The following is a 57,671-nucleotide window of genomic DNA, read 5'->3' as shown; positions in this document are numbered from 1 at the left end:
AAGAATTCGACTGGGCTATTGAAAATGGTTATCGTCATTTTGACTCTGCTCAAAAATACAGGAATGAAGAAGTTCTTGGCAAGGGGTTACAGAACTCTTCCCTGCCACGTGAAGAATTCTTTATCACGACAAAACTCAATACATTTGAAGGTTTCGGGGGGACAGAATGGGCCCATGCTGAAATTAAAAAAAGCTTAGAAAAATTACAAACGGACTCTATTGATTTATTCCTGATCCATAAGCCATGGGATAATGATGATGAAATGTTAGAAGCATGGCGTATTTTAGAAGATTATTATACTCGTGGAGTGTTTAAGGCAATCGGTGTTTCTAACTTTGAAAAAGAACATCTAAACTTGATTCTTGAAAATGGCAATGTTCCACCAGCTGTTAATCAAATCAAATCTCAAGTGGGTAAATGGAATGAAGACTTGATTGCTTATAATAAAAAGAACAATATTGCAACTGTTGCATGGTCTGCATTAGGCGGTATTGATGACAATGCTAAGCACGTTTTAGAAGAAATCGGTACCGAATATGGCAAAACATACGCGCAAGTTCTGTTACGCTATCTAATTGAACGTGATGTCATCGTCATTCCAAAGTCTCATAATAAAGAACGACAAGCACAATCCTTAGATATTTTTGATTTCGAACTCACTGAAAACGATCGTGACCGAATTGCGACATTAAAAGGTGCTCAATAAACTGCATGCCAGGTACTCATTGTATTCCGTGCCTGTGCACCACTCAATTCAGACACGATTCGGAATTGTGTTGAAGTTGTGTGGCGCACAGGCACACGGCACTATTTAACCACTTTTGAACATCTTCAAGTGTCACTTTTTCAGGAACCTCTAACGGACCAATTGGAAATTTTACATTCATTTTCTAATCACCTTTCCCTCATCATTTTTTCGTCTAACGAAAACCTCTATTGCTGAATTAAGAAGGCATACAAGACAAGTATAGCATTTTGAGAAGATGAGTGTGAATAATCGGTTAAAAGGAACGTGTTTTAAAGTAGTATTTGGTATTTTTGGTATGAAGAAAAAATAAATATCGCCACTGTTGGTACGAATGTAAAAGAAATGTCCTGAAAATTGAAACGTTTCTCCATTTAAATCGTAATAGAGATAGTAGAAACGACTGAAAATGCTGAGGAGTGATCGTATGAGACAGTTGTATATTAAACAGAAGATCTTAAGCTTGAGTTGCAAATTGCCGATGATGAAATGGAACCTCTCCTCGTCGCACTTGTTGTCGCGATTGATTATGTAAAAGCAGCCCAGTCTGCTGCTGCGGCATCTAGTGGAGGATGAATTAAGCGTACCGATGCTGGTGTAATTTAGTAGTTAGTATCCAGCTCTATAAAAAGAATTCAAAATCAAAAGATAATTCAAGCTGAATATAGTAGAATTGGAATAAAGGAGAGAGGAGGTCCTGGTGGATGGAAATGGTTTATTTACATTCGAAAATAACTGTTCCACTTGTTGCAAAAGAAGCCGTCGAACGAGACCGGTTATTTGATTTACTACATAATGAACCAAAAAAATTGACCGTTGTGCGTGCTCCGGCAGGCTATGGAAAAACAACGATGCTTAGCCAATGGTTCAGTCAATTCGATGAGCCGGTCGCCTGGTTGTCAATCGATCATGCTGATAATGACCCCATTCGTTTTTGGCGATACGTCATACAGACAGTGGCTGATACGACTCAAAGCGGTTTAGAAGTAAAATTATTTCCCCTTTTCAATGTGCAACCCCAATTGCCATTAGAAGTACTAGTGGATACCTTATTGAACGAGCTAAGCACAATGCAAGGAATCATTCAAATTGCGATAGATGATTATCATTTAATTGAGAACGATACAATTCACGAAATGATGACCCGATTTATTGATTACTTACCGAACAATGTGCACGTGTACGTGACAAGTCGAACGGAATTGCCGCTGCCTATCGCGAAATGGCGGGTTAAATCATGGCTTTCTGAAATTGGAAAAGAACAATTGCGCTTCACTTATACAGATATCGAGCGTTTTTATAAAAAGAAGAAATTAGCTTATCAAGATACAACGGTATTGCAATATGTGTTGGATTGGACGGAAGGGTGGGTAGCGGGAATTCAATTAGTCGGGCTAACGATTGGCACGTCTTCAGAGAGGGGAAACTCGATACATATAGAAACTAATCCGCATCCTTTAATCACAGAATTTTTGTTAAGTGAAATACTCGCGACACTCCCTCCAGCTATACAGGATTTTCTCATCCGTACTTCGATACTTAATCAACTAGAGCCCGTCATTTGTAATGCGCTCACGGACCAGGTGGATAGTGATGCTGTTTTGCTAGAACTTGAACAAAGAGGATTATTCATCAACCGATTGCATCATACAAGTCATCTCGTTTTTCGCTATCATCATATGTTTATAGACGCGTTGCAAATTGAACTCAGACATCGTTATTCTGAAGAGATGATTGATACGCTTTACCAAGAAGCGGCAATGTTATTGCATGATAAAGGGGATGTCCACGCTGCAATTGAACTGGCACTTGCAAATGATGCTCATGAACTTGCAGATCGCTGGATAGCTTCTCATATTGTGGAGTTTTTTGAATCTGGGCAAACGTCAACACTTCTTCGATGGGTACGAATTTTACTGAAAAACCATTATGAGGTGCATCCTGAAACGCTTGTTATGACTGCACTCATATTAACTATCGGCCATAACCTAAAAGAAGCTAGACAAATTTTATCGGATTTGGAGCAGCGTCAAACGGCTAATAAATGGATGGATAAGGAAGAATATCTACATATTGCACGTAGTCATCAGGCAGTGAAAGCCTATGTACTCATCGCGAGCGGGGAGGATATTGAACAAGCAACAGAGATGATTCGGAAAAAATTAGAGGGGGGATTTGTCCAAACGAAATGGGATGAACTGCCTTTACAATACAATCGCTTTGAACCGAAAATCATACAGACGAGTATTGGATCACGCGGCAAACTCTGGCCAGACAAACAATCTCTTCCCTTTTTTGAGTTACTGCGCCAAAGTGAATTTACAAAGCAAAACATGACAGGATTCAGTTATGGATTGCGTGCGGAGACTTTATATGAAAGGAACCGTATGGATGAGGCATGGACAGAGTTGCAAGTGGCGCTTCAATATGGACATGACTTTCACGATCCGGGTTTATTCATCCCCATATATCTATTGAAAGCACGAATATATGCGACAAAAAAGCAATTTATCAATGCGTATACGTTATTGGATCATGCGCTAGAAAATGTGAAAGAATCGCACTGGAAGAGCCTAATATTCGCTATGAAAGCCCGCTGTCATTTGTTAGAGGGCGACGCTGTACGAGCAGAAGAAGAGCTTTATAAACTTCCAGAGTTTGCTTACAATAAGCGTGTATCGGGACAGTCGTTTTGGTTATTGACTCAGGCTCGTCTCTTTTTGGCAAAAAAACAAACAAAAGATGCTTTGCACATCAGTGTTCAAGTAAAAGAGCAAGCACTACAAGACCAACAAGTTTCGATCATTATTGAGGCGGCTGCACTTGAGGCGAGTTGTCAACTCGTTCTGTCTGATGAAAATGCAGCACTTCAGGCATTTCATGAAGCATTGGAATACGGTGCTCCATATCATTATGCAAGGACTTTTCTCGATGAAAAGAATAGTATGCAACTGATAAGAAAATATGTGAAAGCACGTGAAAAGGGTGTAAATGCCGAATGGGGTTCAGTACCACTTTCCTACATTGAACAGCTAGTCGCATATAGTCAGGACGATAGCATGGGGACTACAGCAGTAAATCAACTTACACCGCGTGAACAGGATGTATTGAAATTACTAGCAAATGGTTCTTCGAATAGTGAAATAGCAAGCCAGTTGGTGCTTTCTGAAGGAACGGTTCGTGTTTATTTGTCGACTATCTATAGTAAACTGGGTGTGAATTCACGAACGCAAGCTATATTGGCAACTAGGGAAGAGTAATAGGGTAGGGTTCTGATTTTTCAGAGTCCTCCCTATTTTTATTGTAAATAAATGATAAAGAGTAGTAGTTCTACTACTTTGTTATTAAAAATTTACTAGGCATAAGTAATCATTTTTTCGCACTATTAACATTCCTCAATAGTACAAATACAAATTTAAATATATAATGAGCTATGATCCGTTGATTTGACTGAAAAATTAGTTTTTTGACCTGAACAGGATATTGTTGTAGTCAGGAAAGGGGGGGTAACTTGGATTTTTTAATTTTACTTTTTGCGCATCTATTAGGCGACTATCCGTTACAGGGTGAATTTCTTGCCAAAATGAAAGGTAAGAATTTCATTATACTTTCCACCCATGCAGGAATTTGGACAGGGATGATTCTTATCGCTGCTTATTTAATAGGGTATTCTGTAGACATTTGGGATGTATTCATCTTATTTACTGTCCATGCAATCGCGGATTATATGAAGGCTAAGCCCCTCGGTTTTTATAAAAAATTAAATCCGCTAGGGTGGGGACTTGGAATTGATCAAGCTATTCATATCGGACAAATTTTGATTTTTATGTTCTTCATGTCTGAAAAAATCTCATAGGAGACAAGTATGAAAATTAAATTAACGCATGTACTTACTATCGTAACGATACTTTTTTTGTTCTTATTTTATCAAGACAGTTTAAAAGGGTTTGAAATGAAACTACAAGACCAGTGGCTGCAAGAAAAGCGCCCGACAGATAATCGCGTAGCAATTATTGCAATCGATGACGAGAGTTTGCAATCTATCGGTCATTGGCCTTGGGACCGAAATGTGCATGCCGAGTTAGTACGTAAATTGACGGAAGGAAATGCCGCTGTTATTGGATTCGATATCACGTTTCCATTGCCTGCAAAAACAGTTGAAGAAGATGAGGAATTCATTGCGGCCGTCCGAGATGCAGGAAATGTAGTACTTGCACGCTACGGCGTTTTCGACAAGTTTTCGCAGCAGGGCATCATCGAAGCAAAAGAATTATCAGAACCCTTTCCAGAACTGAAAAATGCAGCAAGTGCTTTGGGCCATTTAAATACAATTCCTGATTCTGACAGTGTTGTGAGAAAGGCTCTTTTACAGTTTACATACAATGATGAAAAGATTGAAAGTTTTTCATCGGTCATTGCCAAAAAATACAGTGAACATATCGGAGAGTCCCTCACTACGGATATAGGCGGATTAAATTCACTTCAACAATTTCATATTGATTATGCGGGTGGGCCAGAAGAATTTGAGATCATTCCTTATTGGATGGTGTTTGAAGGAGAAGTTCCCCCGGATTATTTTGAAAATCGCATTGTTTTGATTGGCCCATACACGGTGGGAATTAAAGATGATTTTTTAACGCCAATGGATTCTGAACAAAGTATGTATGGAGTCGAAATTCATGCCAATATTATTCAAAATTTATTAGAAGGAAACTTTAAGCAAGAACTTGATTGGAAATGGAATGTACTTATCTTAATTTTTTCGAGTATTTTGGCTTCATTCATGTTCCGATTAAAATCACCTATCTATTCTTTAGTAACTATTATTGTATTCATAGTTGCTATTATGTACGGTGGAAAAATCGTGTACGAACAGGGATGGATTATGACACTTATGTATCCAATAGGTTTACTTATTACGCTATACGTGAGTTCTGTTGGTTTCAATTATTTGAATGAGTTGTCAGAAAGAAAAAGAGTGACTTCGATATTTGGGAGATACGTAGCTCCTCAAGTTGTTGCACAAATTTTGGATAACGGAGAAGAAGGACTGAAATTGGGCGGAAGTCGAAAAGAATTAACGGTTTTATTTGTTGATATCCGTGGGTTTACGACTTTATCCGAACGTGTTGAACCGGAAGAGATTGTTGAGATATTGAATGAGTATTTGAACTTAACGGCGAACTGTATTTTTCAATTTGGTGGAACGTTAGATAAGTTTATCGGGGATGCAACGATGGCGATATTCAATGCTCCTTTAGATTTAGAAGATCATGCTTTGCAGGCGGTGCGGACCGCTTGGGCGATGAAGGAGGGAGCCGTGGAACTTGAAAACCGACTGCAAGAACGATTCGGACAAGGTGTAAAGTTTGGAATTGGTATTCACACGGGACCTGCTGTAGTTGGTAATATTGGTTCAAAAACCCGAATGGATTATACGGTGATTGGTGACACGGTTAACACGGCGGCTAGATTGGAAAGTAATGCGAAACCTGGTCAAATTATTATTAGCCAATCTGTTTATGAACAGGTCGAGAGTCGAGTAATGGCCCAATCACTAGGTGAAATTAAAGTGAAAGGGAAATCACAGGGGGTTGTTATTTACGAAGTGGAGGGGATCAGATGAATAAAAAGAAAGCATTGCTTATCATAATCCCAATCATCGTGATTGTCATTAGCTATTTTCTTTTTTCACCGTCGGGAACGACTAAGGAGCATGTGAAAATAGGAAAAGTATTAGAGTTTTATGGGAAAGTAGAGTTGAAAAAAGGGCAAGAGAATAAAGTATTTAACGTTTTTGAAAATATGACTTTTACCCAAGGGGATACAGTGCTTACAGGGCAAAGTAGCCTTATAAAATTAGCATTTGATGTGGATAAAGAAGTGACAGTGACGTCGAATACAGAGTTGGTCATTAGTCAATTGGTCGAAAGTGTAAAAGCAAAATCAGGGAAAACCAATTTAGATTTGCAAGGCGGCAAAGTAAAAGTAAAAATCGATAAAAAGTTGGAAGGTGAATCAGAATTTAAAGTTCGAACGCCGAATGCGATTATGGGCGTTATGGGTACAGAGTTTTATGTCTATTACAATGGGCAAGAGACGTGGGTGGGTACGGTAGAAGGCGTCGTTTCTGTTCAAGTTATCGGCGAAGATGAAGCGCCAATCCTTGTTGAAGCAGATCAAAGTGTTTTGATTGGAGAACAAGGCAGTTCAGATGTAATGGAAATGGATGAGGAACAACTTCAATTGTTTGAAGAAAATCTTGATGAAGAAGGAGCACGGGGAGAAGAAAATATAGGTTCCCAAGAAGATGTAGCTAGTGAAATGAGCGATACGGACGAGGGAGCAGAAATCCCCGAAGAAACCGTTGTTGCAAGTCTTCCCGAACAAAGGAGAACAAATGCAACGAACAGAGTGCCAGGAGAACAAGGGACGATAAAGAGGCCCGTAGCTGAAAAACCGAATGAAGAAAATCAACCGATCGATGAGGCGCCGGTTGTCCTGCCGCCAATTCAAGAGCCAGAAGTGGAACAACCACCAGTAGTCGAGGAGGAAGTACCACCTGTAGACGGAGAAGACACCCCGCCAGTAGACGAGGAAGAACTCCTACCCGAAGATGAAGAGGACATTCCTCCGGTAGACGAGGAGGAACTCCCGCCCGAAGACGAAGAAGAAATTCCGCCAGTAGATGAGGAAGAGTCCCCACCTGTAGATGGGGGAAGTTACCCGCCGATAGATTGGGGTGGCGGAAGCGGAGGTAATCAGGGCGGAGACGGAAACAATCCAGGCGAAGGTGACTGTGTAGGGATATCACCGGGTGAAGAATGTGGAGACGATATCTCAAATAATTGCGAAGGCATATCTGAAGGCGAAGAATGTGGAGTCGACATCCCAGATAATTGCGAAGGCATATCCGAAGGCGAAGAATGTGGAGATGATATCTCAAATAATTGCGAAGGCATATCTGAAGGCGAAGAATGTGGAGTCGACATCCCAAATAATTGCGAAGGCATATCTGAAGGCGAAGAATGTGGAGTCGACATCCCAAATAATTGCGAAGGCATATCTGAAGGCGAAGAATGTGGAGTCGACATCCCAAATAATTGCGAAGGCATATCCGAAGGCGAAGAATGTGGAGACGACATCCCAAATAATTGCGAAGGCATATCCGAAGGCGAAGAATGTGTAGTCGACATCCCAAATAATTGCGAAGGCATATCTGAAGGCGAAGAATGTGTAGACATTCCGGGCGAAAATGAAGACGGAAACGGTTCGGACGAAGGTATAGACGGAGATTCCTTGGATGGAAATAGAGAAGATGAAGAAATCCCAAGTCCCTAACTAAATGAAAACAGCAAGGAGGGGTGATAGTGAAGGATGTTGAACAGGGGTACCCCCTGATTGACGAGCAATTAGCCGAAAAACTACAACAATCCAACCTGGAAATACGTGAACAAATTTATTTACCAGGTCAACTCATCTTAGAAAAAGGGGAAATTACCGAACGCGTTCATATTATTGTTTCAGGTCAAGTCCGTGTATTTATCGAACAAGAAAGAAAAGTTCAATTGGCTTTATTGCAAAGAGGTCATTTCTTTGGAGAAATGTCCTCTCTCACGGGAGATCCTATCAGTGCTCACGTAGAAGCTGTGGATACTGTTCAAACAGTGACGGTTTGTCGTTCAGGCATGTTATTGCTGATGGATCAAAATGCTGAGTTTCGTATGCAAATTATTGAAGCGATGATTAAAAGAATTCAAAGTTCCAACGAGCGCGTGTTGGAAGAGCATACAAAAAGTCTATTGATTATGAAACATCATGAAACGGAAGAGCAGGAACGTCATGGCGAAATTATCGGAATAAGTCCGGCTGTACAAAAACTACTAAGTGAAATAGAAAGACTATCTGCAAGGCAAGAACACATCGTCATTTTAGGTGAATCCGGTACTGGCAAAAGAAATATAGCGAAAAAACTTCATTATAAGTCAACGAATGGTCATTATCCCGTACTTTCCATCCATCCAACTGATTTTGATGTACGTACTTGGGATGCAAAAGTGCATGCGGCAAATGGTGGCACGATTATTGTAGAGCAGGCGGATCAATTACCGAAGAGTTTATTGAAACAAATTACTGAAGCCAATCAACAAACGCGAATCATTTTGACAACTTCAGCACCATTGGATTTACCTAACTTAACGATATTATATATCCCACCCCTTCGCGAGCGTGTTGAAGATATTCCATTACTTGCTCAATACTTTGTTGAAAAAGAAGGAGCAGTAGATCCAGAAACGGCAATTTCACAAGATGCTCTGCGTTTGCTGGCACTGTTTCCTTACTTAACGAATAATGTTGAAGAATTAGAAAAAGTGATAAAAGAAGCTTTTATTCTTAGTGAAGGACGTACAATTTACAGCAATCATCTGCGATTTGGAAGGGCTCGTAAGGCTGGGGAACGTCCAACAATTGGACTGGCATTGGGCAGTGGCTCAATAAGAGGAATGGCTCATCTTGGTGTATTAAGAGTATTGGAAAAAGAAGGTGTTCCCATCGATATCATCGCGGGGACAAGTGTTGGTTCATTGGTCGGCGGGGCTTATGCCGCTGGAATGCCAGTAGAAGATTGTGTAGATGTTCTTTCGTCGATTAGCTGGGGACAATTGGTTCGCCCCACTTTGCCGAGGCGTTCTTTCGTACATAATACCCCGATGATTGGATTTATCGAACAACATCTAGGAAAAAGAAATATTGAGGAGTTAGCAATGCCATTTGCTGCTGTAGCATCAGAAATCGCAACGGGGGAGGCACATATTATGCGAACAGGTTCGCTTGCGCATGCAATCAGTGCAAGTACGGCAATTCCCGCAATCATGCGTCCCGTACAATACCAAGGAAAAAATTTGGTCGATGGAGCCGTCGTTCACCCCGTACCAACTGCGCTAGTGAAAAGCATGGGGGCTGATATCGTTATTGCAGTCAATGTGTGCGCAGAGTCATTTGTCAAAGGTACAGCGAGGCATTTTGTGGATTCTCTTATGAATACAATCGATATAATGAGTGCAAAAATGGTCAAGGAAGAATTGCAACTTGCGGATGTCATATTGCGCCCAGACTTAGGTTTTAATCAAATTAGTTTTAAAGACTCAAAATTTTGCATCGCAGCCGGAGAAGTCGTAACGAAAGAGGCAATTGGTCGGATTCAAAAGATTGCTGCGACATATGAATAGATGATTGAAAGCGAAACCCATCCTTGAATTCCCGTGTAGGAATTTGAAGATGGGTTTTGGCGTCTCATGGTCAATAAATTTATTGTTTTATCGAGTGGATGATTTGATTGATTTTTTCAAGAGGGAGACCTGTAATTAGGGTAATATCATCCAATGAAAAATCGTTCCCTTACATTTTAACTTTGGACATGAACTTCTTGAGTTACTAGCACACTTCGTGCATCTTGAACTTTATTCGCAAAAAGTGGGGGGTGGTCAATGGATTGAAAATGCATATACATAAGGCGTGGGTTGTCGAATAACCAGTGGTTGTGAACGGCGGTCAACATAAGGCCATGCTGTTGAAGTTTATCAATAAAAGGGTTGATCTCGCTTTCAAGAACTAAAGTTTCCCCGCTACAAAGAGCCAATCCGTCTTTTGTAACAGATTCAAATGCATACATCTCTGGATTGAGTAGAAAGGATCTCCCGGGTCTACCCAGAACAATTGGTTTAATATTTGTACGGGCAATCATGACCATACAAGCCCCTTTTTCAAGTGTATGAATCGTTCCGTCCAGCAACCTATTGAATTGATTGCATAGGTCGGAAAGATCCAGATGATCGCCCCCTATGCCAGAATTATTGGCGTTGACACTTTGTGTAATCAATATCCCTAAAGAATCTTTCACCCTTCTGGCAAAGTCAAGTGGGCGATCGATGGCCTCAAAATGTATAAACATAAGCCGAGGATTATCAAAAAGGAAATGATTATGGAGTGCGGTTACCGTAATGCCATGCCCGCGAAGTTTTGCAATAAACGGATTGACTTCCTCCATAAGAATTACAATTTCACCAAGACACAAGGCCCTTCCGTCTTTATCCATACTTTCGAATGAATATTTGTTCTGGACTTAGTAACCAAACAGACGCCCTCTACAACACTTGGGGTGGAATCCAGGATTTTTGCAAATTCGTTACAAAGCTGGGATGGTGCCATATTTGTATGACGCACATAAGCTCCTCCATAAAATATATTTTGAATTTGAACAACACGAGATTCACTAGTAAATGAAGTCCCGCCCGCAATTCAGTATATGTATGGAGTGGATTTTGGTGACCAACTGGAAATTTAGACGAGTATTTGGATTCTTTGAATGGGGAAGATGATGAATAAGCTTTTACTTCGAGTTCAGAACAATGCTACATTTAATCAAATGAATATATTAAAATTGAATAAAAATAAGATATCTGCGTGTAAAAATATCTCATTTTCACACGCAGATACCTTTTATTATTTTTCACTCGATCGACCTTTTCTACTTTGGGATTTAATAGTAGGGGTCTCATGGGCGTATTTCAAATGTTTGCTCATTAAAATCGTCTCTATGATTGTCCATAGTTCTCTTATTCGACCGTTGGGCAATCTAAGCGATGCTTCTAGGTCTTGTTCATTCTTTTTGACATGCAGGTGGAAAGGTTCAGTACTAGTTTGATGTGCTTTACTATTGGAATGTGGTTCAGAGTGAAACTTCATAACAATCGAACCATTAGGCGAATAGAAATCGTAGTTATAGTATTCGATAAATCCATTTTTGATAATTTCTTGGCAGGATAGTTTTGTTGAATCGGAAAATAAGATGGTTTTTCGAATAGCACCTGGTTTTGAGGGAAGACCATTAGCACCATTTCTAATTTCCACAATTTCATGAAACTCTTTTTCAAGCAGGCTAAAGTTAGTTTGAGGAATTCCTGTTGACATTATACTCATCGAGCTTTCTTTTAAAATATGACCAAGTAGCAGCATCGGTTTGTTCTTCGGAAGTTAGTTCTTCTTTTAAACCTAACGTGTGCTTAAAATCCCCTCCATACTTAACTTCATAAAGAGCCATTTGTTCAGCCAAGAATGATTGGTCATCCATATCATATAGATTTTCTTCTTGTTCTTCTTCCCACTCTTTTACGATATCAGCAACAACATATAATTTACCTGTTCTGGATTTCCAAAGGGTATTTGCACTGATTCGTGCTTGTGCATTTTTCTCAGCTCTTTCAACGCCTTCAAATCTTCCTTCTTTAATCCAATTATTGATGGTGGTAATCGATACCCCGAAATATTTTGCGATCTGTCCCGTAGTATAAGTAGGAGCGAATTCGCTTTCCTCAGCTGCAATGTCAGCCATAAGTTGCAAGGTTTGTGAAAGAAGTTTTTTCATTTCTTCAACGTCTTCTAAAACTGACTCGCTCAGTTTACTTAATTGAAGGTTATTAATGTTTGTTTTGTCTAAGTAATTAACGATTACTTTGAAGAGCAACAAACTATCGTTCTCATCTTCAAAAATCCGATTGGTTAATGCAGGCGCTCTTTTAACAAATTCTCTTTTTTCGAATGTTGTTAACATAATCATCACCTCTTCGCCTCCTAGTATAACTAAACTGCAACCAAACTACAAGCAACTAAAACTAAGGTTCACATAATTCATTATATTCAATTGAACAATTCTTATACCTTCTTGCTTGTGCATTTAACTGCACCTCTTTTATGTTCATTTAATTTCATTCGCATCATTGACTAGTACGATAGAGTGGAAATGTTCTCCCGGTGCTATCGGTGTGAAGCGAAAATAAATGTCGCCACTTTGTCTCCTTTTTCGAATGTGTTGTCTATAGGAAGGGTGAAAGGCATCTTTAGCACCCGGTGTGTATATACTCCGAACAGTCTAGGATAGAAAACAAACGGTGCCAGTCACTTTACCTAAGGTCGAGATACCATTCGGCCCGCCTAATACACAAACAACGAACGTGACTGGCACCACACGCTACGACAATCCGCCAATTAGATTACCGCTTGCCTGTGCGTAATACAATTCAGACACGATTCGGAATTGTTTTGAAGTTGTGTAGTGCACAGGCACACGCCACTAGTCTTTTCCTAAGTCCAATTTCGAAAGAACTCGATATTGGTATGGGAGATTTAACGTTATACTTTAGTGTCGCGGCAGTTGTTACCATGATTTTCTTAGCGTTTGCTGGAAAACTAGTAGCGAAGTTCGATATTCGTTTATTAATCATTGTTTCAATTATTTTACAAGCAGGCGCTTTTGTTGCTTTCGGTTTTATGAATTCTGTATGGGGTTGGTATGTATTTGCAATACCACTTGCAATCGGAGGAACTTTTCTTACTGTCATTTTAGGTCCTATTTTAATTAATCAATGGTTCAAAAAGAGTAGCGGTTTAGCGCTTGGAATATTAGCAGCAACAGGTGGAATTGTCGGAGCTCTCGTACAGCCTTTTGTAGGCCGATTAATTGTGAGCCACGGTTGGAGATTTTCATATATAGCAATCGGACTTGGAGCAATCGTCATTGTTGTTCTTATTACACTGCTTTTAATTCGTATGTTGTCAAAAGAAAAAGGATACTATCCTTATGGAATGGAAGAAGTGAATCCAGAAGATGAAACACCATCGAAAACATCACAAAACAGTGGCGTTACGTTGGCGGTTGCGAAAAAGTCATCTGCTTTTTATGCGTTATTGATCTTTTTCTTTTTCCTAACTGCAATCGCAAGCTTCATGGTTCACGTACCTACGTACATCGTCAATAAAGGGTTTAGCCAAGAGTTTGCTGGAACTGCATTAGGGGTATTCATGTTAGGTGTTGTGTTTTCATCTCTCCTAATCGGTTTATTGAATGACAAAATCGGAACGAAAATCACTGCAATCATTGCGATGGTTTTAGGTATCGTTTCTGTATCGATCCTATTATTCGCAGCATCTAGTTCTGTAATGATTTTCATAGCGCTCATTCTTTTCTCATTTATTACGAGCGGTATTGGGATCATCACACCATCTCTTACGTCAAGTTTATTTGGGAATAAAGAATATAGCCAAATCTATTCAACGGTTTCAATCGGGTTAGCGGCTGCTTCAATCGTTGCATTACCCGCATACGGTTATGTTTTCCAATTTACGGGTAGTTATTCAGCAGGGTTGTATGCAATCTTAGCGATGCTCGTTATTAACGTTTTTGCGATAATTATCGCTTATAATGGAAAGAAAAAGTTAGAACAAGCAGGATTATGGAATTAAACATTGGAGGAGAATGAAGATGAACAGATTAGAAGGAAAAGTAGCAATCGTTACAGGAGCAGCACAAGGAATGGGCGCAACACATGTTAAACGTTTTGTTGAAGAAGGTGCAAAAGTCGTATTCACAGACATTAACGAAGAAAAAGGTCTTGCACTAGAAAAAGAACTTGGCGAAAACTCTAAATTTGTCAAGCACGACGTAACAAATGCTGCAGATTGGAAAACGGTTGTTGATACGACTGAAGAAACATTCGGTGCGATTGATATTCTAGTAAATAATGCAGGAATTAGCATGAACAAATCACTTCTTGAAATGACAGAAGAGCAATACCGAACAATCGTAAACATTAACCAAGTATCTGTATTCCTTGGTATGAAAGCAACAGCGCCTTCAATGATGAAAGCGGAAAAGGGTTCAATCATTAACATCTCATCAATGAACGGATTGGTAGGCGGAGCAGTCGGCTATACGGATACAAAATTCGCTGTTCGCGGCATGACAAAAGCAGCTGCACTTCAGTTGGGTCAAAACGGAATTCGTGTCAACTCGGTACACCCAGGTGTAATCGAAACGCCAATGATTTCAGAAGGAGATGCTGTTGAAGCAATTAAAGAATTCTCAAAGCATATTCCAATGAGACGCATTGCAAAACCAGAAGAAGTCACAAATCTTGTTCTCTTCTTAGCATCTGACGAGTCAAGCTACTCAACAGGATCCGAATTCGTCATTGACGGCGGATTAACTGCACAATAATCTTTTTGTTCACAGGGAAAAGCCGGTTGCTCAAATGCAACCGGCTTTTTTTCTGTGCCTGTGCACCACTCAATTTAGAAACGATTCCGAATTGTGTTCAAGTTGCGCGGTGCACAGGCACGTCATTATAGGCACGTCATTATATAACGAGTCCATCTTTTGTTGTGATGACGTGATCAGCATAGGATAGCATTTCTTCGTCATGAGTGACCATCAATGTAGTGATGTTTAACGTTTTCGTCAACTCACGAATTAAAGTCATGATGTCTTTTGACCTTTTGGAGTCTAAACTTGCAGTCGGTTCATCCGCAAATAACATTTTCGGTTTGTGAATGAGCGCGCGGGCTATCGCGACCCGCTGTTTTTCTCCTCCAGATAAGGAAGCTGGGTACGCTTCTTTCCGGTGTTCCATATCGATTAATGCCAGAATTTTATCGACTTCATTTTCACGTTCACGTTTTTTCAAAGAGGATTCTGAAACATCTAGCATAAGCATCAGTTGCTCTTCTACCGTAAGAAAGGGGACAAGGTGGGAAGATTGAAAGACGAAACCAAAATCAGCAGCTCGTATCTTTCTAATTTCCTCTTGGTTCATCGAAGTCATATCATTCCCCTCGAATATCACCTGACCGTCTGATGCACGTTGAAGTCCCGCGGCTATTGTAAGGATTGTACTTTTACCGGACCCTGAAGCTCCTACCAACGCTGTAATTTCACCTTCTTTAAGTGAAATATTAATGCCTTTTAGTACTTTTTCATCGATTTCACCATTTGTAAATGTTTTTGTTACTTCATTCAGAGTAAAGATTGTCATATTAAACCTCTCCTTGTTGAATCGCTTGTAGTGGTTCGACTTTTTTGATTTGAATTCCTGAAAGTGTTGCACCGATAAATCCAATTACGAGGAATACGATCGATAATTGAACTGTATTTCCGAAAGTTAGGCTGAACGGCATTCCTTCAGGCGCAATCATTGTGAACGCTTGACTTAGCGCGACGGAAAAAGAAAGTGCAGTAATCGTGATGACGAACATTTGAGTCCACATCATTTTGAAGAGGGTACTCGTCTTTACGCCGATTGCTTTTAAGATTCCATACAATCCGATTTTTTGAACGTTCATCATATAGAAGAAGATCGCAAACAACATTCCGCTAATGATGACTAAAAACCAAACAATCATATTTAAAGACATTTGCTCCGCGCTATAGCTTGGAATGGTATTTAGAAAGTTTTTATTCGAAAAGGATTGTAAACCAGAAATTGTTTCCTTGTTATCAGCTCCTGGAATGAAAACCAATTGCATTTCCATTACCCGGTAAATTTCCTGATAATTTTCCATATTGATAAAAGCGACCGGTGCGTGGCTATATTTCACTTGATCGACAAAGCCTTTTACTTTAAATTCCCCACTGAATTGATTATTCGTTAAGATATCTCCGATTTTTATTCCGTCCTTTTCTAAGGAACGATCTAATACAATTTCACCTTTTTCTACGGATTCAAATAACTTGGAATCTGTTGATGTAACAAAAGCAAGACTATGTTGCTTATCATTTGCATCGTTTACAAATCCCATTTGAATCGAAAACGCCACAGCATCTTTCTGTTCGCTAAGGATGTTGTCTTGCACTTCTTGATCGATTCGTGAAAGATTGTAGGTTTCATTGGCCTCGGTCTCCATATAAAATTGACCATTCGGGAGATCTTTTATGAGCGCCGCATTATCTTGAGATAGCCCATTGGATAATCCAGAAATGATAAACGTTAAAAAACTAACTAAAAAGATGATTGAACCTAAAATGATAAACCGAACTTTATTTTTCTTAATTTCCTTCCATGCAATGTTCATATGAACGCCTCCGTCTTCTTTATAACCCAATTGTATATGTGCTAAGTGAACGGAAGGTTAACACGGTATTACAGATTTTATGTGTGCCTGTGCACCACTCAATTTAGAAACGATTCCGAATTGTGTTTAAGTTGCGCGGTGCACAGGCACGGCGAAAAAGGGTTTTAGTGGTAATTGTGGTATGGTATTAGTAGATTACATATTCATTCGATAATTTAATTGATTCACGTATAAGTTATTCAGCAAGTTTTAGCATTTTATATGGGGTCCCCGGCAGGTTGTGTAGAGGTCATTATCGCCGATGAAACAGTCGAAATCGATGATCTAACTGTAGACGAATCGTTCCGGAATAAAGGGATTGGAAGCCGGTTACAAAAATTTGTCATGGAGTCGTTTCCGAATAGAGTTGTACTATTAGTGGCTGATGGAGAAGATACCCCAAGAGAAATGTACAAGAAACAAAATTATAACTATTATGGATTTAAATACGAAGTACAAAAAATAGATCAAGATTAGTGTCTAATATCTTGTTTACTAAGCGGGCGCTATAGTCGTTCAATTTATACATTTGTCGAGGGGTTAGGAATTTACGTTTGGAGGAAGATTAATTGGAATTTATAGTATCTATTTTTTTTGGCATAGTGGGTTTATTTGTTCTTTACGTAGTAATTTCAAAAGCGGTTCGGGATGGAATTAATCAATCTTTGGTTGGTCAAAGTATCTTAGAAAAAGAATCTGCATAGAGAAGATAGAAAAGGAACTTTAACTAATGATTTGGATACCGACTATTAATTTGAGTTTATAGTAATGGTTGCGGTTGTTTTATAAGCGATTGGTTCTGTATCGCAATCGGGGCCAGGTTATGGAAAGGTGTAAAATAATGAAGTTAGTAATTCAAGCATTTATAGTATCGATAGTAATTCATTTAGTTTATATATTTGGTTCAATAGGAATTGGTTATATAAAAACAAAATTCTATAAGCCCCAGATTTCTGGTGAATGGGAGAGAGTGGATTATCTTCAAAATGAAGTATCCTTTGGAATGGTAGACCCTCCCTTTTATTTAGTTTTTACTTTGTTTGGAATAGCTCTTATATATGGAGTTATAATATATCTTAATAAAAACTTCCGGAGCTGAAGTATGGCTGTTTTATTTCCGCAAATGGGCGCGTTTAATACATAAGGACTGAACTACAATCGGGCGAGGTAGCTAAATAAGGGTTTAGCGTTAATCAATAAAAACACATTTTGAGAGAGGGATATTATGAACCACTACCAAATTGTAAAAGAAGTAATTAATGATTGGGACCCGATGCACCTTATAAGACTTAGATCTGAGGATGAATATGATCCAGAAATAAGTCGCATTGTATTGCTATTACCAACTGCATCTGTTGAAAAATTAGCTGTAGTGAAACACGAAGTCTTTGCTGATATGTTTTCGAGGAGTGGAGCGCCTTCGATTAATAATTGTTATCCAAGTGCATTAAAAATATGGAACAAAATTTATAATAATAAATATCCGAATTTAAAAAAACGGTATTAATTAAAAGCAATAGTATTAAACTAATGGGCGCGATTGTTACAAAAGCATTGTGCCAGAAACGTATAATAGTATCCATATAGAGATGAGTGAAATTGATGATTTTATTGAATCCTGAGGAGTACGCAAAGGTTTGTAAATGTCCATTGGAATTAGCAACTCAAAGATGGTCATATTTTGAAAACCTGTATAAAAAACATCTTGAAGCAGTTTGCCCTACCTGTAATGCTACAAGCGGTAATTTATACTTTGCCGACGATGATAAAATAGATGAAATAAACATAGTCTATATTCGTTGTGGAAATTGTAAAGAAACATTTAATTGTGATGATACAAGATTACGTGATTGGCGAGCTGGCACGGGTTTTCTTGATCAGGTGCTAGATGTAATCGAGAATGGCAAGTCATCTGTAATGGGATTTGCTAATGATGATTTGTCAGAAGAAGAGTGGTTTCAATTTGTAACGGATTCAACGAATCAATTATATAATGATGACTTGTAAATGGATGGAGTTAAACGAACGGATATAATTGTTATGAAAGGGGTATCTTAATAAGCTATGAAGAAAAACATTCTTTATTTTGTTGCGGGGCTCCTTACTTACTTCGTAGGTTCAACTCTAATAGAATTATTATGAAAACAAAGACTGATTGTACAATCGCGCGTTAACTAATCAACCGCTGCGACTCAGTCGAGCCATTTTGATGGATAAACTAAAGATTAATTTTCGAAGAAATTGTCATGGACTATAATAGGGGGGATTGTATGTTTAGTTTTCAAACTTATAAAGATAAACGGTATTGGATTCTTCTGCTCCCATTCGTAATTATCTTGATAGGTGTTTCTGTATTTGCAACTAGTTATTTTGAAGAAAATCCTTTGATGGCCCCGGTATTTATCCTTTTAAACGCAATCTTGTTTTGGGGGATATACCACTTGTGGAAATATATTGGAGATAAAAAACAGAGGGATAGTTGAGGTTTTCAGATTTCTATTGCAGTCTTAGCTAAGTAGGAGGTGGATTTGATGAACAAGGTTTTGGCATACTCAATTTCAGGGATGGGGTTAACAGGTGCCGTCCTGATCATCTCGGTTGCTTTGTTATTCAATACTCCAATAGGAAATCTATTGAAGCTGGTAACTGCTGGTTCAACAACAGCCTTCGTTATATTTACTATTTCAGCCCTAGTGCTTCGTCGGCGATTAGATGAAATAAGTAAATACTAGATTTGTAAAGAGCGAACAAAGTTAGAGTTCTTTTAAAACAGATTAAAGAATAATTTTAGTTATTCTAGCGGACAAATCTAGATAATTTCTTAACTACATAGGAGGAATAATATGCATATTAATACTGAGAGAAGTACCGTGAATTATAATAAACTCAATGTAAATACCACGTCTCATAATGCAAAGGAATCTAACGGGAGTAAAAGTTTACCAATAGATACGGTGGAAATTTCTAATAAGGATAAAATTAGTACAAACATATTGAGCTTAGATAAGGGGACAGCGGCTGACACAACGCTTTATGTGGATAGATCTACTTTTGAAAGAATCGCAGAATATACTACAAATAACCCTGAGTGTCGGTGGAGTGAAATGGGAGTTGATTCAGAAAAGCGTTGGATAGTTGTAAATGGACAACGTTTTGAAACCCCATTAAGTGAAGAAGAAAAGGCAGCAGCGAAAAAATCACAAATGACATTACTAGATCACTTGCAAGAGAACGAAAAACATAAAGAAGATACTTCGTCCAAAGATAAGGTAGTATTTGATTTCACGAATAAAGATAACCCTGCTAGTAATATAGAAAACCCCAAAATAATAGGTTTGTTGCAAAATGATAAAGTAATGGAAATGCTTAAAAATATATCGAAAGGAACGAAAGGGAAAATATCGATATCTTCCAGTTTATAATTGTTTGATGATGAATAAGCATCACTTTCTAGTTGGGCAAAATTTTAGCAATCGGGTGCAATTGCAAGGTATGAGAGAATGACAAATAGGAGTCTGGAGAGATAAGAAATGAAAGATGGTTTGTTTTGCTACCCAGAGTTAGAGCCAACTCAAAACGAAAGGATTCTTATTAAGTTAACGGGTACTGTTGTTTACTTGTGATAAAGTTATACGAGTAACGATGTGTAAAGCGAGGTAGTTTAAAATGATCGTTAAGATACTGTTTAACCCGATTTTAGCTTTTGCATTATTTGTTTCAGGCATAGGTTTGGCCACAGTAAATATTTCGTTCGGCTTACTATCCATTCTAGGCGGTTTATTATTCGGTTTATCTTCGCAACGTAATGAAGTGGGGACTATGAATAAAAAGACAAAGGGTTTATTTTACGGAACGTTCATTTTCTTGCTATCGCTATTCTCGATATCGTTTTTAATTATTGCTAGAAATTTTCTTTAGCTAGGTAGTTTAAGAGAGTTCGAATGAAAGTTAGAAAACTGGGTGGAAAGGATGAATTATTTCTATGTTATGGGTACTTACACAAGATAAGCAGAGCATGATGAATGTTAGAGATGTTTCTGTAAAAGGAAAGTATATCGTAGGTTTTATTGAAAGCAGTCTTATGGATCAATGGAACAAAACTATGGGGAAGTATGATTCAAATGAAAGAGCACTAGAGATACTTAAAGAAATATTTATGAAGATGGAAGAAAGTACTGGCGTTACAATGACGTACACGATGCCTGCAAAGTAAACATTGGTGTGCCTGTGCACCATGCAACTTTGACACGATTCGGAATTGTGTTCAAATTGAGCCGTGCACAGGCACGCTAATGTTAGGTGTGCCTGTGCACCACGCAACTTAGACCCGATTCGGAATGTTCATAATTGTGTTTAAATTGTGCCGTGCACAGGCACGATCCAAAACAGGAACGCTCTAGAGTTCGTTAATTCACTAAGGTTAAATAAAAGGACTTTGTCAGTTGCAATGAACTCGTTAAATCGAAGAAAGCACCAACGACTAAATAGAGCGCAATCCCCGCAAATACAGCAAGAATTATGCCGTAATTATTCAACTTGATTCTTTTTTTCTTATAAATGAAATATGTACCCAGACCAATAATTACCAAGTACGTTCCCCAAATAAGTAATTTTGCGAATGCCTCTTTACTATCCTCAACCGAATTTCTAAAGCTATTTAAATCATCTTCATTAGCAGCATTCTCTGTAATAAAAGCAATCTCGCTTTTGTGGGCGACTTTCCAAGAAAACGAACTTTCTTCTTTTGAAACACTGTATGCATAACCCATAGCTTTCCCTTCACCTATAATTCCTGTATACACCTGTGTATCCTCTTCGCTTTGAGAACATGCAGCCAATAGGAAGCAGAAACAAAACAACGTAAATAGAATGGCTTTTTTCATTTAAATGCACTCCCCCTTGCTAATAAAATAATTTTGGACGAACACACAAGTTCACAACTCAAATCTAGCGTACATTCTTGCAGATGTTGAAGGAGAAAATCGGACCGTATATTCAGTCCCAATTTCCTTCTGAACCTCTTTAGTTAGCAACTGGCCAACTTCATTATGCGTATCTTCCAATTGAATCCCATTCGGAAGCAACACATCTTTATTCCAATCCATCCAGTTTCCATACGCCTGGACCCAGTTCTTCAGTTTTACTTTTAAGATTTTGGAAAGAGGGAAGTCATCAAGTTCAAGGTTGCTGTAGCATTCATCACACCAAATCGCCTCTGCACCCACATCGCCCTCTACTTTTAAATGAAACCCTTCCGTATCGCAAAAACATCTCATATGTCCATATTCTCCCAACTACGACGCGCATTTACCTTCTTTCAGTATACCACCATAAAAAACCATTGTAAAAAGTGGAAAAGCACCGCTCAAATGCGATGCCGTAGAGGATAGATCCTATAATGAAAATCGGGAAATAGTTTACGTAGAGATTGCCTCCAACATCCGCTCGCTAATAAAGCCAACCAATATCCTGATAACGAAGGGTAGAATTTTAGGTGCACCACCCAATTCTAATACGATTCAAAATTGTTTTGAAGCTGGGGTGAGGTGTGCCTGTGCACCACACAACTCAGACTGGATTATGAATACTTCGAATTGTGTTTAAATTGAGCCGTGCACAGGCACGGAACACGCCGGTCGGGATAGAGTGACTGGCACTACACGCACATCATTTGTGGTAAACTAAAGAGTGAGTAGATTAAATATTCTAACTATAACACTCGCTCACAAACATGTCATACTTCTTTATTTGTAAAATGTAAGATCCTATTCTTTTATTTTAAAAAAATTGACAAAGGGAGGAATCAGCGAATGAAAAAACATGTTTTTACATTGTATTTACTAATTGCCATGTGTTTTACTTTAGTCGCGTGTAATGAAGCCAGTGATGATTCATCGAATATAAACAATGATTCGGATAAAACGACTGAATCCAAGAATGATAAGGACGTTGGGGAGGAATCTTCTGATAACGATAAAGAAGAACAAAAGGATGAAGCGGAGAAAGATTTATCTATACCTGATGACATTCCTAAGGATTTTCCATTTCCAGAGGGAATTGTTATTACGAACATAGAAGATAAGTCAGATGAGGATAAAGTCTCGTATTATATCGATTTTAGCTCTGACAACATTGATATGGATGCAGTTTTTGACATGTATCGGGATTACTCCGAAAAGATCAATTACTCGATCACAAATGATGGTGAAGAAACAGCTTTACCTGATGTATATCAATTTGCTTCATTGAAAACATCTAAAGACATGTTTGTTATTACCTTAAGACCAAAGGAAGAAAATGGAGTGATACAAATAGTAGTAGGGAAATGACGAATACACTAAAAGGTAGCAGGAGGATTATTTAATGCGTAAATTTTAGTGAAGGGGGATCTGTGTCTCACGCAATATTGACAGGATACCGAATCGTGTTTAATTTGTACGGTACACGGGCAACCAAGCTCGCCATCATGCATACGTTACAATCGCTTCATCTACGTATAAAAGTACCCGCCACGCCTCTTTACAATGCGTACAGGCGGGTCTATTTGATTAAAAAAATGTGCACCCAGCAAAATTGACACCATTCAAACGCCTATCCTTTTAATTTAATCTCTAAACTTCGCCTTCAAGATACGCTCACTAATAAACCCAACCAACATCCCCGCAAAGACTGGAATGAAAGAAATCTCCGTATGCGTGAGAGATAATTTAATGTGGAGAATATCAATATTCGCGATAGCCCCAATGAGATACAGTACGATCATCGTTCCAAAAGCTGCACTCAACGGAATCCAAAGTGTTTTACCCACAAGCTCACCTCCAACAAGAAATCGATACAGTAAACGAACTACCCAATCCGAACAATTTGAAGACGCATTGCTCCCGCAGGTGTTGGGACGTCTACCACATCTTCGACAGCGCGCCCAAGCAATCCTTTAGCTAGCGGTGAATCGTTTGAAATCGTTCCGTTCAGTGGATCGGCTTCAGCCACACCGATAATTGTATACGTTTCTTCGTCGCCATCAGGCAATTCCTTAAACGTAACAGGGACCCCAAGAACTACTCGATCTCCTATCAGTTCACTTTCGGTAATCAATTCTGCATGCTGAAGCATCTCTTTAACCAGATGGATTCGCTCCTCAATCTGCGCTTGTCCCGTGATCGCTGCCTCATACTCCGAGTCCTCTCTAAAATCACAAAACTTCCGAGCCGCTTGAATCCCTTCCAGCGCTTTTTTTCGTTGATCGGTTTGTAGCAATTCGAGTTCTTTTAATAAATTCTTTTTTCCTGCCTCAGTCATCGGGTGTTTTTTCTGTTTCAAGTGAGGTCGGCTCCTTATGTAGAAAACTGTTTGTGCAGAAAGTGTATAGATTGTGAGGGAGGAAAGCAAGGTGGATACATTTCGTGGCGTCCAAAAAATCAGAAATAATAGTGAACACCCTTAATAATTAGTTTCGTGCCCGAAGTCAAGCCCCCGAAAAGCGGACGCAAGATTTCATGATTGATAGTGTTGAAGTTGAGTGATGCAAAGGCATTCCTAAAGGTCTTTAATATGAGGAAGTTTTAATGATTCCCCCCAAAAAATCCTTAGTTGGATATTAAGGGGGGGTCCTTATTTGTCATACTATTCAAATACTCAATGTGGTAGAATAGACTTATATTAGTTTAGGTTGAATAGTACTAATGGAATTTATATAGGTCCGCAAAACTAAATTATAAAAAGTGGAAATTTACTCAATGGATTAAAATTTATTAGAAGCTATCCAAATTTAAATACTTATTTATGATTATCTGAAATAGTTAGAGAAAGTTTATGTTTTGTAAAAATAACCATCTAAGTAATATATATGTAAAATTATAACTGTTATCCTGGTATGTTAAATGATACAATTAAATTATAATATAAGAATAGTTAGACTTTTAGGGAGGCTGATTTGATGAGCTTCAAAGAATTAGATATAAAACAAGAATATCGGTCATTCAGTGATGATATCATCCAGGATTTTTATATTCCCATTTTAAACGAATCGGTTTCGTACAAAAGGGCAGTAGGTTATTTTTCCTCAACAGCTTTAATTGAAATATCAAAAGGGATAACAGGCTTAGTAAAAAACTCAGGAAAAATTCAATTGATTGCCTCACCACAGTTATCAGAAAATGACATTGAAGCAATTAATCTGGGATATGAATCTCGAGATGAAATTATTGGAAATGCAATTTTAACTGCTTTAGATTTAAGTACAACAGACTATTATGAAAAGAAAAGATTGAATTTATTGGCGAATTTAATTAGTAGTGGAGTATTGGATATTAAAATAGCTTTTATTGAAACTGAACACGGCATTGGAATTTATCATGAAAAGATGGGCCTTTTGGAAGATAACGAGGGTAATAAAATTGTTTTTACAGGATCAATGAATGAAACAAAGTCAGCACTCTCTTATAATTATGAATCATTTGATGTTTTTTGTTCGTGGACAAGTGATATTGCACGAATCAATTCAAAAGAAGATACATTCGATCTACTCTGGAACAATGAAATTGATATGGTGAAAACAATTGACTTTCCTGAAATAGCACTAGAGAAATTCAAAAGTTATATTTTCGAGGAACCAGATTTAGTATTAGACGAAAAGGAGATATATCAAACTAAAACAGAAGAAGTTGAAGTTGGAGTGCCTAGAATTCCTGAAGGGGTTACCTTACATCCTTACCAAAATGAGGCTATAGGTAGTTGGAAAGAGAAAGGATATAGAGGTATATTTGACATGGCTACTGGTACTGGTAAAACATTTACAGGTTTGGGAGCAGTTGCAGAGTTATATAAGGAAAATAAGAGACGTTTAGCAGTAGTGATTGTATGTCCTTATCAACACTTAGTTGAGCAATGGGTAGAGGACATTGAACTTTTTGGTATGAAGCCTATTATAGGTTACTCATCCTCAAAACAGAGAAAATGGAAACAGAATTTGGAGGATGAGATAGAGTACTTTAACTACGATGTTACGTCACATTTTTGTTTTGTAACTACAAATGCAACCTTTTCTTCTGATTATGTACAGAGGATTCTTAGTTTGTTGAATGACGATTTTGTACTAGTTATAGATGAAGCGCATAATTTCGGGGCGGAATATTTGAAAACGAAATTACTTCCTAATGCTAATTTTAGATTAGGTCTTTCTGCAACGATTGATCGACATAATGATGAAGAAGGTACAGGTGCTTTATATAACTATTTTGGAGAGAAATGCATTGAATACACTCTGAAAATGGCAATTGATAACGAAATGTTAACCCCATATTACTATTATCCGATTCCTGTATTTTTAACCAGTGGGGAGTTAGCAGAATATCGAAAGCTAAGTGCAGAATTAGCAAAATTGATTCAAAAAGACAAGTTTGGAAAAGTGACGTTTAGCGAATCGGCGAAATTTCTGTTAATCAAGAGGGCTAGATTAGTCGCCGGGGCACAAAATAAAATTACGGAATTGGAAAAGCAGATATCTAAACACAAAGATGAGTCTCATATGTTAGTTTATTGTGGTGCAGCAACAATTAATGATCCTACATATGTTGAAGGGCAAGCTGATGAAGAGGAAAAGAGGCAAATCGATGTAGTGACAAACCTTCTCGGAAACAAATTGGATATAATGGTTTCAAAATTCACTTCTGAAGAAAGTTCCTCAGAAAGGGAAGAACTTAAAAAAGTTTTTGCCGAGGGAAAACATCTTCAATCATTGATTGCAATTCGCTGCTTAGATGAGGGAGTAAATATTCCAAGCATTAAAACTGCGTTTATACTCGCAAGCAGTACAAATCCAAAAGAATATATTCAAAGGCGTGGAAGGGTACTTAGAAAATTTAAAAGTAAAAAGCATGCTGTGATTTATGACTTCATTACTTTACCAGTGCCGTTTGAGGAAGTCGGAACAATGGAAATCGCTGAATTACAATCATTAAGATCACTACCCCTCAGAGAAATCGAAAGAATAACTGATTTTGCTAGCATTGCAGAGAATTCCTCTGTTGCAGATAATCTAATTAGTGATATAAAGGATTATTATTATTTAAGAGAGATTGGAGTTGAAGAAGATGGTTTCTAATACTGAAGAAAAAATTGAATTAAATAATCTTAAATTAACTGCAATGAAATTTAAAGTTCTTCATTTGGAAAAATTGAATGTAAAAACAAAAGAAAGAACAAAAGGTGAAATGGTAGAATCAATAAGAAAGATTATTGCAGAAGAGATCAATAAAAACATATAAACATACAGGGGCGGTGAAATTTGTGCTAATAAAAAGTATTGAAATGATAAATTTTCGACAATTTAAAGGAAAACAAAGAATTGAATTTTCAAGGGATGAGAATCGGAATATTACATTAATACTTGGTGATAATACGAGTGGAAAAACCACACTTCTGCAAGCGTTTTTATGGTGTCTTTATGGAGTTGCAGATTTTAAAACTAAAGATGCATTGCTAAATCAAATGGTTGCTCAGGAAATGGTTTTTAATTCAAAGAATATGGAAAGCATTTCTATTACAATTGAACTGATGCATCAAGATATTGAATATATAATAACTAGGAAACAAAACTTTTATTTGCGAAATAGAGATGTTAAACAAGATAAAATTAGCGATTTAAAAGTCTCATACAAGAAAGCCGATGGGCAAACTAAAACATTCGAAGGAAATAATAAAAAGAATACGATAGATGAAATATTACCTGAAGATTTATCAGGATATTTTTTCTATGATACAGAACGTTTTGGTAATATCTCAGATAAATCAGATGTCACTGAAGCTGTAAAAAAGCTTTTGGGATTAACTGTGTTAGAAAATACAAGAAATCATATTGGGAGAGAGACTCAAGGAGGTACAGTTCTAGGTATCCTGAATGCGAGTCTAAGTGATAAAGATGATGACGATGCAAAAAAAGCAAGATTGAATTATGAAGAAGCTGAAGAAAAGATGCTAGATACAGAAGAAAGAATCCAAGAAGCAGAAAAGCAAAAAGAAGTGTATGATAATAAAATCACTGTAATACAAGAAACTTTAAAAAATATGCCCTCTTCTTCAAAGTTGCAAATTGAAAAAGAAGAGAAAGAAAGACTTTTACAAAACGAGAAAAATTGGCTATCATCTGAAGAAAAAAACTTTCTTCGACGCTTTAACGACAAACCTTATCTTTTCTTTTTAAAACCTCTATTGCATCAAGCCATAATTAAATTAAAGGATGCTAATATTTCTGACAAAGGAATTACAGATATGAACGCGAAATCTATTAGACATATCATTCAAAGAGGTACTTGCGTCTGCGGTACCGTAGTTGAAGAAAATTCTCAATCGCATAAATATTTATTAGAAGAGTTAGAGTTTCTTCCGCCAAAATCGATTGGGTTACTTCTGAATGGTTTTAAAGAATCAATAAATGCTTACCAAAATGCAGAAAGTGCATATTCTGAAAATCTCCTTTGGAGCTATACTGAAATACTAAAAAACAAAAAAAGAATTAGTAATCTAGAAGAAGAAATTAAGTCGATAAGTGAAAAAATTAAGGCGAATATTTCATCTGCAAGTTACGAGAAAGAATTAGAGGAAAATAGGAAGAAGATTACTGAATTGGGAGTGAAAATAAGTAGATTCTATATATTTATTGGAGAACAAGAACAGATTATTAGAGAAAACAAAAAAAGATATCAGTCAACTATAGGGGTTTCAGAAAAGAATAGAGAAATAAGATTGCATATGGCGTATGCTAAAGAAATTTACGATTGGGTTGATAAAAGTTATTCGAAAAAAGAACAATCAATTAGGGTTGAATTGGAGAAGAAAATCAACGAATACTTTAATAAAATCTATCATGGAAATAGAAGAGTAGAAATTGATGATAGATATCGTGTTTCATTAATTACGACTTCCGGTAATGAGGAAATCAGAACGGATGAATCACAAGGACTTGAAACAGTAAAGAACTTTTCTTTTATAGCGGGATTGGTAGATCTAGCAAAAAGTAAGTTAACCAATACTAATGATGAAGTTAATATAGACACGGAGGCATATCCTCTTATTTTGGATGCACCATTTTCTAATGCGGATGCAAAGCATGTAACTAATATTTCAAAAGTATTACCAGAAGTTGCAGAACAACTTATCCTAATCGTAATGTCTAAAGATTGGGATTACGCAGAAAAAGAAATGGGACTAAAGGTTGGAAAAAGGTATATCCTTGATAAGAAATCTGAAATCCATACGGTGATAGAGGAGGTTAACTAATTTTGTTTACATCTGATTGGGAAATAAAGGGGAAACATGCAGCATATATGAAACAGTTAGTCGAAGATAATAAATTATTCAATAGAAATCTTGATGTTTATATGACCGCGCCATTAATTGGGTATGTAAATGGAAGACAAGAAGAAGCGGATAAGAGTGACCAATATAGTGAAGTGATTAGAAAAATAGGTACTGAGGCACTTCTAAAAGAAAAATCTCAGTTAAATATGATCTATCGTTTGATTATGCTCTTAGATAATACAGATAATTTAACAATTGAAGAACAAGTAAATAGGGCATTTAGGCACGATTCAAATGATGACCTAAAAGAAAAGCATAAAGCAAATATGGAAGTTTTTGAAACGTATGTACGCGGTGGAATTTCAATCCTGTACGAAAAAGTTATTCAAAATGTGACTGTACCGGATGACTATTTTAAGAATATTAGTAATTATATTAAAGAGTATGCTGAGGAACTTAAAGGAATATCGGAAGAGAAAGCAGAGAATGAATTAAATAGCATCTTAAATAATTAAATGTAAAATGAGAAGAGGTTAACAATACTTCTTCTCAAAAAAATGTGAGAATTACTTGCTGGATTGTCATACCAGTGAAAAGGATGGGGAAAATGGGTTATAATCAGCATCAAAGTTTTTTTCTGAGAGATAGATGGTTAGGAAAAGGGTTACGAGAGATAAAAAAAGATCCACATTTTTTCTTCAGTAATGAGGCATTTGAAAAAATTGGTCTTGGAAAAAATATGGTTCAATCTTTAAGGCATTGGCTTGTTGCAGTAGAAGTAGTAGAACCTGTAGGAGCGGGTAAGAATCGGGTGCATGAGTATAAACCTTTAGGTGAATGGATTTTAAAGAACGATCCGGCAATTAAACACTTTGAAACAGCAGCACTCCTACATTACTCAATCGTTTCTAAAATTGAGCCAAGTACGACTTGGTTTTGGTACTTTAATTTATTTACTGAAACAATGGCAAGCAGGGAAGATTTATTTTCAGAACTTAGTCCATGGATTCAAGATAGAGAAACGCGGGTCATTTCTGAAAACTCTATAAAAAGAGATATTGATTGTTTGATACGCATGTATACGGCTGTAGGTGATGACAAAGATCCAGAAGAAGTAACGTCTAGCCCATTAAGTAAATTAGGTATTTTAAGGGAACAGAATGGTGTGGTTCATAAGATTGAACCGATTATACCAAAGGGTAGCTTGTTGTTTGTTAAATATATTTTATTAAAGTATAGCGAAGACAATCAACAGTATGAAATCAGTTTGGAGGACATTATTCATAGAGAAGGATTACTAGGAAAAGCCTTTAATTTGAGTCGTGGGACAATTGTTAGCTTATTAATGGAGTTAGTTGACAATGAAGATTTTCCTCTTCGATTTACAAGAACAAATAATTTAGATATGGTGTCAATTCCCACTATTAAACCTGATGAGTTTTTGGAGAATGCATCATTATGAAAGGTTGTTATAGAAATTGGTTTTAAATAGTTCTTTTAAAACAAGTGTAAATATAAAGTTTGACTTGGGAAATGAAGATTTTGTTAGACGGTATTTGCCGACGCCTTCTCATGCAGAATCACTAATAGGGCTAGCAGAAGGATTTGTAAGTAAACAAGGAAATTCTGCTCATATTATGATTGGACCTTATGGTAGCGGAAAGTCTCTTGTTGCCACAATCGTCGCAAACTTTGTCTCGAAGGCAATTAAAGAAAATGAAATAAACGTTCTTGTAAACAAGTTTGACAAAGTTCACCAAGAAGTATTTCAAAGTTTATTGGGTCTAAGAAAATTGAAAAGAAAATATATACCTATTACCTTGAGTGGAAGGGAAGGGGTATTTAGTGATGTTGTGATTACCTCAATAATAGATGAGCTAAGAGAAAGAGGCATAAGTGTTCAGTTACCGGGCGAAAGAAACAGAGTCAAGAAAATCGTTAACGAGTGGTACAAAGAGTATCCGAATACATATAAGGAGTTATCTTCTTTACTAGAAACTCGAAATCAAAAACCTGATACATGGTTAAAAATAATAGAGGGAGGTTCTTCAACCGAGTTAAATTGGTTTAAATCTGTTTACCCCAATTTATCTTCAGGAGCTAGTTTTCCAACTGATAATGGCGGAAGTTTTATTGAACAAATAGAAATTATTTTAGATAAATTAAAAAAAGAAAATATTGGCTTGTTCATTGTATATGATGAGTTTGGAAGGTTTTTGCAAACGATAGATCATCAAGAAGTATATAAGGCCATGCAAGATTTACAAGATTTAGCTGAGATTGCAAATAGATCTAGTAAACATATTCAGGTGCTGCTGATTTCACATAAGAGTATGTCTCAATATATGTACGGATTTAATATTGAATATCAATCTGAATTTCAAAGAATCGAAAAAAGATTTATTACTTACTTTGTTGAAAGTGATACAGCAACCTACTACCGAATAGCAGATCAATATTTAACCAATATAGCGGAGCAACATTCTCTTGAAGAACCTAAGATAAATGAGATGATAATGAATTTACGTAAATTCAATTTATTTCAAGAATTGAATCAGCAAGAGGTAGAAAGACTTATTGTTGAGGGTTCTTATCCTATTCATCCAGTAGTCTTGTATCTACTGCCAAGAATCTCAAAAGTTTTTGGACAGAACGAACGAACATTATTTACCTTTCTTGAAAGTGAGGAGACCGGAGGTCTGAAAAACCATGTCCGAAAAAGTTCCTCCTACTATTACGCCGACAATCTCTTTGAGTATTTCTTTGCGAAGAACCTAGATACCTATCAAAACGTTGATGTTATTAACTCACTAAAAACTTTCAAAATTATTGAAATGAATTTAAAAAAAGACGAAGAAACACATGATCTTTACCATGTCTTGAAGTTAATAACGCTTTGGGAAATCTCACATTCAAATTCAATCTATAAAATAGATAGTGATTTAATCGCCTTCGCTATCGGACTTAAGAAAACTCGAGTTGAAGAGTTATTAGAAGAGCTTAATAAGAAAAAGTTTGTTCGATTTAATCGCATATTATTACAATGGGAACTTATGAAAGGTAGCTCAGTTGTCGTTGATGAGTTGATTGATGAAAAAATTGCAGAACTCAGAATAACTCAACAAAAAAGACTATCTTTCTTAAGTGGTAATTTGAAGAAGAGATATTTTCTAGCTTCAGGATATAATGATAAAAAAGATATGACACGGTTTATGAAGGTAGATTTAATGGACTCGAAAGAGTTTTTAAAAAATGATACTAATGAACACTCCTTAATGAAAGAAGATGCGGATGGATACATTTATTTAATTATCCTGGATAGTAAAAGCGATTTAAAATTTGTTACAGAAAAAATTAAAGATATACAATGTGAATTCTTAATGTTTGCTGTCCTCACAGAAGATTTTAAAATGATTCAACAACAGGTAGATCGAGAGATGGTTATTAGTACTATTCTTACTGATAAAAAAACGCTTTCCGAACATGCTGAACTTGAAAATGAATTAGTTCTCTTACATGAAGAATTAATGTATGAAATATCTTCTTTTATCAATGTGTTTTTGGAGTTTAAATCCAACGTGAAATGGTTTAATCAAAAGAAATCCTTAAATCTAAAAAGTATCGTAGATTTAGTAGATAAAATCAGCAATATCATGGATAAAGCATATGGTAATACGCCTATTGTAATGAATGATTCGGTTAATAGAATGAATGTAATTGGTATACAGAAAGCATCGTTACAAAAAGTATTAGACGGTGTGTTGGAATCGTTTGACCAGCCCAATATTGGGATTGAGGGACAAGGGCCAGACTATCTAATCTATGCAACAGTCATAAAAAACAATGAAATAAATCTATTAGAGTTAGATAAATTAAAGGATGAAAACTTAAAAGAAATTCGAAAGAAGTTGCTTGTCCAAATAAAAGAAAATCCAAAAGATAGTCTTCGTCAAATTACAAAGATACTTTCATGTCCACCTTATGGAATAAGAAAGCCGCTGATTCCTTTGTTTGTTACAATACTATTAAGAGATAAATGGGATCAGTTGATGTTTTATAGAAATTCGATGTATATCCCAGCACTAGAAGCCGAAAAGATATATGAAATGTTTGATGAGCCTAGTGAATATAGCTATGATTTTCATGATTATTCTGAGGTACTTATTGAAATGATGAACAAAGTAGAAAATCATCTTTCAAGTTATATTAGTGAACATGTATTGGACAACACTCCGTTAATACGCGTGAGTAGCGGTTTGCTCAATTGGCTTCGTAAATTACCAAGACATACTCAAATATCCAATAAACTATCAGATCAAGAGCTGGAGTTAAAAGAAATCATTAGAAAAAGTGAAATTAATCCTTTAGCTAGTATTGAGCATTTAACTAAAATTTATGGCGATAATTTTGAAGAATTAAAATTAGTTATATCTAAACTTGAGGAGTCTCATAGTAAGTTTATTCAAGAGGTTGAAAAATATTTACTTAGCCAGTTATCTATAGCGGGTTTCACAGAAAAAGAAAACTATCTAAACGAATTTGAATCTAGTAAAGTACTGAAGAATCGCTTGCTAGCTTCATTAAAAGAAACAAACACTATTGAGGATTTCACATCGAAATACATTGGTATTGAGACGAACAATTGGTCGGATACAACGTATGAGTTATTTGTGGAACAACTGAAGAATGATATCGAGAATTTCAATGAGCGAGACGTTACAAGTGCTGAAGTTGTTGAATTGACCTATAATAACAAGTATAAGCAAATTAAGAAAATGGATTTGTCCACTAAGTCTAAAGTGATTTACGATAATCTAAATCGTATGATAAAATCTGCTGGTCGAAGTGTACCTGAGGAAGAAGTTAACTATATTCTATTTAAATTAATAGAAGAACACATTGAATAGGAGAGGTTAAGATGACTAGAAAACCAGTCCATGTAGCAATGTATAGTGGGGGTGCGTCTAGTGCTTTTGTGGCCTATCAAATGGTACAAGCGCATGGAAAAGAAAATTGTATCCTATTTTTTACTAATACGCTTTGGGAAGATGAGGATAATTATAGATTTATGGAAGAGGTTGCCGAATATATAGGAATTGAAGTTACTGAACGTATGGATGGACGAACTCCTGAGGAGGTGTTTTACGATACACGCTTCCTTGGTAATTCTCGTTTGGCACGATGTTCAGAAGAACTTAAAGTTAAACAAACTATAGTATTTTTGGAAGAGCTTCGAGATGAGCGAAACCTAGAACCTATTCTTTATTTCGGTATTGGTCCTCATGAATCGCATCGGGCGGAAAATCTAACGGCATTTTATGAGCACAATCCGATTGAGCCTGTTGAGACTCGTTTCCCGATGATTGAAACATTCCGTGAAGATATAGATGTTAAAGCGATTATCGAGCAGGAGTGGGGTATTGAGTTGCCACGTATGTATGCGTTAGGTTTTTCACATGCGAATTGTGCAGGGCGTTGCGTTCGAGGTGGATTCCAACATTATGCGCAGCTTTATCAAGTGTGGCCGGATCAGTACGCTCTTCAAGAAGAGATGGAAGTGAATTTTCGAAAGCATTTTGACAAAAATGTTACAATTTTGAAAAAAGATGGCGGTCCATATACTTTAAAAGAATATAGAGAACGAATGGATAGGGAAGGCGTTGAAGGGTTTCTTAAAATACAAGATGATACAGTCCCTTGTGTTTGTTCATTTTCATAAACTTAAATTTTAATGTTGAATCATTTCCAAATGGTCATTGTTTCTTCCATTAATTAGTCAATCGTATAATACCGTATTACAAAATGATTTTGAATCATTTTGTAATATGGTATTTTTTGGTTATATAGTTCTAAGGTTTGGTACATACGTAAGTGTAAAATAGTGTGCATAATTTTACGCTTACGCAGTAGCTTCAAAAAATGTCCATTCTAGTATAGCGTTTACAAACAACTGAATAGCGTTAACGAAGAACTAAAGAAATACAAGTCCTAGTATGGTAAAATTATACTATATACACAAAAATATAATTAAATTATAAATACCCAAAACTAATGTTGATGCAATACAACGATTTGACAGATTCATAAATAAATACCAAGGAAGTGAAGAGATGATTATATATGAATCTACAAAAGAGCAATTTGTAGGAGATATTGTGAACGAATTACTGATTGATCGATTGTATAATTCATACCAAGAAAAAATCGGGCGTACATCGAAATCTGAAATACGTTCATGGGAAAATTCATTGCAAAAAATGTCCAATGTCATGCAGGATGACGAGATTCCAAATGACTCATCCATCGCAATCGAATTTAATATTCCAAACACATCAAAGCGCGTTGATTTTATTATCGCTGGAAACGATGGAAATCAAGATCATGTAGTTATTGTTGAATTAAAACAGTGGGAAACCGTTGAGAAAATAGAGTCGAGAGACGCCATTGTAAAAACATATCTTGGAAGAGGACTTCGAGAAACGACACATCCTTCCTATCAAGCCTGGTCTTACGCAGCATTGATAGAAGATTTTAATGAAAATGTACAACTTCAAGATATAAAATTAAAACCATGCGCATATTTACACAACTACCGAAAAGTTGAGAACGATCCTTTAACGGATAGCCATTATGAAGATCATTTGGAAAAAGCGCCGGTTTTTACGAAAGGTGAAATTGAAAAACTTCGTACATTTATTAAGAAATACATAAAAAAAGGCGATGAAAATAACCTTATCTATCAGATTGAACATGGTAGAATCAGACCATCAAAGTCCTTACAAGATGCATTAAATAATATGTTAAAAGGTAATGAAGAATTTATCATGATTGATGAGCAAAAGGTTTTTTTCGAAGAAGCTTTTCATCTGGCATTGAATAGTGTCGAAACGGATACAAAACAAGTAATGATAGTTGAAGGAGGGCCTGGTACCGGAAAATCTGTATTGGCCATTAATCTACTTGTTAAGTTGATAGGAAGAGAGTTAGTTGCAATGTATGTAACAAAAAATGCAGCTCCTCGCAATATTTATTCGACAAAATTAAAAAGTGATTTCAAGAAATCTCATATCGATAATTTGTTTAAAGGTTCCGGAAGCTTTACAGAAGTAGAACTCAATGAATTTGATATCTTGATTGTCGATGAAGCACACCGATTAAATGAAAAATCAGGGATGTTTAAAAATAAAGGAGAAAACCAGATTAAAGAGTTAATAAAGGGGTCTCACTTTACAATCTTCTTCATTGATGAAAATCAAAAAGTCACGTTGAGTGACATTGGGAGTATTGAAACGATTGAAAACTATGCACGTGAATTTGGTGCAGAAATTATTAAACGGGAGTTAGTATCACAATTTCGTTGTGATGGATCTGATGGGTATATCGCATGGTTAGACGATGTACTACAAATCAGAGAAACTGCGAATGTTAACGATATGGGAATGGATTATGAGTTTCAGATATTCGATGACCCCAATAGTATGCTTGCTGAAATTGAGAAGTTAAATAAACGAAATAATAAATCCCGAATAATGGCAGGATATTGTTGGGAGTGGCCAAAAACTAATCGACGAGATGTTGAGCACTTTGATATTACAATAACGGAACAAGATTTTGGAATCAGCTGGAACATCGAGAACACGTGGGCAATTGAAAACTCTTCAGTAAGAGAAGCTGGGTGCATTCATACAGCGCAAGGGCTTGAGTTTGACTATGTAGGTGTCATTATTGGAAACGATTTAAGGGTTGAGGATGGTAAGCTTGTCACTGATTTTACGAAGAGAGCTAAAACCGATCAGTCTCTAAGAGGTATTAAAAAATTGGCAAAAGAAAATCCTGAAAAGGCTCACGCACTTGCAGATCCCCTTATTCGTAATACGTATAGAACGTTAATGACGAGAGGGCAAAAAGGATGCTTTCTTTATTGTACAGATCCAGAATTACAGGCGTATTTTAAGAAACGATTGGAAAAGGTGAATATGTATAGAAGAAAGAGAGAGATAGATTTGTACTTGGTTGATAAAGGTGTGGACTATATTTAACGTGCTTCAGGAATGCCAAAGTACAAAACAAATCTGGAGGAGTCACAGTGATTCGACAAAATCAAAAAAAACAATCTAATGAAGAACGTTTAAAAGAAATCACTTTATTGTTAAATGAAGAAAAGCAAAAAACTCCCCTTGAGTTTACAGCTCGAATAGCCGACTTATCACGCAAGATGGTTCGCATAAAAAAGGTGATGGGCATTCTTACACAGGAAGAACAAGATCAATTGGTTCGTTCCATGATGGCCTACGCGTTTCATATGAAAACTGGAGAACATAAGGATCGGTATGCAGCAAAAACTACGTTTGAACAAATATTGAAAATAGATCCCAAGAATGCCGAGGCGAATTACCGCTATGCGTTTCTTTATTACGAGGACAGAGATTGGATTCAAGCAATCAATCATTTCAACAAGGCGCTTCAAGACGAGGATTCTGCGTTTCCATTATGGGACGATCAACTGATTAAGGCGCATCTTTTTATCTGTTATTGTTAAATTTCAGGTACCTGTGTGAGGAAGTATTCAGTTTATTAACTTCAATTGCATAAAGTGAAAATGGGATATTGACTATATAGTCTTTGTCGATGTCCTTTCAAATTTTTATCCGAATTGGTGAATTTTCATAATTCAACATTGCACAGGTACTTTTCACTATTGTTAAAGTGTCCGAAGGATCCTCAGTAACAATTTATCTCGGAAGCCACTCATCACCTCGATTTCCACACTTTTTATTTTTAATATTATCTTGTCTCTTGACGGTTCTTCTACGACGCAGGAGACCCAAGCGGTTTCTTGCTTTTTCAATATGGGCGACTCTTTACGCAACCAGTATTTCATCGTGTAAATTTTGATATCTTTTTTCTCGCACCACTGCGCCAAGCTTTCTCCACTTTGTCGATATTCACTGATTTGTTCTGTCCAATATATTGCTTTCTCTTTTCTTTTCAAAAAAACTCCTCCCAGAAATTCTATTCTGGAAAGAGTATCTCATGAAGAGTCTTCTATTGAAACGTGTGCACTGTTTGACGCTTACTTATATGCGAACCCTTCCATAGAAGAAATGTTGGAGAATATGAATCTGCTTTAATAAATATATTGGAAAGCTGTAATTGTTAATCTAATATTAAATAAACTATTATGATTGGTCGTATGGGCAACAATAAAACCACACCTCATAAATGGAATATATAGGAATTTTCCTTCTAACCTTCTGCACTTTGATTGATAGTGCAGAAGGTTAAGTGAATTTAAGGGGTAATTTAGTGTATAATAAGTAAAAAGTCTTCTTTGCCTGTGTATCTTTTGTGAGAATTCTATGGCGAAGTATATAAAGGGAATGATTGGTATGTTTATGTACGATAGGCTAGATAAGGTGTTTAGACGGCAAAATGGCTATGCTACAACAAACGATCTTGTAGAATCGGGCATTACACCATACTATATAAACAAGTTTGTAAAAGAAGATTATATAGAACGTGTAAAGAAAGGTTTATATCGCCACAGCGATTCAAAGCTCTTGCCCGAAGAACAGATAATAGAAGTTAGTCGCCTAATTCCACATGGTGTAATTTGCTTATTATCTGCTGCTGCTTATCATGAACTGTCTACAATTAATCCTTGGGAATATCATATTGCTATCGAGAGAAGTCAAAAAAAGCCACCATTACCTTCTTATCCACCGATTCAAGTTTATTACTTCAATAAAATAGCTTTTGAAAATAACATTGAAGAAAAGAATGTAGATGGTTATTTAACAAAAATTTATAATATAGAAAAAACAGTTTGTGATCTTATACGTTATGAAGACACAATTGGTAGAGATATCATGCTGGAGTGCATCAAAACCTATATGAAGTTGCCAACTAGAAATTTGAATAAGCTCATTAAAATAGCTACAGAACAGAAAGTGGATAAAAAACTAGTTAACTTTATTGAGGTGCTACTGTAATGAATCAAAAAAAGAATATGGCTGCATCAGTGTTTGAACGCCTGAAAAATGTATCAAAAAAGAACGGAAAAACATTGGACTCCGTTCTTTTGCTCTATTTTCAAGAAAGACTATTATATCGCTTATCGAAATCATCTTATAAAGATAAGTTTCTATTGAAAGGAGGATTATTTCTATTTTCTTTAACACAATTTTCTGCACGACCAACACGTGATATCGACTTTTTAGCTACATATATTTCAAATGAAATAGAAAGTATTGAGGGTGCATTCAAAGAAATTTTTATCATGAATATTGAAAGAGATGATGGAGTGATCTTTCTTGTAGAACAAATGAAAACAGAGAGAATTACAGAAGATGCGGACTATCAAGGACTTAGAATAAAAATTCCAGCTATGTTGGGGCGGGCAAGGCATACATTACAATTAGATATAGGATTTGGTGATATTGTTGTACCGAAGCCAAGAACGATGACGTTTCCAGTGCTGTTAGACATGGAGCCACCAATTTTATCCACCTATTCTATTGAATCTGTTATTGCAGAAAAATTTGAAGCTATGATCAGTCTATCAACTCTAAATAGTAGAATGAAGGACTTCTATGACATTTATATTCTAAGCGAATCTAATAATTTTGAAGGTAGAGTACTTCAGGAAGCTATAGCAGAAACATTCGATAGAAGAAAAACGCTGATTGAAAAGGATCATCCTATATTTACAGTTGACTTTTACATAGAAATTGCAAGACTCAATCAGTGGAGTGCCTTTCTAAAAAGAACAAATATAACAGTTGATTTGACGTTTGAAGCCGTAATGAATCGAATTTATGAATTTATAAAACCTGTTTATGAAGCAATTCTTCATGAAGATGAGTTTTTTGCTCACTGGAATTCTGAAGAAGTAAAGTGGAACCGAATAAGGAGATAAGATATTTGTATGGTAAGAATGCGCGACTCAATCAGTTCGTAGTATAGTACTAAACATTTCGTGATTCACTAATGTGATAACGAAGTTTAGGCAATCTGTGTCGTAACAAATGTAAGATTGTTAGCTTAGAGTAATTAGGGATATATGTAAATTCATAAGAGATTCCTATATTTGATTAATCAACAGTCGTGAGTTTAACAACTGAATACTTAATAAATAATTTTTTAGTGGAATTAACTGGAATTATCCATCAAAGGTTCTGCACTTTTATAGTGAGTGCAGAAGGTTAAGTGAATTTTAGGGATTATATAGTGTGTATTAAGTAAAAGTTCTTCTATACCTTTGCATATTTATGGAAATTCAGTAGCCTTTCCAAGCAAGGTAAATTGTCACATGAGCTTCTAGCGAACAAGGTTGAGCATGCATTAAAATCCTGAAGCAGGTCAATAATTCACTAAGTTGCAGAGAAGAATTAGAAGTTGTGAATGTGATTGATAAACCCTTATGTCTAAAAGATCATTTAAGTTGTAGCTAACTTGAAAAAGTAAAAGAAGTGTATGGTACATTGATAAATGCTTATGAACTTGTGGATTTCACAAAAAATCTCATGAAACAAAATGACCCACCGTGGTCCGCGTTATGAAGAGGTATGGTGGGTTCTGTTATCTATACTGCAAAGTAACTTTAAAATATTCACAGCTACATTTGATTGTGAATTCTCGTACTCTTTCAACATCTTATTAAAAAACGTTTTCTTCATATTTGCTTCCTCCATAGCTTTAACTGCTTTAATTTCCCCGGATAGGGTAGTAACAGTTAGAATACCTATGCTTTCAAAATAAACAATACTTACTAAAATGGAGGTTTCCCAGTGATTCGACAAAATCAAAAAAAGCAATCCAACGAAGAACGTCTAGAAGAAATCACTTTATTGTTAAATGAAGAACAGCAAAAAACACCTCTTGAGTTAACAGCCCGAATTGCGGATTTATCTCGCAAGATGATTCGCTTAAAAAAGGTGATGGGCATTCTTACTGAGGAAGAACAAGATCAATTGGTTCGTTCCATGATGGCCTACGCGTTTCATATGAAAACTGGTGAACATAAGGATCGGTATGCGGCTAAAAATACGTTTGAGCAAATTTTGAAAATAGATCCCCGGAATGCCGAGGCGAATTACCGCTATGCGTTTCTTTATTACGAGGACAGAGATTGGATTCAAGCAATCAATCATTTCAACAAGGCGCTGGGTGACGATGATTCTGCGTTTCCATTATGGGACGATCAACTGATTAAGGCGCATCTTTTTATTGGGTATTGTTCAATTGAACTTGCGAAAGCATCGATGCAAGTAGCCGATGAATTATCGGAAGCGTCTGAAGTAGAAACGTCTACAGGAATTAGTGTTGAAGATCTTTCTGTGAAGCTTCAAGAGAAATTGGCTGGTGCGGAATTTGTTCTTTATTCCAATGAAGATCGACGAATGATTTCCAAAAGTGAGCGTGAAGCGATTACGCAGAATTTTGATTTTGAAGGATTGGTGTTAGACTTTACTGGAAATAAGACTTTCATTCAAAGGAAAGATAAGAGCTGTGACATTTCGATATTCCTTGCCGTGTTGTTGAAGCAATTGCTTTTGAAGAGCTCGGTTAATGAAGCTCTATCATTAACCGATATTGACGGTTATCAAGAAGAAAGTGTCGCTAATTCAAATGAGGTTACTTGGGATAATTATCGAACGAAAATCAGCCGTATTAATAAATTACTAGCGCAAATAGGCTTTCCAGAGCGGTTTATCCAACATGTACTAAATACGAATAGTTATACGTTTCCTAACATTAAGTTCTATATCCTTGCACGTGATGGCGAATAAGTACAAAGCGAATCATCCTTCCATTTCATATGGGAGGATTTTTGTATTTATAGAGGGGTTTCCTGTGACAGGGCTGTCACGCTGAGGTGTCTATACTTAAGGTACTAAAGAAAAGGAGATGGTTGGTATGAACAAAACTTGGCAGGCACTATTAACTGGATACGGATTTACTGTTACGGAGGATGCAGGGATGTTTGATGCACGACAGCTTACAGATCATAACAGGGACTTCTTGAATAAGATTCTCATTAATTTAGGGATAGAATTCAGACTGGATGAGAAAAACCTGGAGATCTGTTCTTCTGCAGTCACGGAAAAAACATGGGTGGAACTGTTGGAGAAATACACGGACGGAAGGACTGAGTCAAGCTTTGCCCCTATGGAGATACCGTTGGATAAACTAGATATCTATATTTCCGGTGTTGTTATGCAACTGAACAGATTGGCGTGCACAATGCATTTTTCTTGTGACGGTCATGAAAGAAGAAGGCCAACAATCTACTTTGCAACTTCGGATTTCGCACGGATGGCAAAAAGTGTTCTGGCGTCTGTTGGGACAGAGACGAAGCGTCACGGAAGACAATTGAAGTTTACGGCTGAGCGAACGCTGTTGCCGACAGTCGCAGAAAAACTAGCCTTCATTTCAGTAGAGGAAGCAAGGGGGATTTTCATGGAAAACGATGAATTGCTTTCTACGAAACAATTTGAAGATGGACTCGAAACTGCTTTGAATATTGCAGGGGCAAGTGGTGATGAAGGCGAAATACGGGCGTATGTAATGCAAGAATTGGAGCCTTTCGTTGACTACATGACGGTGGATCATGTTGGAAATATTCTTGCAGAGAAAAGATTTGGACCGGGGCCTACCGTATTATTGAACGCACATCTGGATACCGTTGAAGAGATTATTGAAGGTCGTAAACTCATTAAGAACAATCACATTTGGATGAGTAGCGAGGGGATACTTGGTGCGGATGACCGTGCTGGTGATTACCGCCAATGAAATTTACCACCTGTGACATGTTTTTTACCAACACTTGCCACGGATTTTACCACACTTCGCCAAGCTGTTTACCAATAAACACTTTATGCTTATTATTCGATTAGGAGTTTAGAGCGAATGAGTGTGGTTAGAGGGCTAATGGTTAGTAATGTATAAAATAAACAAAAGCCATCGAAATAATATTATTTCAATGGCTGTTGATCTTATCTTAACTTTTTATCTTGTAATTGTTGTTCAATAATATCAATAGCCCAACGAACAAGCTCATCAAAGTCTAAATCCTCTTCCTCCATACCTCCACAAGGAGGTAATAGCTTATCTACTATGTTCATCATCACTTCATCTGGTAAATACCTGTGAAAAAAGTACTTGGCAATACGATTTTCAACTTCTGTTGGAATCATTTTGGTAACCCCAATCCATGACGCTCACGCATAGAAACGTCTCCATCTATTAAAATTTGATAGGAATCATGGATAATACGATCTAAAATAGCTTCTGCAATTGTTTCATTTCCTAATTTTAGATGCCACCCACTAGGGTCGATTTGTGAACAGAAAATAGTTGATGCAATCTTATGACGAGATTCAGAGATTTCTAGTAGAATTGCTGCCTCATCTGTTGATAAATCTGTTAATAGCCATTCATCAAGTATGAGTAAATCAACCTTCGTGTATTTTTTGATGCATCTCCGATAGCTTCCATCCGCCGCTAGTTTCGCTAGTGATAGTTCGTCTAGTAATTCAGGTAATCGAATGTATTTCACTTTATATAATTGGCGACAAGCAGACACTCCGAATGCACTTGCCAAGAATGATTTGCCTGAACCTGTTGGACCCTTCAATACTATATTGTGACTGTCTAGAATATAGCTACCACTCGCTAGCTTCAAAATTAAATCTTTATCAAGTCTTCGGTCCTCGTGATATTCTATGTCTTCAATACTGGCATTTGGATTTACAAAAGTAGCTGATTTAATTAGACGTTGAAGTTTATTACTCTTACGACGGGAATGTTCTAGGTCAACGAGTAAAGAAAAACGATCATCAAAGCTCATCTTTTGAAACTCCTTATTTAGTGACTGTTCTGCATAAGCTTCGGCCATTCCGCTCAATTTCATTTCGTGTAATTTTGTCAAAGTCTGTTCATTCATCATTTATCTGCACCCCCATAGTATGAAGCTCCTCGTGTGAAGCCGTAGTTATTTATGTTGTTTTCAGTGTTTCGTTTAAGCTCTTGTTCTGCATCGTTCTTTTGATTGCTTTTCAAGATCGTTTGAATACTTTTGACCGTCGGTCTTTTTGTCATTGAAATTATCATTTTACACGCACGTTCAATTTCATATTTTGTATAACGACGCTCTGATTTCTTCAATGAAAATATAGACTGTAATGCGAGTTTCTCTGTCTGTGAAGTATCAAGAATGAATTTAATAACCTTAAGGGTTGACGTTCCAATGCTTTCAGCCCATTCAATCGCAGCTTCTGGCGTTTGATCGACATATAACTTATGGTTATCAGGCATATGGTCACGAGTAGTGGATAACTGACCAAACTTACCATATAATCGTTTATGGGAAGCAATCCGCATATGATTGAAATAGATTTCAACTAGATCATCTGAGAGTCTTACTTCGACCTGGCGATTGATGTATTCGTATGGCACAGAATAAAACATACTCTCGGCAGAGATGTGATAATCAGGACGAACTTTCGCTGTTTTCCATTCAGATAATTTATACGATGCGGATGGAAGAGGAGAAAGCGCAAATTTCTCCTCTTCTTCAAATGCAGACAAGCGGGTTCCTTTTTTACGTGTAAAAGGTCGTTTGTTAAATTCTTCTAGCTTCTTCCAAACTTCTACGTTCAATTCATCGATGCTAAAGCATTGTGTATTTCTTAAAGCCGCGATGATCCATGTTGATATGGCTCCTACGGAGCCTTCAACGCTCGGCTTATCTTTTGGTGAACGTACACGCGCAGGCATAACCACAGTATTGTAGTGTTCTGCCATTTCCCTGTATGTAGGATTTAATACCAATTCGCGTGCGTTATGCTTAGTTACACTGGCTTTAAGATTATCTGGAACAATAATCTGTGTAGTTCCTCCATAATAATCAAATGCATTGTTATGAGCAGTAATCCATGCATGCAAATTCATCGATAAAGTGGCTTCTACGTATGATAATTGACTACAGGGAAGTGTTGAGACGAAAATATAAGCCTTTATCTTCTCCCCAGTGTCTCTATCAATGATGTATGCTGTTGAACCTGCCCAATCAACTTCCATAATTTCTCCTGGCTTCCTACGTATACGCATAGTGGCTTTATACTTATTTGCATAGGCACTGTAATGACGTAAAAAGCTACGATAGGAGTATGGAATTTTTTTACTTGCACGACATTCTGCCTCATACTCATGATGCAGAAGTGAAAGTGTTACATTAGGTTTTGCTAATTCTTCATGAATATAATCGAAGTTCAATGGCTGTCTTCCAGAAGCTTCTAGAGATTTTTCTGGATAGAGAAACTCCTCAATCCACTTGTCCGTCATTTCATCCTCCAACGGACAAACTAACCCCTTTTTCTCTGCAAGACGAATGATCTCTGTCACTTTTTGGCGAGAGTTTCCTGTACTTGAAGCAATTCCTCTAAGACTGATTCCTTCATCGTTTAATTCCAAAATATTTCGATAACGAATCATAAAAAAATACCTCCTGTATAATAATTGTCACACAATTAGGTGTGCACATTAATTATACAAAGGTATGAAAGTTAAGTGGTAAATCTCATGTCATTTAGTGGTACATTCTTTGTCAATCTGTGGTAAATAAGATGGCGAAGGTGGTACATTCTACTGGCCGTAATCAGCTGGTGTGAATGTCGTCCTTTCGGCTGCGAAGTCAGTTGGAAAAAGTGATTTTCGGGGAACGGTTAAATACATCTTTACTGTGGAGGAAGAAATCGGTCTCTGTGGTGCTAGGGAAGTTACAAAATCATTTTTATGGGATGTGGATATGGCCTTCGTCATCGATCGTCGGGGAACGAGTGATATTGTGACATCTAGAGGAGGATATGACCCATTTTGTACGTCTGAATTTGGTGTGCGGCTTGAACGGATTGCTAGACAATCTGGTCTCGGAGCTTGGAAAACGGTCACCGGTGGTTCGAGTGATACGTATATTTGGGCGCAAAGTGGTATTGAGAGTGTAAATCTTTCGGCGGGTTATCAGTTTGAACATACGGATGCAGAGCAATTGGATGTGGAGGCGTGTTATGGGACGTATACGTTTCTTATGGAGATATTGGCTAATACCCATCAATTGCAGAGAAGGGGACGGCGGGTTAGTCGGGCTAGTTAATTTAGAATGCCTGTGCACGTCACAACTTAGAAGCTATTCAAAATCGTGTGGAAGTTGAGTGGTGCAAAGGCATTAATTAGATTACTTACTAAATACTGCTTTATATGTAGTAAACTATGACAATTCAACAATATCATTTAATATAGTATACGACTGATAGACTATTGCTATCAACTCTAGTACCATTGTTGAAAAGGGGTGTAATAAAATGATGAAAAGAAGTTTAATAATGTTTCTAAGCTTGTTTTTAATATTTACGTTATTACCGCAACAACAAGCACAGGCTGCAAATGGATTTTCTGATGTCACTTTATACAAGAGTGAAATTACTTATCTAACAGATAAGAAGATTATTAAAGGGTATGAAGATAGAACGTTCAAGCCTGAACAAAATTTAACTCGATTACAAGCGGTTACGATGATATTACGGGAAAAAGGAATTACAGACTTCACAGCACCAAATCCTAATTTTACAGATATGAAGCCTGGTAGTTACGGATACGATGTTGTAGCAAAAGCTGTTGAGCTAGGATTTATTGGTGGTAAAACAGCTTCAGATGGCAGTAAGTTTTTCGATCCAGCAGCACCTTTAACGCGTGGACAAATGTCAAAGATACTTTCGGAGGGTTACAATTTAGAAAAAACAAAAGATGTTTCATTTACCGATGTAACTGCAAATAATGGGTTTAAAGATTACATATCCATTCTAGCTACGGAAAATATCACGACTGGGTATGCAGATGGTACGTTTAAACCAGCGGTAACTCTATCTAGAGCGCACTTTGCAGTGTTTATGGCAAGGTTACTAGATGATAAGTTCAAACCTGCTCCAAACATGCAAGTTCACTTTATTGACGTTGGGCAAGGAGATTCAATTCTAATTCAATCACCAAGTGGTAAGAACATGCTGATAGATGCAGGAACGAAGGGTAGTGGTACAAAAGTAGTTGATTTCTTAAAATCTAAAAATATTTCTAAATTAGATATAGTTATTGCTACACATCCACACGCTGATCATATCGGTGGTTTAATAACCGTGTTGAATAGTTTTCCAGTCGATCAATTTATAGACAGCGGAAATGTGCATACAACACAAACTTATTTAGAACTTCTTGAGTTGATTGACACCAAGAATATTCCATTTAAAGTTGCTAATTCCGAAGGGTTAATTAATTTCGATTCATTATTAAATACTAAGATATTACATTCTAATGCGGATGTGACAAATGCAAATGATGCATCTATTGTTACTAGAGTTTTATATGGTTCGGTAAGCTTTTTACTAACTGGTGATGCTGAAAAAACCGTTGAAGATGATTTAATATCAAGATATGGCAGTAGTTTAAAATCAACATATTTAAAGGCAGGTCACCACGGGTCTAATTCAAGTACTACAGCAGCGTTTGTAACTGCAGTCAAACCTACCGGAACAGTTTTGTCATACGGTGAGGGCAACTCATACGGTCATCCTCACGTAGAAATTATCCAAAGATTAAATGCAGTTGGTTCAAAAATATATTCTACAGCACAATCTGGTGATATTACTGTTTCAACAAATGGTACAACACATTCTGTATCTGTAAAACCTTGGACTGATAATGTTAATCCAAAGCCGGAACCAAAACCAGAACCAAAACCAGAACCAAAGCCGGAACCAAAACCAGAACCAAAACCGGAACCAAAACCGGAACCAAAACCAGATCTAAGCACTGGGCGATACGTAATTCCAGGGGCTCCAACAAGCTTCAAAAATTGTACCGAAATGCGTGAATTTTATCCATATGGTGTGAGAACGGGGCATCCAGCCTATGAAACAAAACACGATCGGGATAAAGATGGGTGGGCGTGCGAATGATATGAATAAAGTAAAATATACATTAGACGAGAGTACTGATGGGAAATATACGTTTTTAAAATACCCAGAAGAAGTAGAACAGTTAGTGATTCCTATTACGGAAATCAACCTACATCTTTCTGAAGGTGATATTGTTGAGATTAGTAAAGTAGGCGACAAGTATGAAGTCAAAGTGTTGCAAGCTGAGACTGAAAAAATGCACAAGAAGATTAGTAGTATAATAGAGAAGTTAAAGAATAAACATTAATAATTAAATTAGTAGCGTCACCTGTTATTTAACGGGTTGGCGCTATTTTACTTTAATAAATTATTACTATTTCTATAAATATATAACGCTAAAGATCGACTATTTATTATCAACAACTTTTGATAGCTTGGAACAATTAATGTTAAACAAGCTCATTACTATTATGTGTAATCAAAAATAATTAATAATAAACGCCGACTCGAAATAAATTATTAATTGTGATATGCATAGGCATACCTTTTAGATTTAGACATTATCAAAAGAATTTCTACATACTGGAAAATTAGTGCAACCGTAAAATTCACCTTTTGGTCCTTTTCGTATTGTCATAAAGCCATTGCACGTTGTACATACAACTGGATTTGTTAATATACTTAGGTCTTTAAAAACTTGTGAACATTTAGGATAATTACTACAACCTAAAAATCTTTTATTATCAAAATTGCTTTCCCGAACCACCATTTTACCTTCTTTACAAACTGGGCATCTTGGATTTTCACGTAATGATGTTTCACCAGTTACCAAATTAAATTCAATCTTGTGTTTTTTTATTAATTCTTCGACAAATATTGACATTTGTTCTTGTGGAGTAATTAAATATACAGTGTTTTTTGTTCGAGTAAGGGCTACATAGAAAAGTCGGCGTTCTTCAGCATATTCGAATTGATCAGTATCATTTAAAACTAGAGAAAGTAATGGGTCATCCGAGATCTTATTTGGAAAACCCACTAAATGATTTGTCAAATTTATCAAGATTACATTGTCTGCTTCGAGTCCCTTCGAACTATGAACTGTAGTATATAGAAACTGAAGGTTTGAATGATTTTTGTTTGCTGAAAATATTTCATTGCTAGTTTCAGCATAGTGAAACTCCTTGCTTTCACTTAATAAGAACTTTATATCAAGTCTGTTTCTGCCGATAACCATAATAGTCGTTTCTTCACCCATTTTATTCACTATTTCATCAACTGCAAAACTAAAAGCCTTCTCAGCATTCTTATCATATCCGTAGATTCTAATAGGATTATCAAGACTTCTAAATGAGGTTAATTTTTTACTGAATTGCTTATCATTTTCCATTACAAAACGTCCTGCTATATCAATTAATTGTTGGGAATTTCGATAAGTTTTTTCAATTCTCAACAACTTTGAGAAACCAAAATACTTTTCAAAATTCAAAAACAATTCAAGGTCGCTACCAGCAAATCTAAAAATTGATTGCCAGTCGTCTCCCACACACATCACTTTAGCATTTGTCATATCTTTGATAGCTTTAATCAGTCGAAAGCGATTAGTAGAAATATCTTGGTATTCATCGATAATTATGTATTTATAACCAAAGAGTTGATCTTCGCTATTATTAACTATATTGATTGCATTGTTTATCATATCGTTAAAATCTATGCTATGGTGATTTATCAAAAAATGTTGATAATTATTATATATAGGTTGAACCATTGTTAAAAATAACCTTGTCCGCTCACGATGAAATGGGTTATTCATTACTTGAACTTTTTCTTTCATTTTAATAAAATCAGAGTCATCATATCCGTTTGATTTAAATAACGTAATAAAAGTTGAAATTAAACCTTTAAACTCCTTAAATTGTCTTTCTTCATTTCTTTTAATAAATAAATTCTTATATGCTTCAGTTAGATTTATTGGTTTCAATACAACTCCATTTTCCAAAAGTAAAATTCTTATCTTATCTAATAACTCACCATTTTTATTGTAATAAGAGTAGCTTTCAATTAGCTTAGTTTCATTTATCTTATGCCAGGAACGTTTCCAATTCATATCTTCAATATACTTTCTTTCCTCTATGGGGGATAACCACGGTGCAGTTTCATCCGCAGTTATTCCAAAATGTTCTAGATAAATATTATAATTCGGTAGATAGAAATCTGGGCGATACCTTTTCCTATACTTATCTGAGGCTATTGGGTAGAGTTTTTCATATTCATATTCAACTCCATTTAAGTATAGAAAGTTCGCAATTAAAACTTCTTCTAAGCTTTTGACTTCTTCAAGTTTTAAAGTCTTGCGTTCTCTACTCAGTTCAGATTGCTGATAGGTTAATTTTGACCGAAGTGTCTCTAGGTTAACTGTTGCTTGATCATCAATATATTCCCCTAGCGTATTAAATTCTTCTAGATCTTTTGGTACAGATAAATAAAATCCGTAAAAGTGGATTATGTCGCTCATTAGTGTGAGATTAGTTAAAACATGTTCCTTAAAATATTTATTAATTACTTTTGATAGCTCATTTTGAATATCGGGACGTGACTTATTCGAACTTGTAATTATTTGCAAACCTAGTTTGTGAAATGTTTTAGCTTCTACCGGTATATTCAGTTTACCTTGTATTCGCTCTGTCATTTCAGAAGCTGATTTGGATGTGAAAGAAATCAGCAAAATTTCATCCGGATGAATACCCAAACGTTCAGTTAAATATTTAACTTTTGCTGATATTGTAAGTGTCTTTCCACTTCCCGCGCCAGCTAAAACTAATGTATTATCTTCATCAACGACTACTGCCTCTTGTTGTTGTCTATCAAGTGATTTACCATCAATATTTTGGAAAAAGAGAGCAGCTTCTTTTAATTCATGATTAATAAAATGTATATTACTATTTTCTACCTTTTGATCAAAATCTTTATAAAAAGTTAAGAAGTAGGAAAAATCATGTTGTTTTTTGATTATATTTCTAGGTAATGTAAGTATTTGTTCATACAGTGGGTGATATTTTTCTTTCAAATAGATTAATTGTGAATTGGCTAAATAGTTTTTTGATAATAACTCAAGTTCAGTAATAAATTCATTTATACTTGGTGAAAGGACGTTAATAGTTTCCTTATTTTTTTTAGATTTAATTATTGAAAAAATAGAGAAGCTAACTACAATGAATGTGATCGCTATTAGTAATAGGTTTAATGTATCCAATTTAGACCTCCATGAGATTTACTTGTAATAAATTAAAAAGTAAAAAACTATTAATTTGTATCAATAGTACCATATTTTAGTAAATAGTACCTAATTTTTAAAAGTTTTGAAAAAGAGATAAATGATAAAAGTTTTCTTTATAAAGGCTTATGTGTAGTGCAAAATAGAAGTACAGAGTTTTGCAAAGGAAAAATACATAACGCTGCAACTCTTAAACAATAAAAAAGGCTTGCCAGCCTTCCAAAATTTCTCTACTGTATTGGTGTCGAATCAAATCAGTGGAGGTTGAGAGGAATGCTGGCAATGCCTGAAATTAATTGTATCAAAGTCTTGAGGAATCAGAAATCATTATCTATCAATTCTATATCAGAAACATTAGGGATTAATTGGAGAACCGCTAAAAAATATGCGGATGGAGATCAATTACCAAAGGAAAAGGAAAGAAAAAGAACAGGGATGATGTACGTTGAGAAATGGGGAGAGATTGTTGGGGATTGGCTTTGGGAGGATCAAAAGCTAAAGAGAAAAGAAAGAAGAACTAACCAAGGGATTTTTGCTGCACTGCAAGACATGGGGTTTGAAGGGTCCTATCGGACTGTCTCTTACTTTATAGAAGATTGGCGTGAAGGCAGAGAGGATATTGAAGATGAGACTAAAGATAGGAACTATGAGCGTCTTACTCATCCTCCCGCGGAAGCACAGCTAGATTTTGGGTTAATGCAAGCTGTCCAGGATGGGAGCTATCGAGATATCCACTGTTTAGTTATGACGCTTCCTTTCAGTAATGATGCTTATTCAATCCCTTTACCAGCAGAAAATCAAGAATGTCTCCTTTACGGTATGAAAAAGATATTTCAGCAGCTAGGTGGGGTGCCACGTAAAATTCGGATAGATAATATGAAAACAGCAGTCATTAAACCAAGAAATAAACATGAAGAAGCAGTGTTTACAAATGAGTTCCTACAGTTCGCAAGTCATTATGGTTTTGATCCACAGGCTTGTAATCCTTATTCAGGAAATGAAAAAGGAAATGTTGAAAACAAGGTAGGCTACGTTCGTTACAACTTCATAACTCCGGCACCTGTAATAAAGGATTTAGAACATTTAACACAAGTGCTAGAAGAAAAGCATACTAAAGATCGCCAGCGTATCCACTACAAGAAAAAAGTCACCATACAGCAATTATTAGAGGAAGAATCCCAGTATCTATTGGCCATGCCCGAGGAAGAATATCCAGTGTTTAAAGAGGAAAACCTAAAAGCAAATAAATACGGTGAGGTTACTTTGGACAAGGTAAAAGTCTATGTTCCGAGAGGTTATAATTATCCAAGCTTATCTATCGTTAAATATTGGAATCGATTCAAAGTACTATCACCTCACGGCGAAATTTTATACGAGGATAATCGCCCCTATATGCATAAGAATCGCGAGATTCCTTGGCATGCTATTTTGAAAGCATGGGTAAGCAAGCCAAGAGCAGTGAGCTATTCACGTTTCTCTGCCTATCTGCCTGGTCGTATTTTTGAATATATCAATATATCGAATCTTACGATTCGAAAAGAGCGTCTAAATTGGTTGATTGCACTATTAGCCACTCACGACATGAATCAAATAAATGACGAGTTCTATGAGCTTTTGGGTGGCCAGTCTGACGTTTTGAAAGAACCACAATCACATCCATACGATATTGATTGGAACAAGTACGATCAGCTGCAGAGTGTCAACCAGACTGAAGGTGATATTCAATGACTTCGGACTTAAAGATAATGTGTAAAGCTTTACGTCTAGCTCACGTCTATGACATCTTCGAGGACATAGCCTTTGAAAATTCAGCAGAATTTCTAGAGCAATTATTTCAGAAAGAACTTCAGTTGCGGGAAGAAACAAAATCCGAACGACTAATAAAGAAAGCAAAGTTTCTACAGATTAAGTCGCTCTCTTCTTTTCGCTGGAATGAACAGGTTCATTTTCCTTCTCACATCGATTCGAAAGAGCTTTGCACTATAAATTTTATAGGTCGGAAAGAGAATTTAATATTAACTGGAGCACCAGGTACAGGCAATTATCGAAAGTTATTGTTTATGGAAAGAAATAAGTGTATATACCTTATTTAAATTGAAATATACGTTTATTTCTTTTTATAATCCTCCACAATAGGTTTATAAAATCTTGGAGGTGCCATATGGCAACAAAGTTCCCTATTGAGGTTCTAGTATCAAAAGTCTTATCAGAATTGGAAAGGTTAAATTATGCGGATAACACTTTATGTGGATATCGTGCTTTTTACAAAAGGATTATTGCATTCGCCAAAGAAAAAGATGAAATCTATTTCTCTGAAGCATTGGGTAGGAAGTTTCTAAAGGAGAAGTATAACTGCACAGTCGATTACTACAAATATGCCATGCCCAAAGGGCTTAAAGGTCACATTAGAAGAATCAGGGTTTTGGGTGATTACCAGCTACATGGCGTGATTATCCGAAGAATCGTGAAAAAGAAAGGATATATCAAACCATTACAGTTCGAAACGGAACTAGCTGCCTACGAAAAAGAATGCGAAGTTAACGAGTATTCCAAAAGGGGTCTTCGCACACGAATGCAACGTTTGTTCTTTTTCATTGATTACCTTGATTCTAGAAGTGTTCTGAAGTCAAATGATATTAATGGAGAAATAATATCCGATTATGTAAAAACTATTTACAAAAATCACGAAAAAAGTATTGCCTCCATCTTAACTACGCTTAGGGTATACTTAAGGTTTCTTTATTTCAATCAATATACAGCTGAGGATCTTTCTTTAAAGGTACCAAAACAGAATAAGTACTATTATCCACCTGTTCCTTCCGTCTGGGAAAAGCAAGATGTTATGCGTATGTTAAATAGCATTGATCGAGGTAATCCAACCGGAAAAAGAGATTACGCTATCCTACTTCTAGTTACCAAACTTGGCATAAGGGCTGGGGATATTAAATCTATGGAGTTATCGGATTTAAAATGGCAGTCAGAAATTATAGAAGTAAGACAAAATAAAACAAAGAATACTGTAACATATCCCATCTTAAAGGATATAGGTTGGGCATTAATTGATTATCTGAAAAATGGGCGTCCTACTAGTAATTCGCCTTTTGTCTTTATTAGGATGAATGCGCCTTATGAGGCCTTTGGTAAAGACGCTAACCTTCATAACATTATCACAAAGTACACAAGACTTTCCGGAATTTCCGTTCCACGAGATAAAAGGCAGGGTTTACACTCGCTTCGTCATACTCTTGCGAGTACTTTACTTGAACAAGGAACACCATTACCCGTAATCTCCGAGGTCCTTGGACATATTAATTCTAAATCAACCAGTGTCTATCTGCATACAGATCTGGAAGGATTAAGGAAATGTGCCATTGATCCAGATGAGGTGCTTAAACATGACTAATAAAAAAGTTGTGTACCAAAGCATCCTTTGCGAACTAATTGCCGGATACATTGAGGAAAAGAGAGCTGTTGGTTACAAGTACAATAAAGGTTCTGCTCTTCTGAAACAATTTGATCATTTGGTTGCTGCTCAGCAACTAGTAGAAACGGAACTTCCGAAAGAACTGGTATTACTTTGGACGAAAAAAAGGCCAGATGAAACATCCAGTACTAGAATTGGAAGAATCTCAATCATACGCGGACTTGCAGAATATATGGTTCGCCTTGGCCACGAGGCATACATTTTTCCGTCAGCTTCTATTTCAATCGATAGATATTCTTATGTTCCTTATATCTTTTCAGAAATAGAGTTGAAAAAGATTTTTACCGTTTGCGACAATTATCCTGTTTCAGATGTTTCACCTAAAAGGCATCTAATCATTCCTCTTTTGTTCCGTATATTGTATGGTTGTGGATTACGAATCTCGGAAGCGATAAATTTAAAACTAAAGGATGTCGATTTGAAACAAGGAATTTTATTCATTCGGGATACGAAATTTGGAAAGGAACGAAAAGTTCCAATGGCGGAAGTGCTGACAAGGCGTTGTCGTCTGTATTTGGTGGAAAATCATCATTTAGATAATAGTGATACTTTTTTATTCCCATCTCCTTACGGAGGACACTATAAGGAAAGCACGATATATAAACTATTTAGAGAGGTCCTTTGGAAAGCTGGTATTTCCCACAGCGGAAAGGGACCAAGACTTCATGATTTCAGGCACACTTTCGCTGTTCATTGCTTGAAAAAGTGGGTCTTAAATGAAGAAGACATTACAAACCTTCTTCCCTACCTTTCTGTATTTCTGGGGCATGTTGATCTAAGAGGTACACAGCATTACCTACGGCTAACCGCTGATTTACATCCAAAAATTATAGTTTCGGTTGAACAAGAATTTGCATATTTAATACCGGAGGTATCTTTTGATGAAAATTACTGATTTCGCCAGAACACTCACACGTTTCCTTTCCGATTATCTTCCAAGCCAGCGTAATGTTAGCAGTAATACGATAAAATCATATCGGGATACCTTTAAGCAAGTGCTAAAGTATTTTGATTTTGAACTGAATATTAAGCCGGAGTATCTTACATTTGAAAAGATAAAAGCAGAAGAAATTAGAGGTTTTCTTTGTTGGCTTGAAAAATCGCGTAACGTCAGTATAAACACTCGTAATCAACGACTAGCAGCAATCCACAGTTTCTACCGTTATGCACAGACAGAACACCCTGAAAACATGTTAGAATGTCAAAGAATTTTAGGAATTCCCTTTAAAAAAAGAGAACAAAAGACGATTGAATTTCTCAATCAAGAATGCCTAAAGTATATATTGGAACAGCCGAATACTAGCAAGCAAAAAGGCCGTCGTGATTTAACATTAATAGCGACACTTTATGATACAGGAGCACGGGTACAAGAATTAATTGATTTGAAAACAAGAGATGTTAGGCTTACCCAGCCTGCCACTATTACCCTAACGGGTAAAGGGAATAAACAAAGAAGCGTCCCCATTATGAAGAAAACACGAGATCTATTGGAAAATTACATGAAGGAAAATAATTTATTGGAAAATGGAAGACAAGATCATCCTCTTTTTTATAATAGCAATAGAAATCCATTCACAAGACCAGGCATAGCATATATCTTAGATAAATATTTCAAACAGGCTAAGGAGGTACATCCGGAAATTTTGTTCTCTGACCGGCTTCACCCACACATGTTCAGGCACACAAAAGCTATGCACTTATTAGAGGCCGGAGTAAATCTGATTTATATCAGAGATTTTTTAGGACATGTACAAGTTACTACAACTGAAATTTATCTAAGAGCAAATACCGAAACAAAAAGAAAAGTAATAGATGCAGCATACATGGAGGTTGTAACGCAAGATATTCCTGTTTGGTCTGAAGATACAGATCTATTAAAGTGGTTGCAGGATTTTTGTGGATAAGCACTTTTAAATATTATGGAAAGATATTTGTTATACTTACTGCGGTTTCCCCGCATTTTATGAATATCTTTCCATAAACTATAACTTTCGATAATTACCCACCCCTGGTGGGCCTAGTAGTATGATATTGTATTGCTGTTCCAACCAGTTCAATTCCTCTAACTGTGTCACTTGACGGTTACTAAGCGATTTTTGTTCGGTCAAATCAAATTCATTAAGTGTTTTAATGTAGGGGAATTTGGCCCATTTCATTCGCTTTTCGATTCCTTTTTCTTCGCGCTTCTTCAACTCATAATCAACAATCTCCTGAATGAATTCTCGATACGTCCAGGAGGCCTGTTCGGCCTGCCTAAGAATTGTTGGAAGCTCAGCTGCTGTTTCTGATAAACGGAGTTGTTTAAATTGATCTTGAAGTGTCTTTATCGTTTCACTCATACAAGAACACCGCCTAAAATATCGGTATAAGTACTTATTGGCCGTGATTCTACTTCAATATTTATACGCTTTTTTCTTTTGCGTTTTTCTATTGGTACCTCGTTTGAATTGTGTAAATCTAAACTTAGAAACTTTGCGACGTCTCTAAAATCATTTGCACTTAATAACTTTTCATTTATACATTTAAGAAGCGCCTCATCAATTACAGTTGAATAATCGATTGTTGCTTTTTGCAGAGTGGCTAGCTGATCCCTTCGATATCTTGGATAAAGTTCCATTAAATCGCCTATGTAGGTTGATGCGAGCTCCGTGTCTTGGAATTGCCGTACAACGGTTTCTTTAAATGCGTTAATCCCCTTAGAACGGTCTCTTTGATGGTTTTTATTTTTGATTAATTGTCCTTTTCCTGATGATAGTCCATGCCTCGCTAAGACTTCGCCATCATTATCTGTCTTGATTACGAGGGTACTTACCTCATCTTTTTCCCCTTGGATATCAATCACGACAGTATTCAGACCCTTGGGTCTGTAAGTGCCAATTGGAACAGAGTAACGATTCGATTTGAAGATTATTGTATTGTCCTTGTTAACAACTCTTGTTATACTAGATGCATTGGTACTCTCTTTCGAGAGTAGATAGGAG

54 protein-coding genes and 2 pseudogenes (1 of these 56 running past the window's edge) are annotated in these 57,671 nt (G+C 36.5%); 39 read left to right on the top strand and 17 right to left on the bottom strand.

Going from position 1 to position 57,671, the window contains the following annotated elements:
* From ACXYMX_RS09115 to ACXYMX_RS09090, 6 genes are all read left to right on the top strand, one after another.
* Positions 1-707, top strand: the 3' portion of a protein-coding gene (locus tag ACXYMX_RS09115) for an aldo/keto reductase family protein (protein ID WP_459043943.1). It extends 112 nt beyond the left edge of the window; 707 of the gene's 819 nt are visible here — the last part of the coding sequence; the start codon falls outside the window, past its left edge; it ends in the stop codon at positions 705-707.
* A gap of 743 nt (positions 708-1,450) precedes the next feature.
* Complete coding sequence (locus ACXYMX_RS09110; RefSeq protein ID WP_459043942.1) at positions 1,451-4,006, top strand: LuxR C-terminal-related transcriptional regulator; 2,556 nt, start codon at positions 1,451-1,453, stop codon at positions 4,004-4,006.
* A gap of 251 nt (positions 4,007-4,257) precedes the next feature.
* Positions 4,258-4,602 (top strand): DUF3307 domain-containing protein, encoded by a 345-nt coding sequence (locus tag ACXYMX_RS09105; protein ID WP_459043941.1) that lies wholly within the window; start codon positions 4,258-4,260, stop codon positions 4,600-4,602.
* 9 nt (positions 4,603-4,611) lie between these two features.
* A complete protein-coding gene (locus ACXYMX_RS09100; RefSeq protein ID WP_459043940.1) occupies positions 4,612-6,372 on the top strand; it encodes a CHASE2 domain-containing protein in 1,761 nt (586 codons plus the stop codon).
* Entirely contained in the window at positions 6,369-8,087 is a 1,719-nt protein-coding gene (locus ACXYMX_RS09095) for a FecR family protein (protein ID WP_459043939.1), read from the top strand. The genes ACXYMX_RS09100 and ACXYMX_RS09095 overlap by 4 nt, the downstream gene beginning before the upstream one ends.
* Positions 8,088-8,116: 29 nt before the next feature.
* Positions 8,117-9,976 (top strand): patatin-like phospholipase family protein, encoded by a 1,860-nt coding sequence (locus ACXYMX_RS09090; RefSeq protein ID WP_459043938.1) that lies wholly within the window; start codon positions 8,117-8,119, stop codon positions 9,974-9,976.
* Positions 9,977-10,152: 176 nt separating this feature from the next.
* Here the strand turns inward: ACXYMX_RS09090 and ACXYMX_RS09085 are convergent, their stop codons facing one another.
* From ACXYMX_RS09085 to ACXYMX_RS09075, 3 genes are all read right to left on the bottom strand, one after another.
* Positions 10,153-10,842, bottom strand: coding sequence for a DUF1259 domain-containing protein (locus ACXYMX_RS09085; RefSeq protein WP_459043937.1), 690 nt, complete (start codon positions 10,840-10,842; stop codon positions 10,153-10,155).
* A gap of 407 nt (positions 10,843-11,249) precedes the next feature.
* Positions 11,250-11,717, bottom strand: a complete 468-nt coding sequence (locus ACXYMX_RS09080) for a toxin-antitoxin system TumE family protein (RefSeq protein ID WP_459043936.1) — start codon at positions 11,715-11,717, stop codon at positions 11,250-11,252.
* Entirely contained in the window at positions 11,692-12,363 is a 672-nt protein-coding gene (locus tag ACXYMX_RS09075) for a MerR family transcriptional regulator (protein WP_459043935.1), read from the bottom strand. The genes ACXYMX_RS09080 and ACXYMX_RS09075 overlap by 26 nt, the downstream gene beginning before the upstream one ends.
* Before the next feature lie 446 nt (positions 12,364-12,809).
* On the opposite strand from ACXYMX_RS09075, the gene ACXYMX_RS09070 reads away from it, so the two are divergent.
* Both ACXYMX_RS09070 and ACXYMX_RS09065 read left to right on the top strand, forming a co-directional pair.
* Positions 12,810-14,045 (top strand): MFS transporter, encoded by a 1,236-nt coding sequence (locus ACXYMX_RS09070; protein WP_459043934.1) that lies wholly within the window; start codon positions 12,810-12,812, stop codon positions 14,043-14,045.
* A gap of 19 nt (positions 14,046-14,064) precedes the next feature.
* Complete coding sequence (locus ACXYMX_RS09065) at positions 14,065-14,799, top strand: glucose 1-dehydrogenase (protein ID WP_459043933.1); 735 nt, start codon at positions 14,065-14,067, stop codon at positions 14,797-14,799.
* A 139-nt stretch (positions 14,800-14,938) separates the two neighbouring features.
* On the opposite strand, the gene ACXYMX_RS09060 is transcribed toward ACXYMX_RS09065, so the two are convergent.
* Positions 14,939-15,613: an ABC transporter ATP-binding protein gene (locus tag ACXYMX_RS09060; RefSeq protein WP_459043932.1), complete on the bottom strand. Its 675-nt coding sequence runs from the start codon at positions 15,611-15,613 to the stop codon at positions 14,939-14,941.
* A 1-nt stretch (position 15,614) separates the two neighbouring features.
* Entirely contained in the window at positions 15,615-16,649 is a 1,035-nt protein-coding gene (locus ACXYMX_RS09055; protein ID WP_459043931.1) for an ABC transporter permease, read from the bottom strand.
* Between the two features lie 261 nt (positions 16,650-16,910).
* On the opposite strand from ACXYMX_RS09055, the gene ACXYMX_RS09050 reads away from it, so the two are divergent.
* From ACXYMX_RS09050 to ACXYMX_RS09010, 9 genes are all read left to right on the top strand, one after another.
* Positions 16,911-17,165: a GNAT family N-acetyltransferase gene (locus tag ACXYMX_RS09050; RefSeq protein WP_459043930.1), complete on the top strand. Its 255-nt coding sequence runs from the start codon at positions 16,911-16,913 to the stop codon at positions 17,163-17,165.
* Positions 17,166-17,257: 92 nt separating this feature from the next.
* Positions 17,258-17,392 (top strand): hypothetical protein, encoded by a 135-nt coding sequence (locus ACXYMX_RS09045; protein WP_459043929.1) that lies wholly within the window; start codon positions 17,258-17,260, stop codon positions 17,390-17,392.
* 137 nt (positions 17,393-17,529) lie between these two features.
* Positions 17,530-17,787, top strand: a complete 258-nt coding sequence (locus tag ACXYMX_RS09040; RefSeq protein ID WP_459043928.1) for a hypothetical protein — start codon at positions 17,530-17,532, stop codon at positions 17,785-17,787.
* Between the two features lie 126 nt (positions 17,788-17,913).
* Complete coding sequence (locus ACXYMX_RS09035; protein ID WP_459043927.1) at positions 17,914-18,195, top strand: hypothetical protein; 282 nt, start codon at positions 17,914-17,916, stop codon at positions 18,193-18,195.
* A gap of 95 nt (positions 18,196-18,290) precedes the next feature.
* Positions 18,291-18,695, top strand: a complete 405-nt coding sequence (locus tag ACXYMX_RS09030; RefSeq protein ID WP_459043926.1) for a hypothetical protein — start codon at positions 18,291-18,293, stop codon at positions 18,693-18,695.
* 524 nt (positions 18,696-19,219) lie between these two features.
* Positions 19,220-19,420 carry a hypothetical protein gene (locus ACXYMX_RS09025; RefSeq protein WP_459043925.1) on the top strand — a complete coding sequence of 67 codons (201 nt, stop codon included), beginning with the start codon at positions 19,220-19,222 and terminating at the stop codon, positions 19,418-19,420.
* A gap of 111 nt (positions 19,421-19,531) precedes the next feature.
* A complete protein-coding gene (locus ACXYMX_RS09020; RefSeq protein WP_459043924.1) occupies positions 19,532-20,110 on the top strand; it encodes a hypothetical protein in 579 nt (192 codons plus the stop codon).
* 244 nt (positions 20,111-20,354) lie between these two features.
* Positions 20,355-20,606, top strand: coding sequence for a hypothetical protein (locus tag ACXYMX_RS09015; RefSeq protein WP_459043923.1), 252 nt, complete (start codon positions 20,355-20,357; stop codon positions 20,604-20,606).
* A 64-nt stretch (positions 20,607-20,670) separates the two neighbouring features.
* On the top strand, positions 20,671-20,901 hold the full coding sequence (locus ACXYMX_RS09010) for a hypothetical protein (RefSeq protein ID WP_459043922.1): 231 nt from the start codon (positions 20,671-20,673) through the stop codon (positions 20,899-20,901).
* A 193-nt stretch (positions 20,902-21,094) separates the two neighbouring features.
* On the opposite strand, the gene ACXYMX_RS09005 is transcribed toward ACXYMX_RS09010, so the two are convergent.
* Both ACXYMX_RS09005 and ACXYMX_RS09000 read right to left on the bottom strand, forming a co-directional pair.
* Positions 21,095-21,571: a hypothetical protein gene (locus ACXYMX_RS09005; protein WP_459043921.1), complete on the bottom strand. Its 477-nt coding sequence runs from the start codon at positions 21,569-21,571 to the stop codon at positions 21,095-21,097.
* Positions 21,572-21,622: 51 nt separating this feature from the next.
* A complete protein-coding gene (locus tag ACXYMX_RS09000; protein ID WP_459043920.1) occupies positions 21,623-21,964 on the bottom strand; it encodes a hypothetical protein in 342 nt (113 codons plus the stop codon).
* A gap of 534 nt (positions 21,965-22,498) precedes the next feature.
* Here ACXYMX_RS09000 and ACXYMX_RS08995 point away from each other — a divergent pair.
* Positions 22,499-23,017, top strand: a complete 519-nt coding sequence (locus ACXYMX_RS08995) for a hypothetical protein (RefSeq protein WP_459043919.1) — start codon at positions 22,499-22,501, stop codon at positions 23,015-23,017.
* A 275-nt stretch (positions 23,018-23,292) separates the two neighbouring features.
* Here the strand turns inward: ACXYMX_RS08995 and ACXYMX_RS08990 are convergent, their stop codons facing one another.
* Positions 23,293-23,496 (bottom strand): ATPase, encoded by a 204-nt coding sequence (locus ACXYMX_RS08990; RefSeq protein ID WP_459043918.1) that lies wholly within the window; start codon positions 23,494-23,496, stop codon positions 23,293-23,295.
* Positions 23,497-23,534: 38 nt separating this feature from the next.
* Entirely contained in the window at positions 23,535-24,008 is a 474-nt protein-coding gene (gene greA / locus ACXYMX_RS08985) for a transcription elongation factor GreA (RefSeq protein ID WP_459043917.1), read from the bottom strand.
* A gap of 616 nt (positions 24,009-24,624) precedes the next feature.
* Here greA and ACXYMX_RS08980 point away from each other — a divergent pair.
* The 9 genes from ACXYMX_RS08980 (at position 24,625) to ACXYMX_RS08940 (ending at position 37,524) form a co-directional block, all read left to right on the top strand.
* Positions 24,625-26,790 carry a DEAD/DEAH box helicase family protein gene (locus ACXYMX_RS08980; protein ID WP_459043916.1) on the top strand — a complete coding sequence of 722 codons (2,166 nt, stop codon included), beginning with the start codon at positions 24,625-24,627 and terminating at the stop codon, positions 26,788-26,790.
* Entirely contained in the window at positions 26,771-26,953 is a 183-nt protein-coding gene (locus tag ACXYMX_RS08975) for a hypothetical protein (protein ID WP_459043915.1), read from the top strand. The genes ACXYMX_RS08980 and ACXYMX_RS08975 overlap by 20 nt, the downstream gene beginning before the upstream one ends.
* A gap of 22 nt (positions 26,954-26,975) precedes the next feature.
* On the top strand, positions 26,976-28,964 hold the full coding sequence (locus ACXYMX_RS08970; RefSeq protein ID WP_459043914.1) for an AAA family ATPase: 1,989 nt from the start codon (positions 26,976-26,978) through the stop codon (positions 28,962-28,964).
* Positions 28,965-28,966: 2 nt separating this feature from the next.
* A complete protein-coding gene (locus ACXYMX_RS08965; protein WP_459043913.1) occupies positions 28,967-29,500 on the top strand; it encodes a hypothetical protein in 534 nt (177 codons plus the stop codon).
* A 92-nt stretch (positions 29,501-29,592) separates the two neighbouring features.
* Positions 29,593-30,447, top strand: coding sequence for a DUF4007 family protein (locus ACXYMX_RS08960; RefSeq protein WP_459043912.1), 855 nt, complete (start codon positions 29,593-29,595; stop codon positions 30,445-30,447).
* Between the two features lie 16 nt (positions 30,448-30,463).
* Positions 30,464-33,892 (top strand): hypothetical protein, encoded by a 3,429-nt coding sequence (locus ACXYMX_RS08955; protein WP_459043911.1) that lies wholly within the window; start codon positions 30,464-30,466, stop codon positions 33,890-33,892.
* Between the two features lie 11 nt (positions 33,893-33,903).
* Positions 33,904-34,704, top strand: coding sequence for a hypothetical protein (locus ACXYMX_RS08950; protein ID WP_459043910.1), 801 nt, complete (start codon positions 33,904-33,906; stop codon positions 34,702-34,704).
* 391 nt (positions 34,705-35,095) lie between these two features.
* On the top strand, positions 35,096-37,024 hold the full coding sequence (locus ACXYMX_RS08945) for a DNA/RNA helicase domain-containing protein (RefSeq protein WP_459043909.1): 1,929 nt from the start codon (positions 35,096-35,098) through the stop codon (positions 37,022-37,024).
* A 47-nt stretch (positions 37,025-37,071) separates the two neighbouring features.
* Entirely contained in the window at positions 37,072-37,524 is a 453-nt protein-coding gene (locus ACXYMX_RS08940) for a tetratricopeptide repeat protein (protein ID WP_459043908.1), read from the top strand.
* A gap of 162 nt (positions 37,525-37,686) precedes the next feature.
* Here the strand turns inward: ACXYMX_RS08940 and tnpA are convergent, their stop codons facing one another.
* A complete protein-coding gene (tnpA, locus tag ACXYMX_RS08935; protein ID WP_459043907.1) occupies positions 37,687-37,977 on the bottom strand; it encodes an IS66 family insertion sequence element accessory protein TnpA in 291 nt (96 codons plus the stop codon).
* 367 nt (positions 37,978-38,344) lie between these two features.
* On the opposite strand from tnpA, the gene ACXYMX_RS08930 reads away from it, so the two are divergent.
* Together ACXYMX_RS08930 and ACXYMX_RS08925 are read left to right on the top strand one after the other, a co-directional pair.
* Positions 38,345-38,977 carry a type IV toxin-antitoxin system AbiEi family antitoxin domain-containing protein gene (locus ACXYMX_RS08930; RefSeq protein WP_459043906.1) on the top strand — a complete coding sequence of 211 codons (633 nt, stop codon included), beginning with the start codon at positions 38,345-38,347 and terminating at the stop codon, positions 38,975-38,977.
* Entirely contained in the window at positions 38,977-39,903 is a 927-nt protein-coding gene (locus ACXYMX_RS08925; RefSeq protein ID WP_459043905.1) for a nucleotidyl transferase AbiEii/AbiGii toxin family protein, read from the top strand. Before ACXYMX_RS08930 ends, ACXYMX_RS08925 begins: the two co-directional genes overlap by 1 nt.
* A 637-nt stretch (positions 39,904-40,540) precedes the next feature.
* On the opposite strand, the gene ACXYMX_RS08920 is transcribed toward ACXYMX_RS08925, so the two are convergent.
* The gene (locus ACXYMX_RS08920) at positions 40,541-40,663 is read right to left on the bottom strand and encodes a hypothetical protein (protein WP_459043904.1); all 123 of its coding nucleotides are present in this window, start codon (positions 40,661-40,663) and stop codon (positions 40,541-40,543) included.
* A gap of 111 nt (positions 40,664-40,774) precedes the next feature.
* On the opposite strand from ACXYMX_RS08920, the gene ACXYMX_RS08915 reads away from it, so the two are divergent.
* Both ACXYMX_RS08915 and ACXYMX_RS08910 read left to right on the top strand, forming a co-directional pair.
* Positions 40,775-41,776 carry a tetratricopeptide repeat protein gene (locus ACXYMX_RS08915; RefSeq protein WP_459043903.1) on the top strand — a complete coding sequence of 334 codons (1,002 nt, stop codon included), beginning with the start codon at positions 40,775-40,777 and terminating at the stop codon, positions 41,774-41,776.
* A gap of 127 nt (positions 41,777-41,903) precedes the next feature.
* Entirely contained in the window at positions 41,904-42,779 is an 876-nt protein-coding gene (locus ACXYMX_RS08910) for a hypothetical protein (protein ID WP_459043902.1), read from the top strand.
* Positions 42,780-42,982: 203 nt separating this feature from the next.
* On the opposite strand, the gene ACXYMX_RS08905 is transcribed toward ACXYMX_RS08910, so the two are convergent.
* From ACXYMX_RS08905 to istA (ACXYMX_RS08895), 3 genes are read right to left on the bottom strand one after another with little or no spacing between them, the layout of a single operon-like run.
* On the bottom strand, positions 42,983-43,183 hold the full coding sequence (locus ACXYMX_RS08905) for a hypothetical protein (RefSeq protein WP_459043901.1): 201 nt from the start codon (positions 43,181-43,183) through the stop codon (positions 42,983-42,985).
* Positions 43,180-43,935, bottom strand: a complete 756-nt coding sequence (gene istB, locus ACXYMX_RS08900) for an IS21-like element helper ATPase IstB (RefSeq protein ID WP_459043900.1) — start codon at positions 43,933-43,935, stop codon at positions 43,180-43,182. Before istB ends, ACXYMX_RS08905 begins: the two co-directional genes overlap by 4 nt.
* Positions 43,932-45,482 (bottom strand): IS21 family transposase, encoded by a 1,551-nt coding sequence (gene istA / locus ACXYMX_RS08895; protein WP_459043899.1) that lies wholly within the window; start codon positions 45,480-45,482, stop codon positions 43,932-43,934. The genes istB and istA (ACXYMX_RS08895) overlap by 4 nt, the downstream gene beginning before the upstream one ends.
* Before the next feature lie 172 nt (positions 45,483-45,654).
* Between istA (ACXYMX_RS08895) and ACXYMX_RS08890 the strand changes: the two genes are divergently transcribed.
* The 3 genes from ACXYMX_RS08890 to ACXYMX_RS08880 all read left to right on the top strand — a co-directional run bounded on the left by ACXYMX_RS08890 (position 45,655) and on the right by ACXYMX_RS08880 (position 48,242).
* On the top strand, positions 45,655-46,140 hold the full coding sequence (locus tag ACXYMX_RS08890) for a hypothetical protein (protein WP_459043898.1): 486 nt from the start codon (positions 45,655-45,657) through the stop codon (positions 46,138-46,140).
* Positions 46,141-46,348: 208 nt separating this feature from the next.
* Positions 46,349-47,995, top strand: a complete 1,647-nt coding sequence (locus ACXYMX_RS08885) for an S-layer homology domain-containing protein (RefSeq protein ID WP_459043897.1) — start codon at positions 46,349-46,351, stop codon at positions 47,993-47,995.
* The gene (locus ACXYMX_RS08880; protein ID WP_459043896.1) at positions 47,949-48,242 is read left to right on the top strand and encodes a DUF3006 domain-containing protein; all 294 of its coding nucleotides are present in this window, start codon (positions 47,949-47,951) and stop codon (positions 48,240-48,242) included. The genes ACXYMX_RS08885 and ACXYMX_RS08880 overlap by 47 nt, the downstream gene beginning before the upstream one ends.
* 246 nt (positions 48,243-48,488) lie before the next feature.
* On the opposite strand, the gene ACXYMX_RS08875 is transcribed toward ACXYMX_RS08880, so the two are convergent.
* Positions 48,489-51,185, bottom strand: coding sequence for a UvrD-helicase domain-containing protein (locus ACXYMX_RS08875; RefSeq protein WP_459043895.1), 2,697 nt, complete (start codon positions 51,183-51,185; stop codon positions 48,489-48,491).
* 294 nt (positions 51,186-51,479) lie between these two features.
* Between ACXYMX_RS08875 and istA (ACXYMX_RS08870) the strand changes: the two genes are divergently transcribed.
* The 5 genes from istA (ACXYMX_RS08870) to ACXYMX_RS08850 all read left to right on the top strand — a co-directional run bounded on the left by istA (ACXYMX_RS08870) (position 51,480) and on the right by ACXYMX_RS08850 (position 56,594).
* Positions 51,480-52,934 carry an IS21 family transposase gene (istA, locus tag ACXYMX_RS08870; RefSeq protein ID WP_459043894.1) on the top strand — a complete coding sequence of 485 codons (1,455 nt, stop codon included), beginning with the start codon at positions 51,480-51,482 and terminating at the stop codon, positions 52,932-52,934.
* The gene (locus ACXYMX_RS08865) at positions 52,931-53,299 is read left to right on the top strand and encodes an ATP-binding protein (protein ID WP_459043893.1); all 369 of its coding nucleotides are present in this window, start codon (positions 52,931-52,933) and stop codon (positions 53,297-53,299) included. The genes istA (ACXYMX_RS08870) and ACXYMX_RS08865 overlap by 4 nt, the downstream gene beginning before the upstream one ends.
* A 68-nt stretch (positions 53,300-53,367) precedes the next feature.
* Positions 53,368-54,609: a site-specific integrase gene (locus ACXYMX_RS08860; RefSeq protein WP_459043892.1), complete on the top strand. Its 1,242-nt coding sequence runs from the start codon at positions 53,368-53,370 to the stop codon at positions 54,607-54,609.
* Entirely contained in the window at positions 54,602-55,585 is a 984-nt protein-coding gene (locus ACXYMX_RS08855; protein ID WP_459043891.1) for a tyrosine-type recombinase/integrase, read from the top strand. The genes ACXYMX_RS08860 and ACXYMX_RS08855 overlap by 8 nt, the downstream gene beginning before the upstream one ends.
* The gene (locus tag ACXYMX_RS08850; protein WP_459043890.1) at positions 55,572-56,594 is read left to right on the top strand and encodes a site-specific integrase; all 1,023 of its coding nucleotides are present in this window, start codon (positions 55,572-55,574) and stop codon (positions 56,592-56,594) included. Before ACXYMX_RS08855 ends, ACXYMX_RS08850 begins: the two co-directional genes overlap by 14 nt.
* 96 nt (positions 56,595-56,690) lie before the next feature.
* Here ACXYMX_RS08850 and ACXYMX_RS08845 read toward each other — a convergent pair.
* Together ACXYMX_RS08845 and ACXYMX_RS08840 are read right to left on the bottom strand one after the other, a co-directional pair.
* Positions 56,691-57,029, bottom strand: a pseudogene (locus ACXYMX_RS08845) (ATP-binding protein); the annotation flags it as partial.
* A pseudogene (locus ACXYMX_RS08840) lies at positions 57,026-57,671 on the bottom strand (IS21 family transposase); the annotation flags it as partial. The pseudogenes ACXYMX_RS08840 and ACXYMX_RS08845, both read right to left, overlap by 4 nt.

This window comes from Sporosarcina sp. CAU 1771 (assembly GCF_054482775.1).
This window is presented reverse-complemented; position numbering and strand designations above follow the sequence as displayed.

Coding starts and splice junctions, on each gene's coding strand:
- ACXYMX_RS09110 (WP_459043942.1), top strand. CDS start 1,451: ATGGAAATGGTTTATTTACATTCGAAAATAACTGTTCCACTTGTTGCA.
- ACXYMX_RS09100 (WP_459043940.1), top strand. CDS start 4,612: ATGAAAATTAAATTAACGCATGTACTTACTATCGTAACGATACTTTTT.
- ACXYMX_RS09095 (WP_459043939.1), top strand. CDS start 6,369: ATGAATAAAAAGAAAGCATTGCTTATCATAATCCCAATCATCGTGATT.
- ACXYMX_RS09085 (WP_459043937.1), bottom strand. CDS start 10,842: ATGGATAAAGACGGAAGGGCCTTGTGTCTTGGTGAAATTGTAATTCTT.
- ACXYMX_RS09080 (WP_459043936.1), bottom strand. CDS start 11,717: ATGTCAACAGGAATTCCTCAAACTAACTTTAGCCTGCTTGAAAAAGAG.
- ACXYMX_RS09075 (WP_459043935.1), bottom strand. CDS start 12,363: ATGATTATGTTAACAACATTCGAAAAAAGAGAATTTGTTAAAAGAGCG.
- ACXYMX_RS09065 (WP_459043933.1), top strand. CDS start 14,065: ATGAACAGATTAGAAGGAAAAGTAGCAATCGTTACAGGAGCAGCACAA.
- ACXYMX_RS09060 (WP_459043932.1), bottom strand. CDS start 15,613: ATGACAATCTTTACTCTGAATGAAGTAACAAAAACATTTACAAATGGT.
- ACXYMX_RS09055 (WP_459043931.1), bottom strand. CDS start 16,649: ATGAACATTGCATGGAAGGAAATTAAGAAAAATAAAGTTCGGTTTATC.
- ACXYMX_RS09050 (WP_459043930.1), top strand. CDS start 16,911: ATGGGGTCCCCGGCAGGTTGTGTAGAGGTCATTATCGCCGATGAAACA.
- ACXYMX_RS09040 (WP_459043928.1), top strand. CDS start 17,530: ATGAAGTTAGTAATTCAAGCATTTATAGTATCGATAGTAATTCATTTA.
- ACXYMX_RS09035 (WP_459043927.1), top strand. CDS start 17,914: ATGAACCACTACCAAATTGTAAAAGAAGTAATTAATGATTGGGACCCG.
- ACXYMX_RS09030 (WP_459043926.1), top strand. CDS start 18,291: ATGATTTTATTGAATCCTGAGGAGTACGCAAAGGTTTGTAAATGTCCA.
- ACXYMX_RS09025 (WP_459043925.1), top strand. CDS start 19,220: ATGAACAAGGTTTTGGCATACTCAATTTCAGGGATGGGGTTAACAGGT.
- ACXYMX_RS09020 (WP_459043924.1), top strand. CDS start 19,532: ATGCATATTAATACTGAGAGAAGTACCGTGAATTATAATAAACTCAAT.
- ACXYMX_RS09015 (WP_459043923.1), top strand. CDS start 20,355: ATGATCGTTAAGATACTGTTTAACCCGATTTTAGCTTTTGCATTATTT.
- ACXYMX_RS09010 (WP_459043922.1), top strand. CDS start 20,671: ATGTTATGGGTACTTACACAAGATAAGCAGAGCATGATGAATGTTAGA.
- ACXYMX_RS09005 (WP_459043921.1), bottom strand. CDS start 21,571: ATGAAAAAAGCCATTCTATTTACGTTGTTTTGTTTCTGCTTCCTATTG.
- ACXYMX_RS09000 (WP_459043920.1), bottom strand. CDS start 21,964: ATGAGATGTTTTTGCGATACGGAAGGGTTTCATTTAAAAGTAGAGGGC.
- ACXYMX_RS08995 (WP_459043919.1), top strand. CDS start 22,499: ATGAAAAAACATGTTTTTACATTGTATTTACTAATTGCCATGTGTTTT.
- ACXYMX_RS08980 (WP_459043916.1), top strand. CDS start 24,625: ATGAGCTTCAAAGAATTAGATATAAAACAAGAATATCGGTCATTCAGT.
- ACXYMX_RS08960 (WP_459043912.1), top strand. CDS start 29,593: ATGGGTTATAATCAGCATCAAAGTTTTTTTCTGAGAGATAGATGGTTA.
- ACXYMX_RS08950 (WP_459043910.1), top strand. CDS start 33,904: ATGACTAGAAAACCAGTCCATGTAGCAATGTATAGTGGGGGTGCGTCT.
- ACXYMX_RS08945 (WP_459043909.1), top strand. CDS start 35,096: ATGATTATATATGAATCTACAAAAGAGCAATTTGTAGGAGATATTGTG.
- ACXYMX_RS08930 (WP_459043906.1), top strand. CDS start 38,345: ATGGCGAAGTATATAAAGGGAATGATTGGTATGTTTATGTACGATAGG.
- ACXYMX_RS08925 (WP_459043905.1), top strand. CDS start 38,977: ATGAATCAAAAAAAGAATATGGCTGCATCAGTGTTTGAACGCCTGAAA.
- ACXYMX_RS08920 (WP_459043904.1), bottom strand. CDS start 40,663: ATGAAGAAAACGTTTTTTAATAAGATGTTGAAAGAGTACGAGAATTCA.
- ACXYMX_RS08910 (WP_459043902.1), top strand. CDS start 41,904: ATGAACAAAACTTGGCAGGCACTATTAACTGGATACGGATTTACTGTT.
- ACXYMX_RS08905 (WP_459043901.1), bottom strand. CDS start 43,183: ATGATTCCAACAGAAGTTGAAAATCGTATTGCCAAGTACTTTTTTCAC.
- istB (WP_459043900.1), bottom strand. CDS start 43,935: ATGATGAATGAACAGACTTTGACAAAATTACACGAAATGAAATTGAGC.
- istA (WP_459043899.1), bottom strand. CDS start 45,482: ATGATTCGTTATCGAAATATTTTGGAATTAAACGATGAAGGAATCAGT.
- ACXYMX_RS08885 (WP_459043897.1), top strand. CDS start 46,349: ATGATGAAAAGAAGTTTAATAATGTTTCTAAGCTTGTTTTTAATATTT.
- ACXYMX_RS08880 (WP_459043896.1), top strand. CDS start 47,949: ATGAAACAAAACACGATCGGGATAAAGATGGGTGGGCGTGCGAATGAT.
- istA (WP_459043894.1), top strand. CDS start 51,480: ATGCTGGCAATGCCTGAAATTAATTGTATCAAAGTCTTGAGGAATCAG.
- ACXYMX_RS08865 (WP_459043893.1), top strand. CDS start 52,931: ATGACTTCGGACTTAAAGATAATGTGTAAAGCTTTACGTCTAGCTCAC.
- ACXYMX_RS08860 (WP_459043892.1), top strand. CDS start 53,368: ATGGCAACAAAGTTCCCTATTGAGGTTCTAGTATCAAAAGTCTTATCA.
- ACXYMX_RS08855 (WP_459043891.1), top strand. CDS start 54,602: ATGACTAATAAAAAAGTTGTGTACCAAAGCATCCTTTGCGAACTAATT.
- ACXYMX_RS08850 (WP_459043890.1), top strand. CDS start 55,572: ATGAAAATTACTGATTTCGCCAGAACACTCACACGTTTCCTTTCCGAT.